This window comes from Scytonema sp. UIC 10036, from assembly GCF_009725235.1.
In genome coordinates this window covers 57672-115342 of sequence record NZ_WJFC01000004.1, presented here as the reverse complement: position 1 = coordinate 115342, position 57671 = coordinate 57672, and the positions used below count along the sequence as shown (strand labels likewise).

At 40.7% G+C, this 57671-nt stretch carries 59 protein-coding genes and 2 pseudogenes (2 of these 61 cut by a window edge); 20 read left to right on the top strand and 41 right to left on the bottom strand.

The genetic code is table 11. From position 1 onward, the window contains the following. The 5 genes from F7734_RS03690 to F7734_RS03670 form a co-directional block, all read left to right on the top strand. Window positions 1–69: the final stretch of a hypothetical protein gene (locus F7734_RS03690; RefSeq protein WP_155743429.1), read on the top strand. Its footprint begins 276 nt before the window's first position; 69 of the gene's 345 nt are visible here — the last part of the coding sequence; its start codon lies beyond the left edge, outside the window; the stop codon is at window positions 67–69. Next, the gene (locus tag F7734_RS03685) at window positions 66–491 is read left to right on the top strand and encodes an HNH endonuclease signature motif containing protein (RefSeq protein WP_166481710.1); all 426 of its coding nucleotides are present in this window, start codon (window positions 66–68) and stop codon (window positions 489–491) included. Before F7734_RS03690 ends, F7734_RS03685 begins: the two co-directional genes overlap by 4 nt. Window positions 492–716: 225 nt before the next feature. After that, window positions 717–1313, top strand: coding sequence for a hypothetical protein (locus F7734_RS03680; protein ID WP_155743428.1), 597 nt, complete (start codon window positions 717–719; stop codon window positions 1311–1313). A 148-nt stretch (window positions 1314–1461) separates the two neighbouring features. Then, window positions 1462–1932 carry a hypothetical protein gene (locus F7734_RS03675; protein WP_155743427.1) on the top strand — a complete coding sequence of 157 codons (471 nt, stop codon included), beginning with the start codon at window positions 1462–1464 and terminating at the stop codon, window positions 1930–1932. Between the two features lie 148 nt (window positions 1933–2080). Beyond that, a complete protein-coding gene (locus F7734_RS03670; RefSeq protein WP_155743426.1) occupies window positions 2081–3535 on the top strand; it encodes a trypsin-like peptidase domain-containing protein in 1455 nt (484 codons plus the stop codon). Window positions 3536–3765: 230 nt separating this feature from the next. Here the strand turns inward: F7734_RS03670 and F7734_RS03665 are convergent, their stop codons facing one another. Then, the gene (locus F7734_RS03665; protein ID WP_155743425.1) at window positions 3766–4311 is read right to left on the bottom strand and encodes a tetratricopeptide repeat protein; all 546 of its coding nucleotides are present in this window, start codon (window positions 4309–4311) and stop codon (window positions 3766–3768) included. A 429-nt stretch (window positions 4312–4740) separates the two neighbouring features. Here F7734_RS03665 and F7734_RS63045 point away from each other — a divergent pair, with 429 nt between their 5' ends. Next, a complete protein-coding gene (locus tag F7734_RS63045; RefSeq protein WP_166481709.1) occupies window positions 4741–6051 on the top strand; it encodes a PDDEXK nuclease domain-containing protein in 1311 nt (436 codons plus the stop codon). Window positions 6052–6133: 82 nt separating this feature from the next. On the opposite strand, the gene F7734_RS03640 is transcribed toward F7734_RS63045, so the two are convergent. The 3 genes from F7734_RS03640 to F7734_RS03630 all read right to left on the bottom strand — a co-directional run bounded on the left by F7734_RS03640 (window position 6134) and on the right by F7734_RS03630 (window position 7251). Continuing rightward, window positions 6134–6634 (bottom strand): tetratricopeptide repeat protein, encoded by a 501-nt coding sequence (locus F7734_RS03640; protein ID WP_166481708.1) that lies wholly within the window; start codon window positions 6632–6634, stop codon window positions 6134–6136. Between the two features lie 76 nt (window positions 6635–6710). Continuing rightward, the gene (locus tag F7734_RS03635) at window positions 6711–6890 is read right to left on the bottom strand and encodes a hypothetical protein (RefSeq protein WP_155743423.1); all 180 of its coding nucleotides are present in this window, start codon (window positions 6888–6890) and stop codon (window positions 6711–6713) included. Window positions 6891–7011: 121 nt separating this feature from the next. Continuing rightward, entirely contained in the window at window positions 7012–7251 is a 240-nt protein-coding gene (locus tag F7734_RS03630; RefSeq protein ID WP_243146656.1) for a Uma2 family endonuclease, read from the bottom strand. 886 nt (window positions 7252–8137) lie between these two features. Here F7734_RS03630 and F7734_RS03625 point away from each other — a divergent pair. Beyond that, window positions 8138–10420, top strand: coding sequence for a cytochrome c peroxidase (locus tag F7734_RS03625; protein ID WP_207714001.1), 2283 nt, complete (start codon window positions 8138–8140; stop codon window positions 10418–10420). 74 nt (window positions 10421–10494) lie between these two features. Here the strand turns inward: F7734_RS03625 and F7734_RS03620 are convergent, their stop codons facing one another. Continuing rightward, window positions 10495–10953 (bottom strand): 6-aminohexanoate hydrolase, encoded by a 459-nt coding sequence (locus F7734_RS03620; RefSeq protein ID WP_155743422.1) that lies wholly within the window; start codon window positions 10951–10953, stop codon window positions 10495–10497. Continuing rightward, window positions 10950–11174 carry a hypothetical protein gene (locus F7734_RS03615; protein ID WP_155743421.1) on the bottom strand — a complete coding sequence of 75 codons (225 nt, stop codon included), beginning with the start codon at window positions 11172–11174 and terminating at the stop codon, window positions 10950–10952. Before F7734_RS03615 ends, F7734_RS03620 begins: the two co-directional genes overlap by 4 nt. A gap of 308 nt (window positions 11175–11482) precedes the next feature. Between F7734_RS03615 and cobJ the strand changes: the two genes are divergently transcribed. After that, on the top strand, window positions 11483–13333 hold the full coding sequence (gene cobJ / locus F7734_RS03610) for a precorrin-3B C(17)-methyltransferase (RefSeq protein WP_155743420.1): 1851 nt from the start codon (window positions 11483–11485) through the stop codon (window positions 13331–13333). A gap of 64 nt (window positions 13334–13397) precedes the next feature. On the opposite strand, the gene F7734_RS03605 is transcribed toward cobJ, so the two are convergent. The 12 genes from F7734_RS03605 to F7734_RS03555 form a co-directional block, all read right to left on the bottom strand. Continuing rightward, the gene (locus tag F7734_RS03605) at window positions 13398–13751 is read right to left on the bottom strand and encodes a phage holin family protein (protein ID WP_155743419.1); all 354 of its coding nucleotides are present in this window, start codon (window positions 13749–13751) and stop codon (window positions 13398–13400) included. A 651-nt stretch (window positions 13752–14402) separates the two neighbouring features. Next, window positions 14403–15044: a DUF6262 family protein gene (locus tag F7734_RS03600; RefSeq protein ID WP_155743418.1), complete on the bottom strand. Its 642-nt coding sequence runs from the start codon at window positions 15042–15044 to the stop codon at window positions 14403–14405. Further along, the gene (locus F7734_RS03595; protein ID WP_155743417.1) at window positions 15037–15318 is read right to left on the bottom strand and encodes a hypothetical protein; all 282 of its coding nucleotides are present in this window, start codon (window positions 15316–15318) and stop codon (window positions 15037–15039) included. The genes F7734_RS03600 and F7734_RS03595 overlap by 8 nt, the downstream gene beginning before the upstream one ends. Before the next feature lie 183 nt (window positions 15319–15501). After that, window positions 15502–15699 (bottom strand): tyrosine-type recombinase/integrase, encoded by a 198-nt coding sequence (locus F7734_RS03590; RefSeq protein ID WP_347566122.1) that lies wholly within the window; start codon window positions 15697–15699, stop codon window positions 15502–15504. A 78-nt stretch (window positions 15700–15777) separates the two neighbouring features. Further along, entirely contained in the window at window positions 15778–17100 is a 1323-nt protein-coding gene (gene dnaB, locus F7734_RS03585; protein ID WP_155743415.1) for a replicative DNA helicase, read from the bottom strand. Next, entirely contained in the window at window positions 17093–17950 is an 858-nt protein-coding gene (locus F7734_RS03580; RefSeq protein ID WP_155743414.1) for a DUF6262 family protein, read from the bottom strand. Before F7734_RS03580 ends, dnaB begins: the two co-directional genes overlap by 8 nt. Then, window positions 17943–18803, bottom strand: coding sequence for a tyrosine-type recombinase/integrase (locus F7734_RS61665; protein WP_207714000.1), 861 nt, complete (start codon window positions 18801–18803; stop codon window positions 17943–17945). The genes F7734_RS03580 and F7734_RS61665 overlap by 8 nt, the downstream gene beginning before the upstream one ends. Then, a complete protein-coding gene (locus tag F7734_RS61660) occupies window positions 18685–19752 on the bottom strand; it encodes a hypothetical protein (protein WP_207713999.1) in 1068 nt (355 codons plus the stop codon). Before F7734_RS61660 ends, F7734_RS61665 begins: the two co-directional genes overlap by 119 nt. Next, window positions 19730–20218: a hypothetical protein gene (locus tag F7734_RS03570; protein ID WP_207713998.1), complete on the bottom strand. Its 489-nt coding sequence runs from the start codon at window positions 20216–20218 to the stop codon at window positions 19730–19732. The genes F7734_RS61660 and F7734_RS03570 overlap by 23 nt, the downstream gene beginning before the upstream one ends. A gap of 265 nt (window positions 20219–20483) precedes the next feature. Next, complete coding sequence (locus tag F7734_RS03565; RefSeq protein ID WP_155743413.1) at window positions 20484–21431, bottom strand: site-specific integrase; 948 nt, start codon at window positions 21429–21431, stop codon at window positions 20484–20486. Between the two features lie 2 nt (window positions 21432–21433). Further along, complete coding sequence (locus F7734_RS03560) at window positions 21434–22513, bottom strand: tyrosine-type recombinase/integrase (RefSeq protein WP_155743412.1); 1080 nt, start codon at window positions 22511–22513, stop codon at window positions 21434–21436. A gap of 139 nt (window positions 22514–22652) precedes the next feature. Next, window positions 22653–23594, bottom strand: a complete 942-nt coding sequence (locus F7734_RS03555) for a tyrosine-type recombinase/integrase (RefSeq protein ID WP_155743411.1) — start codon at window positions 23592–23594, stop codon at window positions 22653–22655. 721 nt (window positions 23595–24315) lie between these two features. On the opposite strand from F7734_RS03555, the gene F7734_RS03550 reads away from it, so the two are divergent. From F7734_RS03550 to F7734_RS03540, 3 genes are all read left to right on the top strand, one after another. After that, complete coding sequence (locus tag F7734_RS03550; protein WP_166481718.1) at window positions 24316–24954, top strand: Uma2 family endonuclease; 639 nt, start codon at window positions 24316–24318, stop codon at window positions 24952–24954. A gap of 139 nt (window positions 24955–25093) precedes the next feature. After that, window positions 25094–25936: a metallophosphoesterase gene (locus F7734_RS03545; protein ID WP_155743410.1), complete on the top strand. Its 843-nt coding sequence runs from the start codon at window positions 25094–25096 to the stop codon at window positions 25934–25936. A gap of 691 nt (window positions 25937–26627) precedes the next feature. Continuing rightward, window positions 26628–26858: a hypothetical protein gene (locus F7734_RS03540; RefSeq protein ID WP_243146655.1), complete on the top strand. Its 231-nt coding sequence runs from the start codon at window positions 26628–26630 to the stop codon at window positions 26856–26858. A 73-nt stretch (window positions 26859–26931) separates the two neighbouring features. Here F7734_RS03540 and F7734_RS03535 read toward each other — a convergent pair whose 3' ends face one another. The 3 genes from F7734_RS03535 to F7734_RS03525 form a co-directional block, all read right to left on the bottom strand. Further along, window positions 26932–29064, bottom strand: a complete 2133-nt coding sequence (locus tag F7734_RS03535) for a hypothetical protein (protein ID WP_243146654.1) — start codon at window positions 29062–29064, stop codon at window positions 26932–26934. Between the two features lie 93 nt (window positions 29065–29157). Further along, window positions 29158–29748: a DnaJ domain-containing protein gene (locus F7734_RS03530; RefSeq protein WP_155743408.1), complete on the bottom strand. Its 591-nt coding sequence runs from the start codon at window positions 29746–29748 to the stop codon at window positions 29158–29160. Between the two features lie 73 nt (window positions 29749–29821). Next, window positions 29822–31270 carry a DnaJ domain-containing protein gene (locus tag F7734_RS03525; RefSeq protein ID WP_155743407.1) on the bottom strand — a complete coding sequence of 483 codons (1449 nt, stop codon included), beginning with the start codon at window positions 31268–31270 and terminating at the stop codon, window positions 29822–29824. Window positions 31271–31300: 30 nt separating this feature from the next. Between F7734_RS03525 and F7734_RS03520 the strand changes: the two are divergent. Then, window positions 31301–32495, top strand: a pseudogene (locus F7734_RS03520) (tocopherol cyclase family protein). A 668-nt stretch (window positions 32496–33163) separates the two neighbouring features. Then, window positions 33164–33697 carry a YdcF family protein gene (locus F7734_RS03515; RefSeq protein ID WP_155743486.1) on the top strand — a complete coding sequence of 178 codons (534 nt, stop codon included), beginning with the start codon at window positions 33164–33166 and terminating at the stop codon, window positions 33695–33697. 98 nt (window positions 33698–33795) lie between these two features. On the opposite strand, the gene F7734_RS03510 is transcribed toward F7734_RS03515, so the two are convergent. The 8 genes from F7734_RS03510 to F7734_RS03475 all read right to left on the bottom strand — a co-directional run bounded on the left by F7734_RS03510 (window position 33796) and on the right by F7734_RS03475 (window position 40736). Further along, entirely contained in the window at window positions 33796–34098 is a 303-nt protein-coding gene (locus tag F7734_RS03510) for a DUF2288 domain-containing protein (protein WP_155743406.1), read from the bottom strand. Window positions 34099–34102: 4 nt separating this feature from the next. Beyond that, window positions 34103–35140, bottom strand: coding sequence for an AI-2E family transporter (locus F7734_RS03505; RefSeq protein ID WP_155743405.1), 1038 nt, complete (start codon window positions 35138–35140; stop codon window positions 34103–34105). Between the two features lie 118 nt (window positions 35141–35258). Continuing rightward, on the bottom strand, window positions 35259–35897 hold the full coding sequence (locus F7734_RS03500; RefSeq protein ID WP_166481706.1) for a lysophospholipid acyltransferase family protein: 639 nt from the start codon (window positions 35895–35897) through the stop codon (window positions 35259–35261). A gap of 142 nt (window positions 35898–36039) precedes the next feature. Beyond that, the gene (locus F7734_RS03495; protein ID WP_155743404.1) at window positions 36040–36576 is read right to left on the bottom strand and encodes a protein kinase; all 537 of its coding nucleotides are present in this window, start codon (window positions 36574–36576) and stop codon (window positions 36040–36042) included. 112 nt (window positions 36577–36688) lie between these two features. After that, entirely contained in the window at window positions 36689–37570 is an 882-nt protein-coding gene (fabD, locus tag F7734_RS03490) for an ACP S-malonyltransferase (RefSeq protein WP_155743403.1), read from the bottom strand. A gap of 145 nt (window positions 37571–37715) precedes the next feature. Next, the gene (locus F7734_RS03485; RefSeq protein WP_166481705.1) at window positions 37716–38705 is read right to left on the bottom strand and encodes a beta-ketoacyl-ACP synthase 3; all 990 of its coding nucleotides are present in this window, start codon (window positions 38703–38705) and stop codon (window positions 37716–37718) included. A gap of 126 nt (window positions 38706–38831) precedes the next feature. After that, window positions 38832–39857, bottom strand: a complete 1026-nt coding sequence (gene plsX / locus F7734_RS03480) for a phosphate acyltransferase PlsX (protein ID WP_155743402.1) — start codon at window positions 39855–39857, stop codon at window positions 38832–38834. 183 nt (window positions 39858–40040) lie between these two features. Then, window positions 40041–40736 carry an aldehyde oxygenase (deformylating) gene (locus F7734_RS03475; protein ID WP_155743401.1) on the bottom strand — a complete coding sequence of 232 codons (696 nt, stop codon included), beginning with the start codon at window positions 40734–40736 and terminating at the stop codon, window positions 40041–40043. Between the two features lie 294 nt (window positions 40737–41030). On the opposite strand from F7734_RS03475, the pseudogene F7734_RS63035 reads away from it, so the two are divergent. Further along, window positions 41031–41357, top strand: a pseudogene (locus F7734_RS63035) (carbohydrate ABC transporter permease); the annotation flags it as partial. A 39-nt stretch (window positions 41358–41396) separates the two neighbouring features. Here F7734_RS63035 and F7734_RS60525 read toward each other — a convergent pair. After that, window positions 41397–41729 (bottom strand): hypothetical protein, encoded by a 333-nt coding sequence (locus tag F7734_RS60525; protein WP_166481699.1) that lies wholly within the window; start codon window positions 41727–41729, stop codon window positions 41397–41399. Window positions 41730–41794: 65 nt separating this feature from the next. Between F7734_RS60525 and F7734_RS03465 the strand changes: the two genes are divergently transcribed. Beyond that, complete coding sequence (locus tag F7734_RS03465) at window positions 41795–42022, top strand: hypothetical protein (protein WP_207713997.1); 228 nt, start codon at window positions 41795–41797, stop codon at window positions 42020–42022. A 166-nt stretch (window positions 42023–42188) separates the two neighbouring features. On the opposite strand, the gene F7734_RS03460 is transcribed toward F7734_RS03465, so the two are convergent. From F7734_RS03460 to F7734_RS03450, 3 genes are all read right to left on the bottom strand, one after another. Beyond that, window positions 42189–43220 (bottom strand): hypothetical protein, encoded by a 1032-nt coding sequence (locus tag F7734_RS03460; RefSeq protein WP_166481704.1) that lies wholly within the window; start codon window positions 43218–43220, stop codon window positions 42189–42191. Between the two features lie 529 nt (window positions 43221–43749). Then, window positions 43750–44187 (bottom strand): HEAT repeat domain-containing protein, encoded by a 438-nt coding sequence (locus tag F7734_RS03455; protein ID WP_347566121.1) that lies wholly within the window; start codon window positions 44185–44187, stop codon window positions 43750–43752. Window positions 44188–44213: 26 nt separating this feature from the next. Beyond that, window positions 44214–44387: a hypothetical protein gene (locus tag F7734_RS03450; protein WP_155743399.1), complete on the bottom strand. Its 174-nt coding sequence runs from the start codon at window positions 44385–44387 to the stop codon at window positions 44214–44216. 13 nt (window positions 44388–44400) lie between these two features. On the opposite strand from F7734_RS03450, the gene F7734_RS03445 reads away from it, so the two are divergent. The 3 genes from F7734_RS03445 (at window position 44401) to moaA (ending at window position 46937) form a co-directional block, all read left to right on the top strand. Continuing rightward, window positions 44401–44691 carry a tetratricopeptide repeat protein gene (locus F7734_RS03445; RefSeq protein ID WP_155743398.1) on the top strand — a complete coding sequence of 97 codons (291 nt, stop codon included), beginning with the start codon at window positions 44401–44403 and terminating at the stop codon, window positions 44689–44691. After that, on the top strand, window positions 44661–45446 hold the full coding sequence (locus F7734_RS03440) for a tetratricopeptide repeat protein (protein WP_155743397.1): 786 nt from the start codon (window positions 44661–44663) through the stop codon (window positions 45444–45446). The genes F7734_RS03445 and F7734_RS03440 overlap by 31 nt, the downstream gene beginning before the upstream one ends. A 501-nt stretch (window positions 45447–45947) precedes the next feature. Next, window positions 45948–46937, top strand: coding sequence for a GTP 3',8-cyclase MoaA (gene moaA / locus F7734_RS03435; protein WP_155743396.1), 990 nt, complete (start codon window positions 45948–45950; stop codon window positions 46935–46937). An 88-nt stretch (window positions 46938–47025) separates the two neighbouring features. Here moaA and rpsD read toward each other — a convergent pair whose 3' ends face one another. Beyond that, window positions 47026–47634 (bottom strand): 30S ribosomal protein S4, encoded by a 609-nt coding sequence (gene rpsD, locus F7734_RS03430; protein WP_155743395.1) that lies wholly within the window; start codon window positions 47632–47634, stop codon window positions 47026–47028. A 255-nt stretch (window positions 47635–47889) separates the two neighbouring features. On the opposite strand from rpsD, the gene F7734_RS03425 reads away from it, so the two are divergent. Further along, entirely contained in the window at window positions 47890–48552 is a 663-nt protein-coding gene (locus F7734_RS03425) for a hypothetical protein (RefSeq protein WP_155743394.1), read from the top strand. A gap of 126 nt (window positions 48553–48678) precedes the next feature. On the opposite strand, the gene hetR is transcribed toward F7734_RS03425, so the two are convergent. The 6 genes from hetR to F7734_RS03395 all read right to left on the bottom strand — a co-directional run bounded on the left by hetR (window position 48679) and on the right by F7734_RS03395 (window position 56181). Next, window positions 48679–49578 (bottom strand): heterocyst differentiation master regulator HetR, encoded by a 900-nt coding sequence (gene hetR / locus F7734_RS03420; protein ID WP_155743393.1) that lies wholly within the window; start codon window positions 49576–49578, stop codon window positions 48679–48681. 640 nt (window positions 49579–50218) lie between these two features. Next, the gene (locus F7734_RS03415; RefSeq protein ID WP_155743392.1) at window positions 50219–50467 is read right to left on the bottom strand and encodes a hypothetical protein; all 249 of its coding nucleotides are present in this window, start codon (window positions 50465–50467) and stop codon (window positions 50219–50221) included. A 409-nt stretch (window positions 50468–50876) separates the two neighbouring features. After that, window positions 50877–52793 carry an EamA family transporter gene (locus F7734_RS03410; RefSeq protein WP_155743391.1) on the bottom strand — a complete coding sequence of 639 codons (1917 nt, stop codon included), beginning with the start codon at window positions 52791–52793 and terminating at the stop codon, window positions 50877–50879. 180 nt (window positions 52794–52973) lie between these two features. Then, a complete protein-coding gene (locus F7734_RS03405) occupies window positions 52974–53267 on the bottom strand; it encodes a hypothetical protein (protein ID WP_243146653.1) in 294 nt (97 codons plus the stop codon). Between the two features lie 4 nt (window positions 53268–53271). Then, complete coding sequence (gene iscB / locus F7734_RS03400) at window positions 53272–54648, bottom strand: RNA-guided endonuclease IscB (RefSeq protein ID WP_243146652.1); 1377 nt, start codon at window positions 54646–54648, stop codon at window positions 53272–53274. 219 nt (window positions 54649–54867) lie between these two features. Beyond that, entirely contained in the window at window positions 54868–56181 is a 1314-nt protein-coding gene (locus tag F7734_RS03395) for a hypothetical protein (RefSeq protein WP_243146651.1), read from the bottom strand. A gap of 68 nt (window positions 56182–56249) precedes the next feature. Here F7734_RS03395 and F7734_RS03390 point away from each other — a divergent pair, with 68 nt between their 5' ends. Next, on the top strand, window positions 56250–56423 hold the full coding sequence (locus F7734_RS03390) for a hypothetical protein (protein ID WP_155743390.1): 174 nt from the start codon (window positions 56250–56252) through the stop codon (window positions 56421–56423). A 71-nt stretch (window positions 56424–56494) separates the two neighbouring features. On the opposite strand, the gene F7734_RS03385 is transcribed toward F7734_RS03390, so the two are convergent. Next, on the bottom strand, window positions 56495–57671 hold the 3' portion of the coding sequence (locus F7734_RS03385) for an inorganic phosphate transporter (protein ID WP_155743389.1). 89 nt of this gene lie beyond the right edge of the window; the window shows 1177 of its 1266 coding nt (coding positions 90–1266); its start codon lies beyond the right edge, outside the window; it ends in the stop codon at window positions 56495–56497.

Genomic DNA, 57671 nt, shown 5'->3' with positions numbered 1-57671 from the left:
CTGAACATTCTCAAAACCAGAGCTAAGTACACCTTAAAGCATTTTGATAAAACATCGGAAGTGGCGTGAGCATTTACATACCTGTTGAATTACAAAAACGTATTCGGAACCATTTTGTCAATTGTTGTGCCTATTGCCGTAGTGCTGAAGCTCTAACTGTTACTATATTTGAGTTCGAGCATATCATTCCCCGGTCTGCGGGTGGAGAAACTACCTTTGAGAATCTTTGCTTGGCTTGTCCGTCTTGTAATCGCTACAAAGCCTCACGACAAACAGCCACCGATCCAATTACTCAGCAAGAAGTCTCGTTATTTCATCCACAGAAGCAATTATGGATAGACCATTTTGCTTGGAATGAAGATGGAACAGAAATAATTGGACTCACATCTGTGGGTAGAGCAACAATTTCTGCTTTAAAAATGAATCGTTCGCAATTAACTCGTGTACGCCGGATGTGGGTGAAGATGGGAGAACATCCACCAACAATTTGAGTCAGTTTATAGCGTTTTGTAGGGGCTGATTGCAATACGCCCCTATTGCTGTGGGTAGCAGCTGTGGGTAGCAGTAGCGTTACTGAGCTTTTTACTGAACATTAAATGAACTTTTCTCTGAGCAAAATCCTGAACCACAACAGTGTCTTTTTTTAGGAGATGCAATCTTGCTAGGGTAAGCACAACAGGAAAGACAAACCTAGTAAAGAAAAGGAGAGACAGTTCATGAAGCTTCCAAAAGCTATTGGTGTTACCTTACTGGCAGTGATTTGGGGAACACAGAATCCAGCAGAAGCATTGGTTAATAATCAAGCAATTCAATCTAATATAACATTGACTCCCACTAAACTGCCTACAACTAAGCAATCCAATCTAGTTGCCATCAATGATACTTACTGGGGACCGCAACGGGACTTTGAAATTCAGATGCCGGGGCGGGTAGAAAGTAATGAACGTAACGAATTGACATCATGGAGTACGGCAAGTCAGATCGCATATATTATTGCCCACAAAGATATGCCTTCAGAAGTTTTCTATTTATCTACTTTAGGAATTCAGCAATTACTGCAAAGTTCCATGCGAGAAAACATTGCTAGAAAAGGCAAAGTAGTTAGGAGTACCAATCTTGTTATTGATGGATATCCCGGTTTGGAGTTACTGGTGCAAAATTCTGATGGAAGTTTGGGACAATATCAAGCATTTCTAGTTAAAGGACGTATGTACGTTCTTGGAGCCGTGACACAAAATGAATTAACCACAGAGGTTGTCAATTTCTTCAAATCTTTCCGTATTTATCCAGAAAAAATTCGTTTTTATCGTTGATTGAGAGCTATGCCTTCAAAGGATATTTCTGCTGACAGCGATCGTCAAATCAGAAGCTTAAGAGCAAATCAATGAACTGATAAAGCTTTGTTATCAATGAACCCTAGTTTAATAATGGTAAAAAAAATTTTATTTTGAGGATGGAAATTTGAATTATCCTGAGATAGTACCTGTAAATTTTTGTCAGTCTATTGTCAAACAAAATTTTTTTATAAAGCTTAAATTTATTGACTGGCAAGCAATATTTCTGAGATTAATGCGTTCTGATGAAAGTTATAAACTGACCTTAACGCAAATTAAATTTGCAATTCATCGGTATAGATTATTTCTTTTTCTAGTCCATGAGTATCCTTGTTTGAAAATGGTTCCTAACCAAGAAATTGATACAGTTTTACACGCCCATATTGCCGATTTTAATCAATTTAAACAGGACTGCCAAAACCTCTTTAATGCCTACCTGACGCATAACCCAGAAGTTGGAATTAGAGGGGATGTAGAACGTCAAGAATGGCTCATTGCTTTTGCTCATACTTATAGACTATTCGAGCAAAACTTTGGTAAGTATACAATGGGTAGTTCAATTGCTGCTTGTTGCGAAATACTCTTTGAGTCCAAGTAATTTAACTTATTCTTACTGTGGTGCAAGTAGCATAACCTGAAGGGTTTTCCCATCTCTATATAAACACAGGGTGCATATCATCAAGTGAATCTAATTTAGCTTTCCTTATCTTCCTTGTCTAAGTATTTATCAATAGGAGTAAAATCAGATGACACGACATTCATTCAACATAACTTCTTTACAACTGGTTCGTGCAATAGCATTATCGCTTTTAGTGATTCCAGGCGCGATCGCCACTACAGTTATAGGCGAATTAGCGCTCACCTCCAATTACCCAGGAGATAAAGCTGCTTATGCTCAGAAAGCCAATGGTTCTGCTCAAGAAGTTTATGAAAAAGCAAATTCTGCTATTGTCCATATAGAAACAGATAATGGAACTGGTAGCGGTGTCATTGTAGATTCTAACGGTTTAACCGTCACTAACGCTCATGTGGTTGAAGGTGCTAAAAGCATCACTGTGGAACTGCAAAATGGCAAAAAATATCAAGCTGATGTGATTTTTCAAGGAAGTAACAAATGTCTCGATTTAGCCTTGCTTCAAATTCGAGGACAAAATCGCTTACCAAAATTAAACTTTGCTTCCTTGAGTGCAGTTCGCAAGGGACAACAAGTGTTTGCCATTGGTTATCCTCGTGGAATTAAGCCCTCCTCGATTACTCAAGGGATTGTTAGTAACATTTACACCGAACTGGGTTTTATTCAAACAGATGCCAACCTTAACCCTGGTAATTCTGGAGGTGCTTTGTTAAACAGTCGGGGAGAACTTTTGGGTATCAATACTAGGAAAGTCGATGCAGACACTAATGGAATGAATCTTGCAATTTCTAGCGAGAAGGTTCAGACTTTTATTTTAGCTTACAAGCAAAGACTTTCACCCTCCATAGGTCAATTCCTAATTCCTGCTACTAAGCAAAAGAACAATCAACTGGCACAAAAACTAGCTCTTAATGGTGTGGAAAGCAAAGGCAGAATTCAAATAGGAGACAATCTTGTTTGTGGAGATGGAAGCCGCGCCAATATCTACACGTTTGAGGGAAAAGCAGATGAACCAATTATGATTGAAATGTTTAGTCAGGAGATTGGTTCTTACTTGGCGCTTCTTGGACCGAATGGTGAAATTATTGCTAAGGATAGTAGTGAAAGTCGCCAGAAAATTGCCAGAATTTCAACGAATTTGCCGCAAACAGGAACTTACACCCTGATTGCTAATGCTTTGAATTCTAAAGAAACAGGAACCTATCGTTTGCGAGCAATAAACCCTCTTTTAGTACAACAAGATAAATTAGATAAAAGCACACCTGCTTGCTTAAAAGATGGTTCTCCTTGCCGCAGCTATGTGTTTTCTGGGAAAGCAAATCAGAATATTACCATTCAGTTAGATCGTTTTGACTTCGATCCCTACTTATTACTGGTTGATAGTGATGGCAAAATAATCAATGAAGGTAAGGTAGAGCGTCGAGCGACTGTTAACATAAAATTACCTCGTAATGATAATTATAAACTGGTTGTTACTACTGCCAATCCGCAGGATAGAGGTCAATTTTCCCTTTTAATTTACAGCATTGAGCAAGATTCTTCCGCAAATATCGTCTCAGAGAAATAAGAGATGATTTATAAAGTAGGTTGGGTTGAGGAAAGAAAGCCAACATTGAACCCTTATTGTTGGGTTTCGTTCCTCAACCCAACCTACACAATACATTGTACGATTGAAGATTTACTTTATAAATGACCTCTAAAAGTGGTTTGTCAATATCAAATTTATTAGTATAGCAACCCAGTTTCTTCAAAGACTGGGTTTTTCCATTGGCATCTCAGTCATCAAAATTCAAGTTGTTAGCTGTTATCCAAAACTCCTGCATTTAATGCTTGGAGTAAAATTTCTGTTTCCTCGACTTCAGGTAACATACCTAAACTCTCAAAATTCCTCAACGCTGCGATCGCCCAACTACGAGCCTCAACTAAATTCCCTTGCGCCTTTGCTAAACTAGATAATGAATGCTGACAATATGCAGTGCGACTTTTGTCTCTATTAGCTTCAGCCACCCGCAGTCCTTCTATGAGGAGTCGTTCTGCTTCATCCAGTCTTCCTTGTTTGATGGCAATATCAGCCAACCAATTTTGCGTACAGAAAATGGCACGTCTCCAATTTATCGACTGTGCGTAATTTAGGGCTTCTTGAAAAAGAATTTTCGCCTGCTCGTACTTCCCGGTTTTAAACAAAATTTCACCCTGATAATAACGAATTTGAACTAATTGCCGCAGTCGCTCATGTTCGTCCAACTGTGTTTGCTCCAGTAGTTCGATTGAGCGATCGCTCCACGTTTGTGCTTCATCAAATCGGTGCTGTTGAATGCGTAAAACCGCTATTTTTCTAGCCAAGTTTAATTGGAATAAAGGTTCTTGGTGGTGGAGGAATTGCAGGCGGTTCGGTCGGGATAGGAATTTCTTCTGCGTTACTTACACTACTGTACTTACGTTGATTGGATAACTTATATAACAATAATTTAATAGTATTAATACGTATCTTTTGCCCACTCGCATCTGACAATAGCTCCCAAAGCTTTGGGCAAAAGACTCGCTGCACGGTGCTGTCGGAGTACCCAGTAACCTGAATATCTTTGAGCTTCTTTCCTTCCAGAACTTGCTGAAGGATACACTTTTGAACTAGAAGGGAATTCCGGGCAGCTTCATACCATCGCCATTAGTTCAGATGGCAATACGGTTGCTAGTGGGAGTGGTCGAAACACCATCAAATTATGGAATCTGGTAACAAAAAAAGAATCTGGTACTCCCTTAGTTGATGATAGGGTGGTTAAATCCATCACCTTTAGCCCAGATAGACAAACTCTTGTCAGTGGTAATTCTGATGGCACAATCAAACTGTGGAATTTGTCAACTCGAAAGGTTATTAAAATCCTCAAAGAGCATTCCGAAGAAGTTACATCAGTTGCTATCAGTTCCGATGGCACAACTCTGGCTAGTGGTAGTGCTGATAATAGCATCAAACTGTGGGATATCACAAGCGGACAGCACCGCCGCACCCTTTCTGAGCATTCGTATTTAGTGAATGCAGTCGCCTTCAGCCCAGATGGAACGATGCTTGCCAGCGGTAGTGCTGACAAGACTATAAAACTGTGGAATCTCTCAAACGGACGATTAACCCGAACTATAGGAGGACATTTCTCTACAGTGGGTGCGATCGCCTACAGCCCGGATGGGACGATGCTTGCTAGTGGTAGCGCAGATAGGACAATCAAACTGTGGAATACCGCAAGTGGACAACTAATTCGCACCTTGCAAGGACATACCCAAGACGTTCCCTCTATCGTCTTTAGTCCGGATGGTCAAACTTTAGCTATAATTCTGCCACAAGCTGTGGCAGAAATTCCTTGGGGTCATAATATTTTATTATTGGAAAAGGTAAAAGATTTAAAAGCAAGGTTTTGGTATGTTCACAAAACCCTTGAGCATGGTTGGAGTCGTTCTGTTTTATGGCATCACATCGATACAAAGCTTTATGAGCGACAATTTGAAGCTGAAAAAACGACAAATTTTAATTTTACTCTACCTTCCCCTCAATCAGATTTAGCACGGGAATTATTAAAAGACCCTTACAATTTTGATTTCTTGACTTTAGCAAAAGATGCTCAAGAAAGAGATTTAGAAAGGGGTTTATTAGAGCATATAAGAGAGTTCCTACTAGAATTAGGAGTTGGATTTGCTTTTATGGGCAGTCAATATCACCTCAAAGTTGGTGAGGAAGATTTTTATATTGACTTACTATTTTATCATGTCAAATTGCGTTGTTATGTAGTTATTGACCTAAAAATGAAGGAATTCAAACCAGAATTTTCAGGCAAGATGAGCTTTTATGTTTCGGCGGTTGACGATATATTACGACACCCTGATGACCAACCTACTATTGGAATTATCTTATGTAAATCAAAAGATAAAACAGTGGTTGAATATTCATTACAAAATATGAATAGACCGATTGGAGTTTCAACTTATAAATTACGGGATGTTTTACCTGAAAAATTACAGGGAAGTTTACCAACTATTGAACAGTTAGAAGCTGAGTTAGACGCGGTTCCTTTAGAAATCGAAGATGAGGAATAAAAAATAGAAAATAGCCCCCCTGCAAACTCTGTCATTGATGACTCTAGTCTGCTGAAAACTTTGAGCGGACATTCAAACGTTGTTACTTCGTCGCTATCAGCCCGAATGGGAAGATTCTTGCTAGTGGTAGTGATGACAACAGCATCAAACTGTGGAACACCACAAGTGGAGAGTCAATTTGCATCTTACAAGAGCATACCAAAGAAGTTGACCGTAAAGAAGTTACCTCTATCGCCTTTAGCGCTTCTGGGTAACGCCCCAAACTTGCTAAGGCATCAGCTTTCCAATTGTAAAGGATAAAATCCTCAGGTGTGTAATCAATCGCTTTCTCAAAGGCTTTCAGTGCATCTTGGTACTCCCCTAAGTACCAAGATGAATCACCTAGCTGACGCCAAGCTCGACTAAGTTGATCGTAATCTATAGGATCATAGTAACTAATAGCTTTATTAAATGATTCAATAGCATCTTGATATTTTTCTTGGAGTTTCAGCGCCATACCATGTGCGTACCAAGCCTCAGAGAAATTCGGCTTTTTTTCAGTTGCCTTGTCAAAAGCTTGCTCTGCGTCTTTGTACCGACGCAATCTTTTCAAGTCATTCTGACAGAACTGGTGCAATTCCTCTCCAAAGGAAACGAAGATGAATGTAATGTCTCGCTACTTATAAAGTATTTAAGTCAGCACCGATGTTTGCTGGTGCTGGAAGATTGGGAAGAGATTTCGGGTAGTCATAGCGAGGATTATAGAGATTACTGCGATCTGTTAAAAAGAGTTGCCAGGGAAGGCTATCAAAGTAGTCTATTATTACTGAGTGGAGAAAGACCTCATAATCTTGAACCATTAGAGGAACGATGGGTTCGCTTCAAAAGATTGGGAGCGTTAAATTATGAAGATGCAAAAGAAATTTTAAAGGCAGAAGGTCTTTCTGGTAACGAAAATGAACTGGAAGAATTTAGCAGACGCTACACAAATCCATGGGTACTTAAAAGGGTAGCAAGAACACTTAAAAATGTCAACGGACATGAAGTCTCAAATTTCTTAGCAAACTGGAGTGCTAAAAAAAATGAAATTCTGGAGTTGAGAGGACTTTCGGGAGGCATTTCAACTAACTCTCCACCCACAAATTCATACTTCTTATCTGTATCATCGTTGTAGCGTAGGTATTCCTCAAAGGTCTTAGGTATCTTAGTGGTTTGAGTCATAGCGGATAACTACCCCAGCTTCAAGCAATTCCAACAAACATATATATTATAAAGAATTTAGAAAACACCTTGCCTACAGGTGTCAAATCATAAGTGGTCACATCCCCGACAACTCATGCGGATGCTGTTGGCTCTGACAGATTTTAAGATCTGTAGGAGTGCAGAAAGAAAAAAATCAATGATTTTTTTCTGACAAGATTTTGTAAAACCTCATAATTTTTACAAAAGCCTATGGCATACTGACACAAAGTCCAAGTAAATCTACACATTTTTATCACCGCTCCTGGAATTTTATTTGGGTGCTTGCGGTTCTTGGACATTGACAGCAGTTTCAACTGCTTGAGTTGTGTTTCCTTGGTGAAAAGATAGTCATACGATTTCCACATTCCTAAGAGGTTGTTTAGATGAACCAACAGCGAATCTCAAACATTACATCAGAGATTTTTCGCTCTCTGAGATGATGCGTATAATGTATTATTTAATACTAAGCTTGCCGTGTTCGCGATCGCGGTTCTACAAGCAAAACCCACGTAGGTAGGTTTCAAAATCTTGATTTTACAAGCTTTCCTTGACTTGCTCAATTCGTTTGTGTGATTTATATTATCATTTTTTAAATGAATTAAATTTATCTTTATACAGGGCAACCTTACTAGGTATTTTCTTAGAATTCTAGTAGGATTACTGTAAGTCACCAAAGAGAGCTTTACACGTTATGAGTAGTAGATTTTTTCTTTTTAGAAAGAAGAAATCTATTGCATATTCAGATTCATTAGCTTCATCAAATTGATATTTCACTAGTGAAATTCAATTGTTGATTGGATAGCTAGTAAATCTGGTTTATTGTGTTGACTTTTTTACTAACTTCAATCTAAAAGGACAATAATATATGAAAAAAAGTTGGAAGAAAAAATTCAATTTACTGCTGGAAATAGAAACTTCTGCTCGAAGAAATTTACAGTGGGAAACAGTTAGGAATTTTATTGCTCAAATCTTTAACCAAATAGGATTAAATTTTTTAGAAAAAATCCAAGCTATTTCTCTGTTAGTCACTACTTTCACAGCCAAGGTTGTACAAATTCTAAGAGTTTTACCACGCGGAATGAAAAAAGGCATGACTGTTGCTGTACTTATTACAGTGACAGTCTTAGCCGGACATACGGCATCAGCGCAGTTGCAACCACCACCAGCCCCTCCTTCACTTAAAACTGTAAAAGTTCCAGAACCCGATAATCTAGGAGAGTTTGTCAAGGACAAAGTAGCAGCAATTAAACTGGGGAAATCTTTGTTCTGGGATATGCAAATTGGCAGCGATGGGATAACAGCTTGTGCGAGTTGTCACTTTCATGCTGGAGCAGATAGCAGGTCAAAGAACCAGCTTAGTCCTGGATTGTTACGCGTGAGTGATTTAAACCTCCAAAGCCCCAACCCAGACACAAAGGTTGAAATGGGTGGAATGAACTATCAGTTAAAACCAGAAGACTATCCATTCCGCAAGCTACAAGACCCAAATAAATCTGATTCTGCTGTTTCGGCTGACACTAATGATGTCACATCTTCTCAAGGTGTGTTTTACTCTAAATTTATTGATGCTGTTCCCGGTAGTGCAGAAGACAAAGTAGAATACAAACCCGATCCAGACGGATTTACTGTGGGAAATACAAATGTCCGCCGGGTAGAACCGCGTAACACACCAACGGTTATTAATGCAGTTTTCAACTTCCGAAACTTTTGGGATGGAAAAGCTCAAGATATCTTCAATGGGGTTAATCCCTTTGGTTTAAGAGACCCTGAGGCTAAGGTCTATAAGGTCAATAACAAAAAAAGCTTGGAAGCAGTTCAAGTCAGACTTAATAATTCAAGTTTGGCTTCACAAGCAGTAGCACCATTACTGAGTAACATTGAGATGTCTGCCGACGGTCGTACATCTGCAGAAATTGGTGACAAACTTGGGTCTTCTAACAAGCGTGGGCTTCTGCACGTTGTCAGCGAGACTTTGAAGGGACGGGGACTCCTAAATATTGTCAATGATACTTTGAAAGGACGGGGACTCCTACATATCATTAATGATAAAAGTGGTACCTTGTCTAGAATGCTTGGTAAGAGATTACTTCCTATAAGACCGCTTGGAAAGCAGCTTGTAGACCCTGATGATAGTGTTTTAGGTGATGACAGCAGAGACAGGATACCGGGCTTGGAGACAAGAACTTACGCGGAGATGATTCAAGCAGCTTTTAAGGATGAGTGGTGGAATTCCAAAACAGAGATAATTCAAGTCGCAGCTGATGGTAAACCAACGATTATCAAAAAGCCAAATCGCAATTTAACAACTCAGGAATATACCTTAGAGGAGTATAACTTCCCGCTCTTCTTTGGACTTGCAGTACAATTGTACGAAGCTACACTTGTCTCTGACGATACGCCTTTCGATCGGTATCAAGAAGGTAACACCAATGCATTAACTGTTCAACAAAAAACAGGGTTAGACATTTTTCGCTCGAAGGGTTTGTGCATTTTCTGCCACAATGGAGCGGAATTTACTAACGCTTCGGTTAGTCACGTATCAAAAAACGGACGGCTTTCAAGAACGCCAGATGGTCGGATCGAAGATACTGGCTTCTTTAGAATCGGCGTCAGACCTCCTTTTGAAGACCTTGGTGTAGGTGCTAATGACCCCTTTGGCAATTCACTCTCAGAAGCACGGTTAGCAGAACAAGGGAAATTTCAGCAAATTTTCGGTCAAAACCCCAATCGCCCAATTACTTCTGTCGTTGCAGATGGAGGATTTAAAGCTCCTGGACTTCGTAATGTAGAACTCACTGCTCCTTACTTCCACAATGGTGGACAGCTCACCTTGCGTCAAGTCATTGATTTTTACAATCGAGGAGGAGACTTTCGAGGAACAGAATCCGGGAGTTTACCACCATTAAATCTGACAGAAGAGGAAAAAGAGGCGTTAGTCGCTTTCTTAAAAGGGCTGACTGATGAACGAGTCCGCTATGAGAAAGAACCTTTTGACCACCCACAATTATTGGTCACCAACGGACATCCAGGAAATGAAACTTCTGTCACTGACGATGGCACCGGAAAAGCCACGGATGGTGCTTTATTAGAGATTCCCGCTGTTGGTCGTCATGGTAGAGTCAATCCTCTGCCAAATTTCTTGGAGTAAACACGTTTTGATTTTCAATTTTCAATAAACCACGGCTGAATACAAAGAAGCCGTGGTTTATACTTTATCTGTTTCTAGCCTCCTTGTTGCCGCACCAAATAATCTAAAAGTCTATCAATTCGCGACAAAGCAGCTTCAGTAGTGCGCTTGAACTCCTGAAATTGAGATTTTTGTTCCTCATAGTTCCGGTCAAGTCGCCTCACGACTGCTTCTAAACTCTCAGTTCTGCCCTCTACTCGGTCGATTGTCGTACCTAGCTTGGTGAACAAGCGTTGTGATTCAGAAACAAAAGAGTCTACCTTACCAGACAGTTGGTCAACTCTTGTCGTCAACTGGTCGAGATGCACTTGGGTTTGGTTCTGTTTCTCACTTAGTTGGTCAAGCTGTACCTGAGTTCGGTCTTGCTTTTGACTTAGTTGGGCAAGTCCTCGGTTAGCTGACTCAGCATAAGTTGCTGCTGATGCTAGCAGTTGTCTTACTGCTGTTAAGTCGTTTTCAACTCGGTCTAATCTGCTTGGTGTGTCCTGAGTCATGCAGCACCTCTATCTTTTTTAGTTGCGTTAGTTTGGTAAGGCAGTTCGCCGCGCTCTTTAGCTTCTCTAACTCCCAACTCAATTAGGAAAGCAGCAAGATTTGCAGTAGGTCTACCTTGTAACTCGGCTAATCGCTCCAAGTCATTAAAAACTGAGTCGGGTACGGTAACTGAAAACTTTTTACTCACTTGCTTATAAAAATTTGCTCTATTTTCTCCCATAGTATCCCTACAACTATCTTCAAATCAGCTTTTTGGATGCTTTTCCATTCTATAATCTAATAAGAATATTTTTAGCATCTAATTGTATTCTTTTTTGCATTTGATTGGAATGCCTCAACTGTTAACGATCCACCACATAAGTTTTGATACCTCGAACCGATGGTTCTACCTGGGAACGAGGTGGGGGGTCTGACCCTGCATTCGTTAACAGCATCCTCAAAGAAGTTAGGAAGCTTGCAATCAATGATGCCAACTTGTTGTTTAATAGTTAAAACGCTCAATTGTTTGAGACATGAAGGTAAAATCCCTTGCTATTAGCTGAATTTTCCCCGATCGCTGCGATCGCTACCACCCCTACAGGTGTCAAAAAATTACAAACCCTATCTCAAAACGATTCTGTAAATATTTGGGTTCCAGAATCTTTAGCAGATATTCAAGGTACCCAAGTTTACACGATTCCTCTGAAAGAACACATAGCAAATCTGTGGCAAACACACCGTGCTTTTATCTTTTGTTTGGCAACTGGTGCAGTGGTACGTTTAATAGCGCCTTTGTTACAACACAAATCCACCGACCCCGCAGTGGTGGTACTCGATGAAGCAGGACGTTTTGCGATCGCTCTGTGTGGGGGGCATCAAGGCGGTGGCGATAAGCTAGCACAGTTAATTGCCTTACAACTCAATGCAACACCAGTTTTGTCTGGTGCTTCTACCAGTTTGGGGTTACCCGCAGTGGATATGTTAGGTGTACCCTTTGGTTGGAATCGGGGCGAGGGTGATTGGACGGCTGTCAGTGCGTCTGTTGCACGCTTTGAACGAGTGCAAGTCATTCAAGAAACAGGTTCTACTCTTTGGCAAACAGCTTTCAGCACTCAGCAATCGCCTTTCATTTTTCAAGAAGACTCGTCTGCCACAGCTAAAATTTGGATTACCTCCAAACTCCCTCATTCCTCCTCTCTCCCTCAAATCTACTGGCGTCCACGAGTTTTATGGATTGGAATTGGCTGTGAGAGAGGAACTTCAGCACAACTTATAGAAACGGCAATTCAACAAGTTTTTCAAAAACATCAACTAGCAGAAAGTGCGATCGCAGGAATTGCCACCATAGACATTAAATCTGATGAAGTTGGTTTGGTAGAACTGTGTCAAAAACGCAATTTCCCTTTAAAAACCTTCTCCTCAGATATCCTCAACAAAATATCCGTTCCCAATCCGTCTAAAGTTGTCGAAAAAGAAGTTGGAACCCCCAGTGTTGCAGAAGCTGCTGCTTTATGTGCCGCCCAATGTCAAACTCTACTCATTGCCAAACAAATCTTTAAATCTCCACCCCCCTCTTCCGCCACTCCTCTCCAAGGGGCAGTTACAATAGCTGTTGCCCAAGCAGAAAAAGAATACACCGATCGGACTGGGGAATTATTGCTTATTGGCACAGGACCGGGACAAATTAATCAAATGACACCAGCAGCACAAGCTGCCGTTAGTAGTGCAGATGCGATTATTGGTTACAGTTTATATGTAGACTTAATAAACCCTATTCTGAGACCGGGACAAATTGTTGAAGCTTTACCAATTACAAAAGAACGCGAACGCGCCCAACGAGCAATTGAGTTAGCAAATTGGGGATTACAAGTAGCCGTTATATCCTCTGGAGACTGTGGAATATACGGTATGGCGGGTTTAGTACTAGAAGAGTTGCAAACCCAAGATTGGGATGGCAAAACACCTAAAATTCAAATATTTCCCGGCATTACTGCCATGCAAGCTGCTGCATCTAGAGTAGGAACACCTTTGATGCATGACTTTTGTGCTATCAGCTTGAGCGATTTACTCACACCATGGGAGATGATTGAAAAGCGTTTAGAAGCAGCAGCCAGTGCTGATTTTGTCACCGCTTTATACAATCCTCGCTCTCAAACACGCATTCAACAACTTGTAACAGCCAGAGATATTTTCCTCAAATACCGCAATTCCAATACACCAGTCGCTGTGGTGCGATCTGCATACCGTCAAGACGAGCAAATTACTCTCACAACTTTAGATAAATTACTTGATGTTTCTGTTGATATGTTGACTACAGTGCTGATTGGCAATTCCAATACACGTTTTCATGCTAATTGGATGGTGACACCAAGGGGATATCTTGGGTTTGCTAATGGCTAATGGCTAACAGCTAATTGCACCATTAGCCATTAGCCATTAGCAATTAGCAATTAGCAATTAGCAATTAACCATTTGGTCGCAGAAAATAACTAATTATACTAGAAACTACTGATAGTACAATTGAACCTAGCAAAGCAGGTATAAAACCCTCGATCGTAAAACCATAACCAGGTGTGAAGACACTCGCCAGCCAGAGGGTAAAAGCATTGAGAACAAATGTAAATAACCCGAAGGTGAGTAAGGTAATGGGAAATGTGAGTATACCTAAAATAGGTCGAACGATCGCATTAACGAGCCCGATGACAATTGCTGCTATGAGGGCTGCAACAAAGTTTTTAATCTCAAAGCCAGGAACAATGTTGGAAGTTACCAGCAATGCGATAGCAGTCCCCAACCAAGTTAATAAAAAATGTTTCATAAAATTTTTCCATCTTTCTGTTCACAATATTCCTATCAAAACATAATGGGAGGGTGAGAACCCCTGTGTTTTAACCAGGGGATGAAACCCGAACGGCAGGTGCTACAACTTTGGGAACCAAAGCAACGCACTGCCTCCCCAACAGGTTTTAACAGTAGTGTTTCTTTTTCTTCATTCAAGACAAGGCTATCTACCCACTCTTCAATTAATCCCGTAATAGTCTTATCTTTTTGGGCTACATATAATATTAGTTATATACTCCACAACGTCCACAACGTATACGGGATAAAGGTTTTATCTTGTGTAGAGACTCCATAACATAAAATTAAACGCTTACATTTCAAAGACTACACAACATCTACAACATAGCTTGAATTTATATCGAGTATTGATTACCTCTCTGAGATGTTGCACGCTTCGATTAAATCTTTTTTCTGATTTTTACTAATAACTTATTATTAAAGCTGAATCACTCTCTTAGCTTCTGGGAATATTTCCGATAAATTTCCTCTCAACAACAAATTTTATACCAGCTTATACAAAATCTAAAAAGATTACAAATTATCTCTATTTACTTGAGCTTTATTTTTAACCCATCCTCCTTCTATCGCACATTTAAGCCAGCCCCCAGGACTACGAATATTCTCTGTCTTAGCGTGCTTGTTTTAACGCTTCAATAGCATTTAAAACCGTTATTTCAGTGACACTGTTAATAGTACGTCGTAATGTACTAGTAAGTTTAATACCCAATGCTCTTAGTTCTGTTTTAATGTGTAAACTCACTTCGGGCTGTTTCTGTTTAGGATATAAGTTACTTCTTTTTCGGCTTGGTATTGCGGTTTGTTGCTTTTTAATTGAGTCTAACTTAGACTGTAACTCGATATTTTGTGATTGAAGATGTTGTACTTGTACTTGATAACCCATAAACTCGTGAAGTTGACCTGCAAGAGTTTCATTAATTAATTTTAGCTCTTTTACTTCTACGTCTAACTGTTTAATCCTTGAACGAAGTTGGGTGATTATTACTTGGTTAGAAGCCTCGGTTGCCTGGGAATTTTTTGAACGAACAGGTAAAACCTGTTGGTCTCTTAATTGTTGAATTCTCTGTTTAATCTCCGGATACTTGTAAAGATAGCTAACACTAACATTGGCATATGCAGCAACAACAGACATATTTATTTTCTTTCCTTGCTTTATTATTTGTTTAATAGCTGATTCAGTTTTTGAAAGAGCTGATTCTTTTTTCTTCTGTGCAGCTGCTTTTAAATTGGATATTTGTACGCCTTTATTCATCTGATTTCTCCAGAGAATCAATAATTTTCTCTAAACTTTGTAGGATCTGCTCGTTCATTTCTACTTGTCGTTGCCAGCCATTTAACTTAGCCTTATCAATCATCTCTGTACAATGTTTATGTTGTTCTTTATGTTGACTAAGAAATTCAATTGTGGTACGAAAATCATTACAGGTAAGGCAAGCGTTGGCATGGGGACAGGCACCTTTAATCATCGGTCGAGCGCATGAACCATTTGGTAATGCTTGAGCCAAAATATTGGTTCTTTCGTACATAGCGTGCTAAATTTTCATTAAAATCTACAAGTATGCTTGTATTTACAAGGCTTACAGGCACTTATAATTTCAATTTTAACAAGGAGTAACATTTTGAAACTAATAATAGCTGTAAGCTAAGCCCAGCAATAGTTTTAAGCTTATTTTTCTACAATTTTAGCACGCTAAGTACGCAAGAGCCGCTTATTCTTTCTCTTCCAAGCTTCTCTTCTTTGACCAATACTTTTCATATTCTTCTCTCAAATCTTCATCAAGTAAATGCACGTAAGTGTTTACAGTAGTTTGAATACTGGCATGACCTAAACGTTTTTGAACGTAAGACATATCCCATCCAGACTTAATTAATTCTGTAGCAAAAGTGTTATGTAATACATAACGTATACAATGATTTCACTGTAAGGCATTTATTGTTATTAATGCTTTATACAACGATAGATATCTCGTGAACAATAGTAGCGGTTATTGTTTTATCGAAACTACTGCATCATGAAATGTTCCAGTTGAAGGAGAAAATAATACTTGACAAATTCCTGTAGCACCATTACGGTTTTTAGCTATATTAATTTCCATGACTCCTTTATGTTGTGTATCCGAATTGTAATATTCATCTCGATAAAGCAGCAGTCCTATATCCATATCTTGTTCAATATCACCTGAATCTTTTATGTCAGCCATTGTTGGGCGTTTATTTGTTTGATTTTCTACTCCCCTATTAATTTGGGCTAATGCTACAAAGGGTACATCAAATTCTTTAGCTATATCCTTAAACGCACCGGAAAATTTACCAATTGCTTGCGCTCTATTACCTGCTGCTCTATCCCCTAATTTTTGAATATAGTCCATCACTACTAAACCTAAATTCCCCCTTTCTGATTTGATTCTCCGCAGTACTGAACACATTCTAGATGGATTCTGAATACTGGCAGGTGTATCGTCAATAATAATAGGTAGCTGCTTGAGAGTCATTAAACTTTGTTTCAAGTTTTCTATCTCGTCTCGGTATACTTGATTCTGCCTCAGTCTACTAGAATCAATGCCTGAATGCATTGCTAAAAATCTTCTAATCAATTGTGGTTTAGACATTTCCGCTGAAAAGAAAACTACAGGGAGTTTTTGCTGCATAGCAATATAATTAGCGAAATGGCATGCCAACCAAGTTTTTCCCATTGAAGCCCTAGCCGCAATGACAATTAAATCCTGTTTAATTAATCCTCCAGTTAAGCCATCTAAATCAGTTAATCCTGTAGAAAATCCTGATTGATGCCCTTGCTGTAATTCAAGAAAGACTTCATGAAGGCAGGTACTGATAACTTGCGGTTTAAATTTATCTTGCTTAAAAGCTGTTATCTGAAAAATTTTACTTTCTGCTTGTTCTAGTACGGATTGAGTTTTTAAGGTGACATCATATCCTAAGTCTGCTATCTGATGAGCAGCGCTAATTAGCTGCCGACGTTGATATTTCTCTAATACCAGAGATGCTAGGTGGTCTATATTTACTGCTGATACCGTTCTATCCACTAGTTGGCTTAATCTATTTCTACCACCTGCTTTAGTCAATAATTTCTGGTCAGATAACCTTGAAGTAAGCGCTAAAAAATCTGTTGGTTTATTTTGATGGTGTAATTCTAATGCTGCAGTATAAATGTGTTGGTGAGCCAAAATATAAAAAGCATCTGCTGGCAGAATATCAATAATTCTACTCAGAGCGCTTGGGTCTAACATTATGCCACCAAGTATACTTTCTTCAGCTTCTATATTTTGGGGAGATATTTTATCAGTCATCAGATGACTCCTCAAAAATAGTATTAATATTTATAATTTCTGATAAAGAGACTAATTCTCTATCTGGTTGATTCTGTGATAAGATTTCTGGCTGAGATAGCGCTCCTTGTGACTGAGATTTTGGTTGTACAGCATTCTCAGGTTTTTTCCAACGCTCTTTGATGGCACGAGCTAACCATCCGCCTGGATTATCAATATTTGTTCGTGATTGCTCGTATTTATAATATTCAATTGCTGCTAACACGTCGGATTCTGTTACCGCTTTAATTTGTTTGATTAAATTCTGATTAATTTGGATATTTAACTTCTTTAGCTCTGATGATATGCTGTCACTAACAGGTTGTGAGTTTTGAGAAAGAGGAACAACTTTACTCTCATTAGTTGGTTGAGTTTCTTCTTTTAAGCGATTTTGCAATGTTTCTATAATTTGCTTTTGACGCTCTACTTGTTCAAGCAAGGAATGTACTCGATATACCTGTCCTGCTAGTGCAACATTATGACGTTTAAGTTCTGTATTCTCTTGCTCGAATTCGCTCAGCCGTTTTTTAAGGCGTTCCACTATTTGGGAATGAGCTTTAGCTGTAACAGGAGGTTGTACAGTTGGACTTGTCGGCATTGAAGACTGTTGGTTACGTATTTGAGCGATGTGTGCTTTCAATTCGGGATATTTGTACAAATAGGGAACACTGACATTTGCTTCTTTGGCAATAGTTTGGAAGTTAATTTTTGCTCCATTTTTTTGTAAGCGCTCAATGGCGAGAAGAACTTTCTCTAAAGTTTTCTGTTTTCTAGCTAATTGTGTTTCAGTGAGGGTTTTAATTCGAGCTTCTTTGAGATCCTCTTTACTCATTATCACCTCCTGAGAAGCTAGCAATAATTTTGTCTAGTTGGTCAGCCTGTCGTCTAAATTGCTCAACTAATACGTCATGTCCTGCTGCGGTTGCTCGTGATTCTTTTAATCTCAGTTCATCACGGGTTTTAATGTACAAAGGTAACTTTTCTGCCACAGCAACAAAGTGTTGATGACAGGTATAACAGGCACGAAACTTATCGCAATGTTGGTCTAAAGGCAACCCGCAATAACCATAAATTGGGGTGTTAATATGGTCGCCCGTCAGGTAAAGCTGATGTGCGTCTCGGTTTGACCAAAAGGATTTGGGTAAAGATTCATAGTGCAATGCTTTCCCCTCAGCATTTACCAGAGCTGTTTGAATAGCGAGAGTCTCTTTTTCTATCGAGGTACAGCTTACATATGTATAATATGTGCTGGTTGTTTCTAGGTTTTTATGTCCAGCCCAAGCACTTACGACTGCTAGGTCATGTCCTTGTTCAAAAAGTTGTGTTAAGCGGGTAGGTCTTACCAACCGAGGGCTAAATGTTGCTAATTCACCATTGTCATCCCGCAAAGAAAGAGTTTTGATTAGACAACGAATTGCTGTTTGTAACGGACTACCACTTGCAGGAATTATCTTCTTAACAGGCTGCATTTTTGGATGATTGAGATGACTGGAAGAAAGTCCTTGATAATGACAAAATAAGTAGCTCCATTCATCACCCCAAAGTTTATTGATATATTCCACCTGCTCAGTGACAACTTTTACAAGAATTCTTGTCACAGGTACTTCGTGTTGGTCTTTCCCTTTTTTCCGGTTCCAAACTATCTTCCAATAACTGCCTTCTTGAACTAAGCAATCTTTCTTCAAGTAAGCGTGCCTCAGCAGGCCGCATTGCCGTGAAGAAAGCGATAATCCACATTCGAGCAATTGGGTCAGGTAGTTTATGTAAGTTTTTCTCAATCTGCTCTCGAACAGTATCTGGGATGGGGTCGGGATTATTTTCTCGGCGTTTGGGAGAGTCTCCCCATCGAATAATATCTTGGTCACTCATTTCAAACCATCCTTGAGCATTACCAATGAAGAAGAAATTACGTAATACTCCCAAGCGATGTCTTATCCCCTCTTCGCCAGTGTGTTTTTTTTCCGATGTAATAAAATTGATAATTACACTCCGATTAATATCAGAAAATTCTCGGATATTTGCGGATATTATATAACGAGAAAAAAACCTTAAATTACTCAGATGAGTTAAAAGAGTAGAAGAAGGTTTATCTAATTTACAAAGATGATAAATATATTTTTTCACCAAGAGCTTAAACCAATCTGGCTGCACTTCTTCAAAATGGGCGATAAATCTATTACTGTTGTTATCAAAAACTGAAGTCAGAATGGCTCTTAAATCCCATCGGTCATCTTGAAAATTAAAGGGTGTCACCTGATTGAATTTTTGAGCAAACCGACTTAGATTTCTTTGGGTTAGCTCAATTGATTCCGATGTAAATCTTTGACATTTCCTACACCTAAAATGTTTTTTGTTCTTCGCAAATCTCTCAAAATAAATGTCTCGACCCTGACAATTTAAATGAGAGCAAACGAATCCGTCTATTTGATAACCTTTATACCAGACGATGTGGTTAATATCTACAAATTTTTCGACTTTTATTTCACAAGATTCTTGAACTTGTTTCTGACAATTCGAGCAGCAAAAACGTTGTTGAGAACTTTGACTCTTTCCAGATAACTTCAAACCAACCTGATGGCAATATGGACAAGTAAATTCTCTTTGATAATCTTTAATCCAGTGAATTATAATCATCGATATTCTCCAAGCGTTTTATCAGATTAATTAGGTTATTCCGGTCGGATTCTAGCCCCTGTCGCTGCCGAATCATTCCTAAATCTTCAGCAATTTTTATCTCCGATTCAACTCGTTGCAAATCTGACTTAAGGTAAACTAAATCATCAGTAGAAGCACGCCAATGCTCGCATCGCCAACAAGCATTAACTGTTGGGCACGGTGCTTTTAAAGTTGGTCTATGACATTCTCCATATTGAGTTGTAATTTGATACATTTTGCGACGGACAAATTCAGTTATCGGATTTTTAGGTTGATGTCTGCTGACTAGACCTGTAATATCAACATACTTTTTCTCTTGCATTAGTTCCTCATATTCTGCTCCTAAAACTTGTTTTAAAATGTGTTTATAGTGGCGTTGCATATCTAAAGAACGGTGCCTCAGGTATTTTTGAATAATTAAATCTCTTACCCCGGCATTGGTCATTATCAAAGAGACGCGGGGCGTAGAGACACGGAGACGCGGAGAGTCGCTACGCCCCGCGTCCGGGGCGACAGCCCCAAAGGGTCTAAAACCCCAATTTCTATAAGTTGCCTCAAGTAGGTTGGGGTTCAATCCCCATCTGAAATATCTCCGCGTCCCCGCGTCCCACAGTCTCCGCGTCTCTTCCTTGAATGTGGCGATAGTTCTCCGAAATTGGTGAGATGTAAAGTGCCAAATTTCTCCCTGCTTGTCCCGAATTTCACATTTTTTAGCCAGTCGGTTTAACCGTCATATTAAATAAATGATTAGGCATGATCTCTGGATAAGCCTCAAACACCATTTCATCTAATACTGTGCCATCACTCTTTTTTGTTAATGTTTTCCATCCTCCAGCTTTACTAGTACAAAACAAATGATTGTAATGCTCGCTAAATACCTGAATGATATACAATTGTTGTTCTTTAATCACAACAGCTAAATCTTCTGGTATTGGTAATTCGTCTTCTATGCCATATTTTTCTGTTGTTATCCGTATCCGCCACTGGCTACCTCGTTTTCTCAGGCAATCATAAGGCATATTTAATAGTTCGCCAACCCTCATTCCTGTAGTTCTTATAACTAAAATCATTCTTTGTATTGGTTCAGGTAAATGATGAAGATTTGACTCTAACTGGTTCCAAACTTCTTCAGGAATATAATTAATTTCGTCATTAGAGGGGTAAAACCTTCTACGTCTACCTTTAAACCAATACGTACTAACATCAAACCATCCTTCTAATCTACAAGTATCAAAAAATGCTACTAAGGTGGCATAATATCTATGAATTGTTACTTCTTTCAGGTTTTTGGAGCGTAAATAGTAATCAAAACTTTCAAAGATTCCGTTATTTATTTGTTCAAAGCTATATACATATTGCTCTTTCAATACGAGGTCAAATTTTTGGAGATTATAAACATCTCGTTGAATAGTAGCAGCACTCGTACCATTATTAACTCTCAATAAGATGTAGAGTTTAACAACTATTTTTAACCAATCTTGTGAATACTCAGCAAAATTTAATAGAGAAAATTTCCTATGGAATGGTGCTTTTAAGCATAAATCTGAGTCCAAGCTCCAACAATCGAGGAGCAATAGTGGGTTATTTAATAATTTTTGAGTTGATTGATTTTGGATAAGATGCGCCGAAACTACTGCATCTAAATTAATACTACTCATGTTTACTGCTCCTCTTGTTCAACTATTTTCATCAATTGCTCTGACTCAACAATGTGGGAGTAAACATCCAAAGTCGTCTGAATTGTTGCGTGTCCTAATAAATATTTAACTCGCTCTACTGGATGTCCTGCTCTGAGCATGCGATTTGCGAACGTATGACGGAATAGATGGGGGTAAACTTTAATTCCGGTTTTTTTAGAAAGCCTCTGAAACATTGTATTAAGTACTTTAGGATTCATCGGTACACCTACATTGCCCTCCCAAATATTTACAAATACGTAGTCTGATTCCACTTCTGGATATTCGTAAAGCAGGTAATCGTTGTATAGTTGCAGCAATTCAGGAGTTACATGGATTACCCTTTCAAGTCCTTTTGCTCTGGCTCCGTTTGGATGATTGCGCCGTTTAATAACTCGAATACTATGGTCATCAAAATCCCCAATATCTTTATGACATAGCCCCAACAGTTCCCCCTTTCTTATACCCGTACTGTTGAGCATCAAAATAATGAGTTTATCTCTTAGTCGATTGCAGGCATTAATCAAGATTTCAATTTCTTTAGGAGTTAAACAACCAGGAAACTTTTTTGGTTCTTTAAGTTTGACCAACTTCTGTCTTGTTGGTTTAGACTTTGCAATACCTGCTAGTAAACCTTTACGAATTGTGGAGCGAGTGTTGAAAAAGCGGTCAAATTGTTTAGGGTCAATAGCTCCAGAAGCTACATGATATTCATAGAAAGTGGTTACAGCCGTAACTGCTAGATTAATGCTGCGTTCTGACCTAATAGCCTTAACTGCTTGCATTGAGACAATCTTGCTGGTGTCTCCTACCCTCAACCAATAAACGAAATCTTCTAGATCTGGAAGTTGCACCTTGTGCCAATGTAAGTTTTTACTTGATAAAAACTCCCACCAACCTTTTAGTGCGTAAGCATATGTTTCTACGGTATTGGGTGATTTCAAGGAGCATAGATAGCTCAGGTATCGTTGAATCGGGTCTACCACTTGGTAATCTTCATCCAACATTACCCAAACTGTATCAAGAGTATTGGGGTCAATCCCCTTCTGGAGTTTTAACTTCATTCTCTCACCTTATACTACTAGTGTAGTATATGTAGTATAAAAGTTTTTTTTACTTGTTGTCGAAACTTTTAAGATGTGTTTACTTATCTTTATATAACAAAACAATTTCTCTTTGTTGTTGTTGTTGTTTAGTAATTATTTATAGTATTGCTTTATGTGTATGCCTTAACAAATGGGGAGAAACATGGATCCCAGTTTTCTCAGATAAATCTTGGAACAAAGCTTTTGCTCTTGATACCTTCATTGGTTCTCCAATTTGCCCACTTTTAATATTAACGAATACATAATCACAGTCAGCTTCAACTGGATACTCGTCTATTAAATAGTTAGAATATAACCGCATTAAATCAATATTCACAGCTAGGAGACGCTCAACTCTTGACTTTGCTCTTGCACCATTTATATTCTCTCGAAAGCGCACAAAAATTTCATTTCTACCTTCAGTTAGCATATCTTCATGGCGTAATCCTAATGCTTCTCCTATTCGTAGTCCTGTCTCATAAAGAAGGCAAATTAAAAACTTATCTCTCAATGTATTACAAGCTTTTATTAATTGTTGAACTTGAATCGAAGTTAAGCATTTGGGAAATCGCTTCGGCTCTTTAACTTTCAGTAATCGCTTTCTCACTTGAGATTGATTAGCTATCCCATACAAAAATGGTTTGTATTGAGATGGATACGCCACTTTATTAGTTGTTAATTCTACTCCGGAAAAATTCCCTAGACGTGCATGAAACTCGTCAAAGCTACTGATTGTAGAAAGAATTTGATTAATAGTTCGATTCGTCCGAGTTGCCTCAGTCGGAGTTATTGGATAAATTCCTGGGTTAGGATTACGTAGCCAATGAATAAATTCTGCCAATTGGTCTAATTTTATTGTTTTCCAATCAAGCCCCTCGTCTTGCAGAAATTCCCAATAAAGCTTGAGATTTTTTGCATAGCTCAAAATTGTGTTTGGACTCCGGTCTAAGCTTTCTAGATATCTCAAATACGTTTGTATTGGCTCGATTGGCTCATAGTTGTTGTTTAACACTAAGACCACCGTTTTACCCAGAGGTGTCTTGCCTTTCTGTAACCTCACTTCTTTGATGTAGTAACTACGATGATTATCTTAGCGCTCTTATGTAGTATGTATACTACAAATTTACATAAAATAACAATTATCGGGTCTTTCCTACTGTTGTTGTTGTTGTATATAGTTTATTTGGAGGAGTTTATAACAAAATTTTGTACAGATTCCGACAGCAAAGTTAAAAGAAAGAATTAAGCAGTTATGTGAGGAAGTAGGAATACAATTTCACGAAACTGAAGAAAGCTACACCTCGAAAACGAGCTATCTAGATAATGACTTTTTACCAGTGTACGGTGGTGAAAAACCCGCCAATTGGAAACCTTCTGGAAAGCGTGGGAAAAAAGGTGACGGCATTGGTCGTGGACAATATAAAACCGCAAAAGGTTGGTTCATAAATTCGGATGCTCACGGGGCAGCCAATATCATCCGTAAAGTAGCCATACAGCTAGGGATTTCTCTAGTCAAGGTGGGTAAGGGGTGTTTGACAACCCCTAAACGATATGACGTGTTTAGTTCGCTAACCAAGTTGTATCGTATGCGTTGTGAACAGGTTTTAATGCCAACTACATAACTTTTTGTAGGAAATTAGTATTTGTTTCAATTAATAAATTTGTCATCTTGTCCAGCACAGTTCTTGACTCGACCAAATGAATAATTGTGAACCCGTCTAAAAACAATACAAAAAGTTACGAAGCGTGGCAACAGTTGAGCGTAGTAACAACGTGCGCGAATCCTCCGAGCTTTAGCCGGATGGAGTGTCAAGAACGTAACCACTCGGCGACTAACTCTTGAGGAATATCTCAACTATGACAACGGTTCGGACGCGCAATACGAACTTGTTGCAGGAGAATTAATTGCAATGCCGCCGGAAAGCCCTTACAATTCCACAATTGCTCTTTACCTGCTAGTAGAGTTCCTCAAGTTTGTTCCCATACGTAGATTAAGTCATAAAGATATTGAGATTGTAGTGAGTGGTGCCCGTACTACAGCACGTCTTCCCGATTTAATGGTTTTAACTGAAGAATTGGCAGAAGCACTACAGGGTAGGCGTCGCGGAACCATTACCTTAGATATGCCACCTCCTGCACTCGTTGTTGAAGTTGTTTCTCCTGGTAAAACGAATCAAGATAAGCCGGGTACGGCTTGCGCCAAGGGCGAACGGGATTACCGCTACAAGCGTTCCGAGTATGCAGCTAGAGGAATTTTGGAATATTGGATTGTCGATCCTGAAAAAGCTCAGGTAATGGTGCTGACACTGGTGGACGGTTTTTATGAAGAAGCCACTTTCAAAGGGTCTAAAGTGATTCAATCTCAAGTGTTCCCAGCATGGGAAATGACTGTAGAGAATTTGTTCAAATCCGGACAGTAAAACCTGGTTTCTGCAAAAGTTTCAACAAAAAACACAAATCTTTTCATAAATTTTTAGATAAGGCATCTGCAATAACAGATTTATTTAGATAATGATTTGTTAAGCTGTAAGCGCTGGTACGAGGAGCAATGTCAGCGCAATGCACTGGTTGTTATCTGGACGTTTGAGAGTAGAAAAGTTAACGGTTAAGATAAAAGACTTACCAGAATCGTTACAAGGTACGAAGCTGGTACATCTATCTGACTTACACTATGATGGCTTGCGATTGTCAGAGAAAATGTTACAAGAGGCGATCGCAATTAGCAATCAAGCTGAACCCGACTTAGTTGTACTTACAGGTGACTATGTAACTGACGATCCATCACCCATTCAGCAACTGGTGCTACGACTCAAACATCTCCAAAGTCGTGCTGGAATCTATGCTGTTCTGGGCAATCACGACATATATTACAAACGTTCAAAAGCCACAGTCACCGATGCACTTAACAGCATTGGTGTTACAGTGCTTTGGAATGAAATTGGTTATCCATTTGGACAAGAACTACCATTCGTGGGGTTAGCTGACTATTGGTCGCAAGAATTTAACCCCAAATTGGTGATGGATCGGTTAGACTCTAGCAAACCGTGTATCGTACTATCTCACAATCCTGACACAGCCGAGATTTTGCAAAAATGGCGAGTCGATTTGCAATTATCCGGTCACACTCACGGTGGTCAAATTGTGCTTCCAATAGTTGGACCCGTCGTGGTTTATTATAAAAAGTTTGTTCGCAAAGTTTCTAAAAAAATCCGGCGCTGGGTGCCTTATTTGCGAGGAGACTGCGCGAAAGTCGTCAAACATTGGGAATGGGCGCAAGGTTTCCACACAGTAGGCACAAATCAGCTTTACGTCAATCGCGGTTTGGGAACTTACCCCCCAGGACGTTTGTTCTGCCCGCCAGAAGTGACGATCGTTACTTTAGAGAAGGATGAAAAGAGCTAGAGAACAGGGGTGGAGTCCAACAATTAACCGCCAAAAGCTACTCTAGATTATTGCAAGCAGCTTCTGGCGGTTTATGGGAAATTCGATCGATTGATAAAAAAACAGAAAGTAACTCAACTAAGGTGGACAGAATTCGCAATTAAACCCGTTCAGAAATTTGTGTTCTTCATATTCCAGCTAGGCAGGCATTTTTGCTGTGCGTTCAAAAACCTCCAAATTAACTCAATAAATTCATCTTTAGGCGAAAACACATTTACGGAACACAAAACCTGACTGGCGATCGCGAACTTACTAGATGCAGGAGGCACTTGGCTCTAGTAAGCACTTTTGACTGAAGTTCTTCACTTGTTTAGTGCCATATGTTTAAATTAACATGCCTTTTTGGTAACAGTCTAAATTTTTACCTTATTTTATGACCCTTAACGTTCTTTAATATTCTCTTAAAATTTCGATAACTTAGCTAGTAATCCGTGTCATTAACGTTGCTAGGCTGTCGAGACTCTATACCATCTCGTTCTATACCATCTCGTTCCCAGCCTCTGGCTGGGAATGCCTTACGGGAGGCTCCGCCTCCTGTGCTCTACCACAGAGTGCGAGGCGGAGCCTCGCGACCTGCATTCCCAGCCAGAGGCTGGGAACGAGAGAGGGGGGTCTATCCACCAAATCAGGATTCGCACAATATATTGCAGAAATGGTAGCAGCACAATTATTTAATAAGCTAAAAGAAAATTCATTGAAAACAATTTATAGTGTGGTGACCATCGGGACTATTTGGCAGTTTTTCAAATTAGAAGACAAAACTCTTTCAATAGATTTAAGCGAATATTACATCAAAGATGTCAAGAAGATTTTGGGAATTTTAACAAGTGCAATTAGGCAAAGTAGTAGCAAATGGGGAATTGGCGCTCTAGAGACTGAGTAGAATTTATTTACAGAGAGACTGCTCTTAACAAATGACCAATGACCAATGACAAGCTAACTGTAATTGTGACGACTTATTTACATGGTAATAACTTAATTGTCTTATCTCCACTGCCACTTGCTGCCAAAGTTTTACCATCTGGGCTAAAGGCAACACAATAAACAGCATCGTCATTGGCTGTAAAAGATCGAATTTCTTGACCTGTATCCACTTGCCAAAGCTTTACTGTTTTATCTCTACTACCACTTGCCAAAGTTTTGCCATCAGGACTAAAGGTGACGGAATAAACATCGTCTGTATGCCCTGTAAGCGTCTGCAATTCTTGACCGTTAGGTAATTGCCACATTCTGATAGTCTTGTCGCTACTGCCACTTGCAATGTACTTTCCATTGGGGCTGAAAGCAACAGAGTTCATGCCTCCAAAAGAATCAGGATTTCCTTTAAGAGTTAAAAATTTATCCTCAGATAAATACCAAATTTTGATAGTTTTATCATTGCCAGCACCTCCACTTGCTAAAATCTTACCATCAGGGCTAAACGCAACGCATAAAACTTCATCATAATGTCCTTGAATCGTATGTATTTCTTTATAAGTATCTGTAGACCAAAGTTTAATAGTTCTATCTTTAGAGCCACTTGCTATAGTTTTCCCATCAGGGCTAAAAGCAACAGTATAAACTTTGTCTTTATGCCCGGTAAAAGTGAAAAGTTCTTCTCCTGTCACAACATTCCACAACTTAACAGTTTTATCATCGCTTCCACTCACTAAAATCTTGCCATCCGGACTAAATGCAACAGCATTCACTCGCGAAGGTTCTTCTCTCCCTAGAAGAGTGCGGGCTTCCTTTTTGGCGAGAACCCAAATTTTTATAGTTTTGTCATGACTTCCACTTGCAAGAACTTGTCCATTAGAACTAAAAACAACAGACATAACTCTATCTGTATGTCCCTGAAGGACACTTTGAAAGAGTATTTCCTGCACGATTGTAGATGCAGGAATATCTGGTGTCGGTGGTACTGTTTGCTGATTAATCTGTGGATTCAAGGGTTGTTGTAAGGTAACAGGTGCTGAGAGTTGAGTGTTTTGTGGCTTTGTTGGTGTTGGGGCAAGTAATTTGACATTTGCTTGGGGTAATTGAGTCTCAAAATTTTTGGGTTGTCCGCTTTCTGTCTCATTTTCAAATTGAGGTTTTGTCTTGGTGACTAACTCGGTTAACGCTTGTACTTCTGTTTGGAGTTGAGCGAAGCGGTTTAAACATTCTTGTATCTGCTTTTGAGTACTGTGACTCAGTTGTTGTGTAAAAGCATCAAGCTGAGTGAAACGCTGTTCCCAATACTGCAAACCTTGCATCTGTTGTTGGGTGGTTTGATTGAGGTGCTGTTTAAAAGCATCCAATTGAGCTAAACCTTGAGTGACGGGTTCAAGCTGTTTGAGAGTGTTGGCACTCAGTTGTTGCATTCCTGTCTCGATTTGAGTGAGACGTTGCTCCCAATGCCGGAGTTCCTGAAGTTGTTGTTGGATAGTTTGATTTAACTGTTGTGTTAAAGCATCTACTTGGAACAAATGCTGATTAAGCGGATTCATTTGATTTTGAGTATTCTCGCTTAATTGCTTGACAAAAGCATCAAGCTGAGTTAATTCCTGTCGAAAAGCATCAATATTTTGTGTTTGCTGATACCTTTGTAATTCTTCTACTTGTTGTTGAAATGCAGTTCTCAAATCTTGAACAGTTGTCTCAAATTGTTCAAGACGCTGCGTAAAGGTATCTAAACTTTGCTGTTGGTTGTTTTGGAGTTGTTCGAGCTGTTCTCCTGTGGTTGTACTGAGTTTTTGGGTGAAAGTATCAAAGTTAGCAAGACGCTGGCGGAGTGGATCGAGAAGTAGATCTTGTTTGACAAGCGTTTCTTGCTGGTTCTGTCGGTGCAAGTACTTTAACCGTTCCCGATTGGCAACGTTTAAGCAAACTGAGATTGTGAGGGGAGTTGCTACATAAATCATTTGTTGAGTGAGGGTTGTTGCGACTAATCCTAATGCAGAGAGAGAAAGTGAGGCGTATTCGCTAACTTCTAGCCAATTGACTTTGGTCATAATGGGTGGTCTGCTGTGGTTGGTACTTGGAGAGAAAACAGCTGGATCTGGCAACGCGATTTTAAAGCCTACCTTCACTTTTCCATGAAACAAGACAAACTGTGCTTGAATTTTCATTTATGAAGGGGTGGGGGTAGGGTAGGGGTAGGGATTAGGGGTTCGGGTAAAAGTCTTGCCTATCGGTATCGCCGATTAAACCAAGTAAACTCTTTAATCACTGAAAAAACCGCCTATCAGGGATTTTGACTTAGATTTCCGTTGCGAGCGTTTGGAACGTCTTGATGAGGGTGACGAATAATTTTCTCTAATCTTTAACTGCCCTTCTAATTGTGCTGCTTTATCTAAATCTGAGGTGGCTCGATGTTCGTAACCAAGTACGGAACAAACATACCCACGGTACTTGTATGCTTCTATATAATTTGGATTGAGCCGAATTGCATGGGTAAAATCGCTTAAAGCGTCTTCGTATCTTCCTAATTTTGCGTTCTCGACTCCATCGTTGTAAAACCCCTCGGCATTGAAGCTATTTACGTAAACTCTTGCTATTGGCGTTGGATAAGATTCGCTTGCTTGATGGGGCTGTTCTGTATAAGTAGGTTGATATGATTTAAGTTTGTTATAAGCTTCATTAATAAGTTTTATTTTTTCCTCTGCTTGTTGCTTGTGCTGTGGTTGAGGAAAATTATCTGGATGCCAAATTTTGACTAGCTTGCGGTAAGCATTCTTGATCTCCGCCTGCGACGCACCGGGTTTTAGTTCTAAAACAGAATATGCTTCTTCTATGCTCTTGCGATCGCTCATACGGAGAATTGGGATGCACTATAAACCTATATTAATTATTCCCAAAGCACTTAATGTTTTTCCTGGAATATAGCTAACTTTGCCAAATCTTAATTGTTGTATCTCGACTACCACTAATGAGAGTTTTTCCATCCGGACTAAAAGCAACAGCATTTACTGAGTCGGAATGATGCCCTATAGTGTAAAGTTGCTTTCCCGTGTCAGGTTGCCAAAACCTCACGCTTCTATCTGCACTACCACTGGCAATTTGCTGGCTATTAGGGCTGATAGCAACGGACAAAACAGCGTCACTATGCCCTGTTAGAGAATTGTTTTGCTTACCTGTATTTAGATCCCACAACTTGATAGTTTTGTCATAACTTCCACTGGCTAAAAGTTGTCCGTTGGAGGCGATCGCAACACCGGTTACCCTACCTAAATGGTTGTTAAAAGTCTGTAAATTTTTTTTACTTTTTAGATGCCAAACTTTGATACTATTGTCACCACTTCCACTGACTAAAATTTCTCCATTTGGACTAATAGCTAAGGAATTAACGGAATAAGAATGACCCTTAAGAACGTGCAAGAGTTGTTCCATGCCTACGTGTGTTATTTTAATAGTGGTGTCCCGACCTCCGGTAAACATCAATTGACCATCAAGACTGAAAACAATAGAAAAAATTGGAGTAGAATGAACTTTTATAGTCTTGAGTAGTTTACCTGTGGCAACTTCCCAAATCATGGCACTACAGTCATCGCTACCACTGGCTAAAGTTTTGCTATCAGGACTAAATGCAAGGCATCTTACCCATTTACGATGACCGGTGAGAGTATGCAACACTTTTCCCGTGTTCAAATGCCAAATTTTAATCGTGTTATCACTACTTCCACTGGCAAAAGTTTGACCATCTGGACTAATTGCGATCGCTAAAACCCAATTGGCATGATTGAGTGTATGGACGCATTTCCAAGGAGAGGTGAATGTCGAGGTTTCACTTGATGGTTGTGATGTATTCTTAGGAGATTTTGAAGCTGGCGGTGCAGGTTCATGTTTTCTTGCTTCTCGTTCCAGCCTTGCTGCATTTCTAAAATCAGAAGCTGCTCTATTTTCCCAACCCATTTTTGAACAGGCAAGCCCTCGATCTTTATAAGCTTCAAAATAGTTAGGATTGAGGCGTATTGCTTGCGTAAAGTGCTCTATTGCTTCAAGATAATTCTTTTGTTGTGCTTGTTCGAGACCCCATTTGTAAAAAGTTTCAGCATCGGAACGATTGGAGTAAATTTTTGTTTTACTTGTTGAAGTTGGATTTTTAGAAGCAGATGATTTTGCCAAACTGGGTTTGATAAACTTTAGTAATTCATAAGCTTGGTTAATTCTTTTAATTTTTTCCTCAGCCTCTTGCTTTTGCTTAGCTTCGGAAAAACTGTCGGGATGCCAAGTTTTTGCCAGTTTGCGGTAAGCAAGCTTGACATCCTCCTGTGATGCATCAGGAGTCAGACCAAGAATATCATAAGCAAGCTTGATGTCCAGGCGATCGCTCATACTAAGAAAAATGATGTCAATTGTAAATCCATGCTAACTGTTCTGAGAAATCCTTATCATTCTATTCAAACACCCCATAGCGGCTATCACTGGGATGGCACTCCTCGCCGCTTCTTTGAAGGCTGGTATTATCGAGTCACTTTACCCCAAGAAGGTCAAACATTTGCTTTCATGTACTCAATAGAAGATCCAAAAGGCAATCAACCTCACAGTGGTGGCGCAGCACAAATTCTTGGTCCAAACGATGAGTACCTGTGGCGTACCTTTCCCGATACCAGTAAATTTTGGGCAAGCCGAGATGTGCTGGGCTTGGGACATTGGGGAAAAATAGAGAGTAGGGAGTGGGAGTCAGGGGTTAGGGAAAAACCCGATCCCCAATCCAAAATCCCAAATCCCCAATCCAAAAACCAAAATCCAAAATCCAAAATCCAAAATCCAAAATCCCCATTATTTACATCCTCAGGAATTTGAACGCAATATTTTAGAAGGTTACCAAGCAACAACAACCCTAAACCAAGGAGTGATTAAAGATCCTGCAACAGGTAAATATTGTCGTTGGCAATATGAAATTCAACCCATCTACGGCTGGGGCGATAGGGGTAGCATTCAGCAATCCACGGCGGGTTGGCTGTCATTTTTACAAATTTTTGAGCCGGGATGGCAAATTTTAATGGCACATGGCTTAGCTTCTGGTTGGATTGATTGGAATGGCAAACGTTATGAATTTACCAATGCTCCTGCCTATAGCGAGAAAAATTGGGGAGGTGCTTTCCCACAAAAATGGTTTTGGGTAAACTGTAATAGCTTTGAAGGTGAGCCAGATCTTGCCCTAACTGCGGGCGGCGGAAGGCGTGGTGTTTTGTGGTGGATGGAATCTGTAGCTATGGTAGGCTTGCACTATCAGGGCAAATTTTACGAATTTGTACCTTGGAACTCCCAAGTCAATTGGAATATCAGCCCTTGGGGAAAATGGCACATTCAAGCAAAAAATTCCCACTATGAAGTCGAGGTTATCGGGACTACCAATCTACCGGGAACTCTTCTACGTGCCCCAACTAAGGAAGGTTTAATTTTCTGTTGTCGTGACACCATGAAAGGTGAGTTAAATATAGAACTGCGAGACCATAATACGGAAAAAGGAAAAACTATCCTGAGGGCAAGTAGCTTCCTTTGTGGATTAGAGATAGGAGGTAGAGGCTGGGAAAACTCCTGGCAGTCCCGCTAAAAGTGGTATCATGGTATTGATGTTATTTTTCTGGGGCTGTAGCTCAGTTGGATAGAGCGAGCGCCTCCTGAAGTATCGGGCACCATAGGGGAAACTCTATGAGTGAATGTGGTTAAATTCGGTGAACCCTAAAGAGTTAGAAAGCCCTCATGGGAAAACTACAAGGGAATACCGAGCCAAGCCCAAAAATTTTAGATTTTAGATTTTAGATTTTAGATTTTAGATTAGTTATACAATCCAAAATCCAAAATCCACGCATCCAAAATCCAAAATCGCGGGAAGGTGTAGAGACTAGTAAGCCACCGCCTAAAGGTACAAAGCCTATGGTGAAGGTATAGTCCGGAGAGTGGGGAAACTCACACAAATCTGAAGCGCTAGGCCGCCGGTTCGAATCTGGCCAGTCCCGTTTTAAATGTAGATAGTTGTTAGTGGTTAGTTGTTAGTAGATAGTAGTTGGTTGGTAAAGTACCGATCGATTCAGTCTTTTACCTCAACTAATCACTGTACGGGCGCAAGGCTCTGCACCCCACTTAACAATTGTACGGGCGCAAGGCAATGCGCCCCTACTCACTACTAACCACTAACCACTAACCACTAACCACTAATGTTCAAATAGTTTTGATAGAACCTTGAGCAAGCCACCATTGAAAGCTATTTCTTCTCGGTTTATGCTTTTAGCCCTACCAGTCATGCTGTGGTGGGGTTACAAAGAAATGCAAAACCAATTTGTGCGACCCCAAGCAATTTTAGTGTTGGGTGGTTCAACATCAAAGTTAGAGCGAGAGAAGTTTACAGCAGATCTTGCTCGCCAAAACCCACACTTACCTATTTGGATCACTGGAGGTAGCCCACCAACGATAACGAAAAAAGTCTTTAGAAAAGCTGGAGTCGATCCAAAGCGTTTACATTTAGATTATAGGGCGCAAAATACAGTAGAAAATTTTACAACACTTGTTGATGATTTAGAAAAAAGAGGGATCAAGAGCGTTTATCTTGTGACTTCAGATTACCATATGCGTCGCGCCCGTGTGATTGGCAAAATTATTTTAGGTAGTCGGGGAATTAATATTAAACCAGTGTCAGTTCCTTCTAAAACCTCTCCCGAACCAATTGAAAAGTCCATCCGCGATGGCGTCAGAGCAATTGTTTGGATAGCCACTGGTTATGCGGGAACTGAAGAATTTCAAAAATACAAGCAGTAGTTTAATATCCTTTTTTTGCAACCGCAGCTTGTAGCTGATACACGCAGATTGCAGAAGTTAATATCCGCGTCCGTCTGCTATACGCTGCGGTTCAGAACCTACGCTGCTACTTTCTCTTGTACGAGTACAAATGGTTGTACGATTAGAGTATTAAACCGCTTTTCTTGCTGCATATTCCATTCTCCTACCTGAGTCACTGAGGGTTTAGCAATCAATGCTTCATCAATCCAGACTTGCACTTCTGAAACGCGATCGCTAGCTATTGCGACTCCCACATCCACCAAGTCAAGTCCTTCTGCAACCACAATTACTGCATCGCGTTGTACGTGAGGAATTAGCCATGACCACTCGGCTTCATCCAAATTTTCTGTTAATTCTGTTCTTAAATCTTGATGGGTCATTTAACTAAACCTCTGACTTCATTTCATCAATTTCAAATAAAGAAACTATAACACCAGCGATAGGGATGGAAATAAAAATTCCTAGCAATCCGGCGACTTTAGCACCTACAAGTAAAGCAAAAAATACCACAACAGGATTCAAATTGAGTGCTCCTTGCATAATTCTAGGTGAAATTAAGTTATCTTGTATCTGTTGAAGAACAATACAAGCAGCTAATACTTTCAGAGCTAGCCAAACATTTTGAGATAAGACAATGAGTGTAATAACACTGACTCCTAATGTAGCTCCTATACCTGGTATAATATCAAGCAATCCAACTATCACTGATAGGATTAATGCAAAAGGTACATTAAGTAATAAAAATACAAGAAAAGTTGAAGATGTCAGAAATAACGTCAAGATTAACTGACCCTGAAAAAAACCTAAAAAGTTACGTTTTATTATGCGTGTAAATCTGTCTCGCCTTCTTGGTGGGACTACTTTTATAATGAAATGCCAAAGTTTTTCTCCATCAAGCAGCATAAAAAAAGCAACAACAGCAATTAAGATAAAAGTCACAAAATTAGTAATAAAGCTTTGAAAAATATTTAAACTTGTAACCAGTATAGATATAGCTTGATTTCGCAGTTGCTCTTCAATGACACTTAAATCAATTTGTAAATTTCTACTGCGAAGAAACTCTTCTAGCCGATCTACCAAGGGAATTAACGAGTTTAAAAACGCACTGACACTATCAATTAATTGTTGTCCTTGAGATAAAACTGTTAAACCAACTGTAATCGTCAAAGCACCTAGAATGACAATGCTTAGTAGGAAAATAACAACAACTGCTATGCCATGAGGTAGAATATGCTTTAACCATTTTACAGGATAGCTGAGTAAAAAAGCTAGAATTGCAGCAAAAGAGAAAATAACAATGACTGGTTCAAAGTAACCTAGAAGTAGTACAATTGCCCAGCCGGATGCTACTAAAAGTAAAAAACGAACTAGCGCCAGATTATTCAAACGGTGCCAAAAATCGTTGGCATCAAAACCGCTCATATATAGGTTTGGAAAAATTTGTAAAATCTCCTATTAGGCTGACACAACTCAAGCCACAATTGCCACTTCCTTTAAGCATATTTCCGATTGTGAAAACAGAAAAAATACCGAACATCACTCAACGCCCCAAATCGTGAAGGGCATTAATTGTTGCTGCACATTGTTTCGTAATCGCTTCCAATTCCTCTTTATCGGTTGAATTAGGGGCATTAATCAACTCACCAATTCTTACCGTGACTGGAACCCGACGAGGAGTTGCCGCTCCTTTTTGCTCAATTGCCTGAGTTCCCCACAAACACACAGGTAACAGAGGTGCTTTTGCCTTAGCAGCAATAAGTGCAGCACCTCGTTTTGGATCTGTAATACGTCCATCAGGGGTACGAGTACCTTGTAAAAAAATGCCTACAGCCCACCCCTCATCCAAACATTTTAAAGCAGCACGAATTGCAGTGCGATCGGCACTACCTCGGCTGACTGGATAAGCCCCATACAACTCAATAGCTTGTTTTAAAATTGGGATTTTAAAAAGTTCTTCCTTTGCCATATATGCTACAGGACGGCGCACGCAGCTAGAAACAAGTGGCGGATCGTAGTTACTGGCGTGATTGCTAACTACTACAAGGGGTCCAGTTTGAGGAACGTTTTCAGCACCATAAATTCGCCCTCGAAAATAAACTTGTAGCATGGGGCTAACGACTGACCACTTAAAGGCGTGGTAAAGTAACAGACTGGCAAATGGTTCGCGGCTTTTTCCCACAGGCGATCGCTTCTAGTAAACTGAATATTAGCTTAGAAGATAACAGCCTCTTATGCAAAAAATATTAACTTAGTTGTTGCTCGATAAAATTTTTTGCCCATCAGATGAAGTGGCATATCCCAAAAATGCTTGGACTGCAGGGCTAGCAGGGTTCTGATAAACTACGGATAATATTTGATGGTTTAATATCCCTATGAATAACCCCATGTTGATGAATAAATTGTAATACTGGTAATAAATCTTGCAGCAGTTGTCGAATTTTAACCTCGTTATAAACTCCCTGCTCTTGCAATTCGTCCTCTAAAGTGGTTCCTTCAATGTACTCTTGTACTTGAAAGAGTTGTTGTTCGTGTTCAAACAGATCCAATAAGGCGGGGATTTGTGAGTGATTTCCTAGTGATTTTAAGTGACGACCTTCTCGATGAAATAATTCAACTATCCTCTGGGATGTTTGTTCGTTATAGTTTTCCAAAAAACTCAGTTGTTTGATGGCGTACTTGGTCTGAGACGATGAACTTTCATCAACTGCCAGAAATGTTCTCCCAAATCCACCTTTACCTAGCAATTTAATGGGGCGGTAATGCTTCAGAGAACACAATCGGGTGCCGCAATTTATACAATAATTGCCTGTAAGAGGATTTTCAGGATTTTGACAATTAGGATTAACGCAGCAAGTCATAGAACCTATAACAAACTGCGTATATCATATCCTGTACAAAGCTTACCTAGGTTAACAATTGATTAACGGTTCTATTCAGATATTCAGTTCAAAATCCCATCAAGGTTCAACATTAATTAGCAGGTAACTCAGCAACAGAGCGGACGTTTTCTAAGATTAAACCAGAGGAAGTGCGTTTAATCAGACCTGTCAGGACATTACCAGGTCCAATTTCCACAACTCGTTCGATTTCATGGTCTGGCAATGCCAAGGCAATTTCTCTCCACCGCACTCCGCCTGTCATTTGTTGCCTTAAACGTTGTTTTAAAATATCCGCATCAGTTGATGGAACTGGCTCTACATTTGATAAAACTGGCATCTTTGCTTGTTGAAACTCTACGGAATCAAGCATATGTTGGAACTCAGCCGCAACTTCTGCCATCAAAGGTGAATGAAATGCACCTGAAACCTTGAGGGGTAGCGCACGTTTTGCGTTGACTTGGGAAATGACTGCGTGAACAGCTTCTGGAGTACCAGAAATAACAACTTGTGTAGGGCTGTTGTCATTTGCTAGGACTGCATCGGGATTTTCATCGATCGCTTTTTCCAGTTTTTCTCTGTCAAAATTTATCAAAGCTACCATCATACCACCAGCAGCATTATCCATAAGAGCTGCACGATGTTTAACTAGGCGCAACCCATCTGACCAATCAAAGACACCCGCTACATACAGAGCAACGTACTCTCCCAAACTGTGACCGGCAACTAAATCCGGGCTATACTTTTCTTGCAAAATATCAGCAAGTATGCTTTCTACCACGTACAAACAAGGTTGAGTGTAGAGGGTGCGAGATAGCTTTTCCTCATTTGTTTGGCAAATTTCAATAACAGACCAACCCAAGATGTTTTCAGATCGGGCAAACTTTTCTTTTGCAGATGGTAAATCTAGTAAATCCATTCCCATACCCAAGGATTGCGAACCTTGTCCGGGAAATACCCATGCAGTTTTTGTCATTTAGCCATTAGTTAGTGGTTAGTGGTTAGTGGTTAATAGCGAGTCCAAACCTGCAAGTGGGTTACCCGGACTCACTGTCCTACTACGTAAATAAAAAGCATAACAGCTTACCAGTCACTAACTACTAACTACTAACTAATATTTACTATCCCCATCTGAAGATAGCGGCACCCCAAGTGAGACCCGCTCCAAAACCGGAGGCGGCTATAATGTCACCAGGTTTGATTTTAGCTTGTCGTACTGCTTCGTCTAAAGCCAGAGGGATAGAAGCAGCAGAAGTATTACCGTAGTTAGCAAGATTGCTCAGAACTTTGTCTCGTGGAATGCTCATGCGATCGGCAACAGCGTCTAGAATACGCTGGTTTGCCTGATGCAAAACAAGCCAGTCTATCTCGTCAACACAAAGGGAGGCACGGAATAAAGCTTTATCTATCACTTCTGGTACTTTTTGCACTGCAAAGCGATAGACTTCTTTGCCGTTCATTGAGATCGGCATAAAGCTTCCTTTTCCAATACTGATACCCTGAGTTAAGTCTAGATTGCTAGCTTTGTATGCAAGGTTAAGGCAATTATTCTGAGTTCCATCGCTTCTCAGTTCAAATCCCAGCAAGCCATCTGTTTCATTGGCTCGCATGACGACAGCTCCTGCACCATCCCCAAACAATACACACGTGCCACGGTCTTTCCAATCTACCCAACGAGAGAGGATATCTGCCCCTATCAACAGGACGTTTTGGTAAACTCCGGTTCTGATATATTGGGCTGCGGTGACAAGTCCAAACACGAAGCCGGAACAAGCTGCTGTCAAATCAAAAGCGACTGCCCTGGTTGCTCCGAGTGCTGCTTGAATTTTACAAGCGGTGCCAAACAAGTCATCGGGTGTAGAAGTTGCCAGCAGAATCAAATCCAAGTCTTGAGGATTGATTTGAGCCATTGCGATCGCCTGACGGCTAGCAGCCGCTGCCAAATCAGTCAATGGTTCATCAGGATTTGCCAACCGACGTTGACGAATTCCCGTTCTTGTGGTAATCCACTCATCTGATGTTTCAACCAGTTCGGTTAGTGCCTGGTTATCCAGGAAAGCAGCTGGTACTGCCGAACCACTTCCTGTTATTGCTATTCCTAAATTTTGCACTCCGGAATCTCCATAAACAGTGACTAGTCATTCGTCATTCGTCATTCGTCCTTTGTCATTAGTCCTTTGTCCTTTGTGTAACTCTTGACAAATGACACTTGACCATTGACAAATGACACTTGACATTTAGCCACTTTCTTGTTGAACGCTTTGATATTGGGACTGAATTCTTTGTAAAACTTGGTTGTTGACAGCTTCCTTTGCCATACGAATTGCATTAAAAATCGAAGGTGCTTGGGAACTACCGTGACTGATAATACAAATTCCTCCTACTCCCAAAAGTAAAGCACCCCCATGTTCGGCATGATCGACGCGCTGCTTAATCCGTCTGAGATTTGGTTTTAAAATAGCTGTACCAATTTGACCGCGCACTCCTTGAGGTAATTCTTCCCGCATAATCTGCAGCATAATTTCCCCAACGGCTTCGGCAAATTTTAACAACACGTTACCCACAAACCCGTCACAGACAATTACGTCAAAATGACCGGACAGGACATCACGCCCTTCGGCATTACCAATAAAAGTAATTTGCTTCTTTTCTTTTAGTAGTTGATGGGCACGTATAGCAGCGTCATTGCCTTTGCAGTCTTCTTCACCGATATTTAATAAACCTACTTTAGGTTCTGGAGTCCCCAAAACATACTGACTGTATATAGACCCCATGACCGCAAACTGTTCTAAGAATTTTGGACGGCAATCCACGTTTGCGCCCACATCAAGAACTAGTACTGGCTTGCCTGCTACCATTGTGGGAAAAACCGCACCGATTGCCGGACGGTCAATTCCCCGTAGTCGTCCCAAGCGCAGTAAAGCTGCTGCCATTGCTGCCCCAGAATGTCCGGCAGAAACCACAGCATCTGCTTGCTGTTTCTTCACCAAATCCATCGCTACATTGATGGAAGCCTTCGGTTTGCGCCTAATAGCGCTTAAAGGCTCCTCATCCATTGCGATCGCTTCAGAGGCAGTCACGATTTCAACGTGCGCCAGATTGGTCTTTGGCGGCAGTTTGCTTTTAATTTGTTGGGGATCGCCCACCAACAGCACTTCTACACCTAATTCTTCTCGTGCTCGCAGAGCGCCTGCGACGATTTCATCAGGTGCATGATCCCCACCCATTGCGTCAATTGCGATCCGCACGCAAGTCGATCCCATTGCTCAGAGCTTCTAGAAACCTTATAAATTTTACCAAACAAGCCCAACATAACACGAATTACACCTTTGACTACGACCGTGGAATTACGGCAACAATTGCAAAATTGGGAATTGGGCATGGGGCATAGTTTAAAGCTATTCAATACGCAATTGCTCATCGCCCATCTTCCATTGCTCTCTGCCCTATGCTCCAGCGAGACCGTAAGCTGAGAGACGCATAATGTCACGGGTTGTAAAACCAATATTACTCAGTGCTTCTCCGTACTGGATCATGAAGTCTTCTACCAAAGCTTCCTTTTCCATTGCTAAGACACGGGCATCATCCTCTACTTGGTTGAGCATTTTCCAAACGATAGGTAGGTTTTGGCGGTTAGCGTCTTCTAATTCTGCTTTTGATTGTTCAAAATTTTCTTTTAACCAAACTTCTCCAAAGTTAAGATGGCTGTATTCATCTTTAACAACGCCCTCAGTGATTTTACGAGCAAAAGGATCGGCAACTGGAATGTAAATGTTGTAAGCTGCGATCGCAAAGCATTCAATAATCAAAGACTGAATGAGCAAGCAAGTTACAACTTTCCCCTCAGCCGCTGCTGTTTGAAAATTAGAGTGCAATCCTGCAAAAAACTCCTTAGCAAATTGCAAATCGGGCGTTACCTGAAGATTGCGTCCACAAGATTCAAAACCTTTCTTGTGTCGGCTTTCCATTTTGGATAGGCGAGTCAGTTCATCCTTATGTTCTGGCAGCAGTTCAGCGAGTGTCAAGTAATTTTCGTGGGCTTCTTGTTCCCCTTCAATAACGATCGCATTAATCCGGCTATATGCGTCCTTGTACACTTCGCTGTGAAAATCAATTTCCGATTGAGCTGCAAGCTGCTGCATGGTACTGTTCACTCCTGTACTGTGAATCACTTGATACCAACTTTCACCCAAGTATCAGCGTTCGTATAATTTTCAGCCAAAGTTAACTGAAAATTCATAACCGATAGGCCGATCGCTTTTTGGTAACTGTGGTTTAATTTAACTTAACAAGTCTATATGTTAATAGATTAACCCTTGGTGGCAGCATTATCTCAACCTCGTCCATAGGAGAAGTCAGGAATTCAGTCTGAAGGTGAGGAGTGAGGAACTACATGTGTAAGGGAGTGAAGGAAAATAACCAATAACCGATCGAGCTTGCTACCCCTAATAGTGGTTTTTTTCACATCCGTTGCGCCTTTTGGTTCTGGGCTCCAGTTTGTACCCAACAGTAATTAGTGCTTGGTGAATTCCCAAGAAGCTTGGCGACGAGGTAAGTTTCTACTGGCATTTGTTCATTCTACCTTAGTCGCGATCCCTGTGACAGCCTTCCAAATTGCAACATCAACACTTACTGGTGACGCGCTAGCGAGGTTAAAGTTTCAAGGGAAGCAAACCCTGCTACTCATTGTTCTGGCAACTTTGGCGATCCCCTTCCAATTGTTAGAGATTCCTGTCTTTCTCGTATTAAAATGGGGACACCTCTGGTATAGTCTCCGGGAAAACTCGATCTTCAAAGTAAATTCAGGGGGAATTTGTACATTTGAAATTTTCCCCTTTCTGTTCACCTTTGGGGCAGGGGGTTGACCACTGATAAATCATAATACCAATTACGGCAATTATTATCAGAGCAACAACTCCTATCACAGGTAATATAGTAGGAAACACAATTAGTCTCTTTCTTGTAAAGTGTGAGTTACTCTCACTATCAATATTGAGTGACCTATTTAAAACCTCACGTTTTGTAACTGCGTTGATTTCTTCGATTTTTTCTCGTGCTAATAAATTGTCCGATTCAATTTCTAAAATTTGTTGGAACTGCTCCTTTACCTTTGTAAACTCTTGTTGCTTAACCAAGTCTTTTCCATAGGCTTGTAGCGATCGCAAGAGACTTTCTTTGTTGCGTACAGAGCCTAGATACAATGGTAGAAGCACGGCAAGAACGGGAAGAACTTCGAGATGGGGTGCAAGAACTTCGAGTTGGTATGCTACAACTTCGAAATGTTGTGGAAAGATTGACGAATATACAAGAAGGCGTAGCAAATTTGCTAGCTTCTCTTGATGATGACCGTCCTACTATTCTTAGGAAACTAACAGCCATAGAACTTAAAGTTGATACTTTATTGCAAAAAGAGCAAGAAAGTCAGTAAGTTCGTCAGGACAGACCATTAAACGTCTCCGAAAATTAATTATGCGTTACCTGAAACCCGTAGAGACGCGATTAATCGCGTCTCTACGTCATTTGTTTTAATAGATCTACGTCATTTCTTTTAACAGCAATCTCCTCGTCTTCTCTCTTCCATTCTGCACCGATTCCTAATTTGTTTCCTGAATTTGCAGGCGAATAGTCCGTTCGGCTGGACCTCCAAGGTTTAATTCCATCACTTCACTACCCAGGGGTTCCAAACATTCAAGGAGCGATCGCAAATGAGGTGTACTAGCACCCGTATCTACGTAAAGGCGGTCTGCTAAGTTATTAATTCGCTTCCAACTCATGTATAGTTTACCGATCGTTTGTTCGAGTTGAGAAGCTTGATTGACCAAATCCGCAGCGACATTCAAACAACCTACTCTTTGAGCTTCCACAAGTGCTGTTTCAATGTCAATTTCTTCAGAAGTCAGCGCTTGAACTTGAGCGGCGGCTTTTAAATATTTTGCTAGATTGCGGGCTTCCGTTGTCGCTTGCTTGATAGTATCCAAATCGGGATTCTGTGCTATTTCCCTCTGTATCGCTGTTTGATGGGACTCTGGTAGTTTCTCCATTTCCTTAACCAGAGGCGCAATATAACGGGGAGGAAGAGCATTCTCTGCTGCTTTGGTCTTCACTGGTTCGGGAAGCAAATCGGAAGACATGGCTGTCCATTCATCAGTCAGTTGACGAACTTCCCGTCTTGTGATTTTATCCCCACTTTGTGCTGCTTCCGTCACCATCTGTTGAACTTCTGGTGCTGCTTTGGCAGTTTCCACAAATGCCCGTTTGCTAAAGTTATTGATAGCAGATGGGTCTAGTTTTCCTTCTTCTAAGAGGGTATCAGCACTGTTGGCTAGTTGGATTAAAGCATACGCTTGGCTTTTGCTGATGTCTCGTTCTTTCAACCATTTTAAAAAACCCGAACCCCTTCCTTCACCATCTTTCTTCTCGCGATCGCGGACAGCCCGTAAAATTCGCCCCCGCCAAATGTCCGTTTGCAGGTCAAAACGGTTACATACTTGCCAAGCCACTTCTAGTTGTTGAAGAAATTCCATTTCGGGAATTTCCTCATCCTCCGGATTTGGCAGTTGAAAATCAAAATCGGCTGGCTGCTGTAGAAGCGCCGCCAAGTCATTCATGGAGTCGTTATATTGCACGATACATAAGTTATTACTCTATGCGCGGTTAATTATACACATTCTATAGAGACAGATCGTCTACCGTATTCAAATGTTCTTTTTGATACTTTGTATAATTAGAGTTAACTAGTCAGGATCGTTATAGCCTTTCTCAGTCTCATGAGGTACACCCCCCTTTCATCCCCCCTTGGTAAGGGGGGACAGAGGGGGGTAATTTTTGTACCTCACCAGGTTGAAATTTGCTGTATTGGTTATTTGTCATTTGTCATCGCTCCCCATCCCTTCGCATCAAATCATCCAAAATTCGATCCCACCGTTTTACTACTGCATCTATAAAAGCCTGTTGTTCGGCAATTCGCTCTTCTAAAACTGTAAAGGTTTTTTTTGCACGTTGGTTACAGTTCTTATTGGGTTACCAAAATATATTAGTATTTTATTGTGACTAAATATAGCGTTTCCTAGTCTGCTGAGGTACAAATTTATCTGCGTTCTTCAGCGTTCATCTGCGGTTGATTTATTATCTTGTACCTCACGAAAGTGGGAATTGCTATAACTGCCTTATTTCCTTTAATAGCTCCTTATCTTTCTGAATATCTATTTTAAAACCTCGTGCTAATTCTCGCAATGCAGCTTTTTGCACTTTTGAATCATCAGAACTCGCGCAAGCTTTCAAGATATTCAAGATATCGGGATCGTTTTTAAAACCTCGTGCTAGCTCTCGTAACGCAACTTTTTGAATGTTTGAATCATTACATTTAGCGTAGTCTTTGAGGATAGTAAAAGTATCGGGATCGTCTTTGAAACCTCGTGCTAATTCCCGCAATGCAACGACTCGGACTTTCCAATCATCTGCATTGGTATTAGCTTTGAGAATGGTTAGAGTATCGGGATCGTCTTTGAAACTCCGTGCTAATTCTTGCACTACTTCTGCTCGCATATCTAAGCTATCATTACTAAGAGCACAAGCTTTAAGCCAAGGTAAAATTTGAGGATCGTCTTTATAAGTGTAGGCTAATTCTCGTAATGCACTCGTGCTACTATTGCTCGCACGTCCAAATCGCGATCGCTAGTAGCACGAGTTTTAAGCCAAGGTAAAATTTGGGGATCCTCTTTGAACGTATGAGCTAGTTCTCCCAATGCTACTGCTCGCACTCTCCAAGTATCGTTAATAACGAATGTTGCCAACCAATGGGACTGGATGGCTGATTGCAACAGAGAATGGGGCAAATACGAACAGGCAATAAATTACCATCAACAAAGTCAGGAACTTTATCAGCAACTGGGACAAGAAAAGAATGTAGCCAATCAATGGTACTGGATGGCTGTTTGTAACAGAGAATGGGGCAAGTATAAGCAAGCAATTGAATGTGCCAACCAATGCTTAGGCTTGCGTCAGCAGTTAGATGACCAAATAGGTATTGCTAGTTCTTACAATCAGTTAGGTCGAATTCATCAAGCTTGGGGCAAATACGACTACGTCAGCAATTAGATGACCAAGTGAATATTGCTGATGCTTACAATCAACTTGGCTTTATTTATCAAGAATGGGGTAAATACGAACAAGCAATTAAGTATTTTCAGGATAGCTGTAACCTTTACAAACACTTAAATATAAGTGAAAGTGAAGCCAGGATTCTTACGAGACTTGCTTATACTCAAATTTTCCTTGCTAAAACTTATCAAGACGAAGCCTTAGCTCTCAACTTATTAACACAAGCAGAACAAAATCTTCTTCACGCAATTCAACTGAATACAACAGGGGATTATAAGGAAAATCTAGCTTATGATTACACAACTCTCGGTTTACTCTACTCAGAACGCCTGCGCCTTCTACCTAGTAACGACTCATCAAGACAAGAACAAATAACCCAGTTCGAGCAACACTACCTTACTGGCTTAACTTATCTTACCGAACTAGGGCAAACAGTTGATAGAGCGGATGAAGCTCTCGATATGGCTCGTGCTTACTTAGAAGTAGAAGCTCTAGAAAATCTCGATCTCGCCCAAGAAATCGCCCAAGAATGCCTGCAAATCTTTGATGAATACAACCGTTACAAACAAAAAGCTTCAGCACTAAAGCTGTTAGGCGAAATTTACCTAAAACGAAGTCAGCAAAACTATCCCAATACACGGGCGATCGCCACCCAATTTTTATCTGAAAGTCTGCAAATCTACCAAGAGTTAGATTTATCTGAAAAAGCACTAGAGGTAGAGCAGTTAATACACTCGTCGATGGGAGGTTAAAAGCTACACCCACTTTAGGGTAGTCTTGGCGAAGAGGGAGTGACCAAATAATATCATGTCCGGTAGGATAACCATGCGGAAAAGTTTCTTAATTTCTTAGCGCCTTTGCGACGGCAGGCGCTTCAACTGGTGGTAACCACAAGCTAGCGCTGCCTCGTCTTTGCGTGAGTTTTATTCAGGGTATATAAGCGGACATGACATTACCTACTATCATTGGTAGCCCCAAACTTCCTGTTAATTACTTCGGCTACCGGATTTGATATGAGGGCTTTTTCATCCTTAGCGGTGAAATTTTTTCCTCAGACTGCCTCGCTAGCTTTTACCTAATACGGGAGGCGGAGCCTCTACGAAGGCATTCCCAGGCTCCGCCTGGGAACGAGGTGAGGCGGAGCCTGGGAACGAGATGAAATCAGGATTCGCAAATATTTTCAACACACGCTAGCCTAAAAGAAACTCAATAAATATATACAGTAAGCAAGTATTTATAGCTTGACAAAAAATATGAACCAGGTAGACTACCTCCGGATTAGTTTAATAGACCGATGTAATTTTCGCTGTCAGTACTGTATGCCTGAGGGGTCAGAACTTGACTATATTCTCAAACAGCAGTTACTGACGGATGAGGAACTACTGACTCTTATTAAAGAAGTCTTTATCCCTGTGGGATTTAATCGGTTTCGCTTAACTGGAGGGGAACCATTACTTCGTCCCGGTGTTGTGGAATTGGTTGGTGCGATCGCATCCCTGCCCCAAACCCAAGATCTTTCAATGACCACAAATGGCTTCTTGCTGGCTCCTATGGCACAAAGTCTTTATAATACTGGGTTGCGCCGAATTAATATCAGTTTGGATTCCCTCGACCCAGCCACTTTTGATTCTATTATCGGGAATCGCGGGCGGGGGAAATGGCAGCAGGTTTGGGATGGTATTCAATCTGCTTATCAAGTAGGATTCGATCCCCTGAAATTAAATGTTGTTGCGATCCCCGGTGTTAACGATCGCGAACTCCTGGATCTTGCTGCACTCACTATTGACAAACACTGGCACGTCCGGTTCATCGAATTTATGCCTATTGGAAATTCTGAATTATTTGGGGATCGCGGCTGGATACCTTCTGAAGAGATTCGGCAACGCATTCGCGAACGATGGGGCTTGATAAATTCTCAAATTCGTGGTAACGGACCTGCTGATGTTTTTCAAATTCCAGGAGCAAAAGGGACGCTGGGATTTATCAGCCAAATGTCGGAATGTTTTTGCGATCGCTGTAATCGAATGCGCCTTTCAGCTGATGGCTGGTTGCGTCCTTGCTTGTTAAATGAAGTCGGTCAACTTGACTTAAAAACGGCTCTCCGCGAAGGAGTCAGTACAGACGAGTTGCAAAATCGAGTCCGACACTTGCTAGCTTTAAAGCCAGAAATCAACTTCAAACAGCGTTATTCAGGCACTGAAACTGGCAACTACACCCGTACTATGTCGCAAATAGGTGGTTAATTGCTAATTGCTAACTGCTAATTGCTAACTGCTGATTGTCAATTTTCCATTAGCTATTAGCCATTAGCCATTAGCTATTAGCAATTTATTACGCTTGACGTGAGTAGTATTCCACCACAAGTAGTTCGTTAACTTGTAGTGCCACCCATTCACGCTCAATGACAGCGTTGACTTTGCCAACCAACTTATTTTTGTCAAATTCCAAATGGCTGGGAAGGTTTGCTAAACCAGGGTACTGTAAGTTAGTCGTCACCAACTCTTTAGATCTTTCCCTGTCTCTAACCGAAATAACTTCTCCCGGACGGCACTGGTAACTGGGAATGTTAACCACACGACCATTGATCGTAACATGACCGTGGTTCACTAGCTGACGCGCTGCGGGAATAGTAGGAGCCATTCCCAAACGGAAAACGGTGTTATCCAACCGCATCTCTAGCAATTGCAGCAAAACTTGTCCGGTAGAACCGGTAACGCGTCTTGCTTTACGAACGTAACGCAGCAATTGCTTTTCCGTCAAACCATAGTTCATGCGGAGCTTTTGCTTTTCTTCTAACCGCACAGCATACTCAGAACGCTTTTTGCGGTTTTGACCGTGCTGTCCCGGTGGATAAGCACGTCTAGCACTTTTACGAGTTAATCCTGGCAAATCGCCCAAACGGCGAACAACTCTAAGACGAGGTCCTCTATATCGGGACATGAGTATCCTTGTTTCAATCCTGCTTAATATTACCCAAAGATATGATTATAGCCTCAAAAATTCTAAATGATAAAGGATCGAGGAAAAATTTTTCTTAAAACTTTCTAAAGGAATAAATGATAATATTTTCTGAAGATTTTAGATCCAACACGAGTTAGATGCCCAATCTTCAATCCCCAATCCGTTTTTCATAATTCATAATTCATAATTCATAATTCTTGAGATAGCATAGCGATGGGTGTTTGGAGAACGGAAATGCAAAGGAGAAAAAAACAAGCAATGAGACTAACAGTACCAGTTCTAGCCATAGTTGGATGGCTGGCAATGACATCACAAGGTATGGCTATATCCCTAGGCTCTAACTCTACCCAAACGAATGCGCGAGATTTTCGGGGTTGTGCAGCGCGGCTCCTGAGCGCGGGTATAGCGGCAGAAACAGTATCACAAGCTTGTGCAGAGGCTTTGAGTCCTCGAGATTTGGGGAATTGCGTGTATAATATTCAGCAAAGAACGCAAATAGAAGCAGCTACCGCACTGCCAACTTGCAGGCAGGCAAGGCGTCCTGAAGATTTAGCTAACTGTGTAGTCGGTATCAGTCGATACTCTCGTGAGGTGGTTGACCCAACAGTTTTAAGTTACTGCGGTCGCAGTTTATTACCCGTGCGGTTTGCACAGTGTGTAGTAGGTTTGCGTGCAGAAATTGATTTTTCTGCAACTCAAGCTTATGACAGTTGTATTGATGCCAGCGATCGCACAACTGGCTTTTTACCCACGTTTATCCCATCAACCTCACAACCTGTGGAATTCAGACAAAATTATGAGTCTACTCCACTTCCGCCTGAGGCTACCCCAACTCCATCTCAGCCGCCCACCATTCCACCTGCAACGGCTCCCGGTCCTTTAACTCCGGGTCAGTAAGATATTATCAGTTATCAGTTATCCAGTTTTCACTGCCGACTGATAACTGTCTTACCATTCGGTTTGGCAATTCTTTCTTGGAAAAAACCCCAAGATTGGACTGCCCGACTGTTCGCCGATAACTGATTAGTCCTCTTTTTTTCCAAACACCATTTGTAAAATCATGGGAACACCGCCATCTTGGTGATATTTGTCAGCCCATGCGCGAATGACTTCATCCAACTCGTCCATTGCTTGTTCGTATTTCTCTGGAGGAATGTCCAGTTCTTCCAAAACCCGCATTGTATTTGGTCTTCGCTCTGCCCAATCTCTCATCATTCGGAAGAATCGAGCTGTATCTTCCACCATGATGTAGGTACGCTCTTGCTCGTCGGCGGGAGCGTAAAATGGGCGGGTGAGAGCGTAGAAGGGCATTCCCCATGGAGAATCTATACGCGTTACCGTACCGGAGTAGAGCAAACGGCGTTTAATATGCTCTGCTAGGGCTTCGCTCAATTCCATGCGATGCTCTTCTGGCAAATCTTCCTGCGATCGCTTGTGTAGAAATTCGATTAATTCCAAAAACTCGAAGGAGGTAATCAACTGAGCATCAGGAAGGTTGGATGGCAGTTTTTGCTCGATTTGCTTTTTCTCTTCTGATGTCAAGCTGGTTCCTGGAATGCGGGATCTGCCCGGACGCCAGGGGTACTTTTCCATCCACACGTAGGGTAACTGAATGAGATAGCGCGGTTCCTGAGAACCCAGCATCTTGAGGAGTTTACCCTCAGTCAGCGCTTGTCTGACTTCCTCAACAATGATTTTTACTCGCTTTGGCTCTAAGTGGTGTAAATGCCCTGTCATTCGCAGGTTTTGCCCCTGCTCTAGATAAGTCATGTAAATCGCACACTTAGCTGCCGTAGCGGCTGCGTCTAGAAATGCCCCATGCCTGTGCCCGCTTGTCCTCATGGCACTAAAGGCTAGATATAGCATGATCTGATCCATTGCACTGGGGCCAAGACGTTTGATCAGATCTACGTCGTTACTCATATTACAAACAGTTGAATAGCACGTTTACGAGTTTTCGGTCAACAAAAAAGTAGCAGTAGCATACACCCGACTGAAGGTATTAGCGTTACCTCAGTTCATCTATTATGCGTTAAGTGTGTGTATTGTTGGTAGTCATAGTTTGGGATTTTATTCCGTAGTTCCAAGTATTGAATCAGAGCAAGGGCTCCGAATCTGGTAAATCTCACTCCACAGTATTGCAAGCATCCGCGTATACGAGGAGCCACTACCTACATTTCCACAGATTGCAGTGTTCATCAGGAAACTTGTACCAATTGGTGCGGTGTATTCCCTTACAACTGGACGCAAATCACTCTTAGGACTGAAAAATAGATAAAGCCTAAGCTTGATTGATATTCAGAACCTTTTGCCCTCTGCTGTCTGCCTTTTCACACTCATTCAGTACAAAAGCTAAGATTTCAAGGAAGTTTCCTCCCTTGAGTGCTGTTGGTTGCATTGGCCAAAACTCGTTGTCAGGCTAATGGGTATTACTTTTTCTGAAGGAAAATTTGTGACGGGAAATGGCGAATATTTAGGTAGTGCTTGGGTTACTTGAGGTGATTCAGAGTGAGACACTTCCCTTTAGTATTAAGAAATTGTTAAGAATTTGCTTTACATATTTTTAGCTGCCATCATCAGATGTTCCTGTATTGAAAAAGGGAGCGGGGAGTAGGGAGTAGGGGAGACAGCGCCGTACTCTGGTTCCCAGAGTTGAGGCGACTGGCGTAGCAGGGAACATCCCTCTTTCATGATTAGACCACATAACGCGCCCGAAACTACCTTTTTGCTCAAAACTTCCTTTGATATCTTGGTAATCCGGGAAACTTCTTTTCAAAAAGAGTGCAGAACTCCAATTAAGGCTGTCTTCCAAAGTTCAAAGTTCCTTCCTTAAGATCTACAATTTTTGATAATTTTACCAATAGCTACTAGTTAGATATGTTAGAGAAGATACAAAATAACAATTTATAGATATGATTAAGAGCGGTTTAATAGATTACAGTTATCTTTATACTCCGAGCCAAAAATATTTTATTTAGTATTGCATAAATGTTACTTACAACCTTGTGTTACTTCATGACTAGATTTGTTATTACAAAAATGATAAATCATTTGAAAACCCTTTACAGTAAGCTTTACAAGTCTTATTATATTGGCAAAAATGAGCAAAAAAAAGGAGGGTGTGGGGTTTGACCCTGCGTTCATTTGCTAACAATATTCCTCAGCATGCCTCAATTCTTGCAATTTCAAGTAAGTCTTGATTGCGTATTTTAGTTTTTAAATTAATTGGGTGATTTGGAAGGTTTGATAATATTTCTGATTTTTTCAAGACCCAGAGCGCCAGCTCCGCAACTTACAAGTAACACTCCCAAAACTTGCTCAATTCCCAAAGTCTCCTGAATGATAAATCCAGCCAAGATCGCGGTTAAAACTGGTACAATAGCACTAAGGATGGCGGAGCGTGATGCGCCAATTTTACGAACGCCAAAATTATTTAACAAGTAGCCGCAGAGGGTTAGCACACCCAAGAGAAAAGCACTCAAAACCAGTTCGAGGAGGATAGTAGGGTTGATTTGAAGGCTCCAGTCCGCAGGTAAAGGTAACAATAGACCAACAAGCGACAGCACCATCATTGTGGCGAAGTTGATGAGCGTGAATGTCACTGGATGTACTTTTGTAGCGCATATACGCGAAAAGACGATGTAGAGAGCAAAAGTAATTCCGGAAGCGATCGCAGCAATGCTTCCCAATGACAAGTTTCCCGTACCAGTACTGACAGCGCCCACCAATACCAACAATTCTCCCAAACCAATAGACGCGAAAGCACCAGTACTGAACAAACTCAAGCGATCCCGGAACAGAACCCAAGAAAATAACCCACTTAAAAGGGGATACACAAAGAAAAGTGCGATCGCCATTCCAGTAGGAACTTGACCGATAGCAAGATAAATAAATAACTGTGATAAAAACAAAAAGCCCCCACTCACAAGCGACAATATGAAAGCTCGCTTTGCAGTGGGATGATTTGAATTTTTGCCAAATGAGTCAAACAAGAATTGCATATCATGCCAAACTCGTGGATGCAAAATAGGTGCCAAAAGCATCATGAGTGGTACAACCACAAGCATCCGCAACATTAAAAGCAATAGAGAACTTCCCAAACTTGGATATAAGAGACTTTGCACCTCAAAAACACCAAAAATTTGGGAACCAGGGTTAAAAATGACCTTGATGGCAACGTTGTATAGCGACGACGTCACCGTTGACAATACAATTAGGACTATACCAATTGCAGACAAAGATGAAATGCCAATTTGCCGAAATGAAGATTCTTTTGGTGTTGTCGGTGCTTCTGGTGCTGGTTTTGTCACGGGTGGAGGCGATGCAGGCTCCACGTGCTCTGGTTCTAAAGACGTTACTGCTTCGCTTGTGGGGTTTTCATTAAGGATTTCGGATGTTGGAAATACGGTTTCCTCTGGTGGATTCACATCTAACTGCAACTTTGTCGGAGCTTCAAGATGAGCTTGCGGTTGTGGAAGAATTGGCTCATCGTCAGAAGCAGCAGTTTCTTGAAATACAGGTGTAGTATTGCCAGATGTTATTGTTTGTAATTCTTGGTGAAGGCGATCCACCAACTCTGCTAAAATTGCTTCTCCCTGCTTCTGTTGATTGTGCATCCGGGCTAATTGCTGAGAAAGACTGCTTTGATAGTTTTTCAGATCTTGTTGAAGTGAATTAAATGTGGTAAGAAGTGCATTATCTAAAGAGTTCAGCAGTTTGAAAGTATTTGGATTGCTTTGCTCTGTTGCGCTTGGAGTGGATGTTGCAGTCGTTTCTTGGCTGGTAACTGTTATTGAAGCATTCTGCACTGCTTGATTTGTCAGTGTTTCCAAAGAAGATTGGAGTTGCAAAGATATGTGGCTAGCTAAAACCTGCGATAATTGACGAATCAATGCTTGCTGCTGGGTGATTTGCTGCTCTTGCTGTAGCTGTCCTTTTTCTTCTTGCAAATCTTGAATATCTTTAGTCAATCGCTCTTTATCTGCTTGCAGCCGCTTCACATCCTCCTGTAGTGACTTGAGAACACCACGTTGAATGATTTGCAACTCCTCAGTAATTGCTCGCATAGCAGATTCTGCCGAGCTATACGCCTCTCCTTTTCCTCGCAAGTTATCTGGTCTTCTTTCAAACCGCCCCATTATCTTTTATCCTTTAATCTACATATCAACCAACTTCGGGGGGTAAACTAAATCTAGGCAAAGCTATGCAATACGTAGAAATGTCATTAATTGCTGGTATCATCCAAACTGGTTACTGCCATTAGAGCGTTGTTGTTTAATTGGTTTAAACTTCCAGCCATTGGAGAGTGACCTGACTCGCTACCCCGGAGAGTGATACTTCTCTTCAAGTTTGAGTGCTTTCGCTTTAAACTTAGGTTTAAGCCACCCAAGATTTAATGCATCAGTCACTGACTTCCCAATAGAAGCTAAGTACCCCACAGTCCGAGTTAATAACTCAGATTCAACGTCACTCGATTTCATATATCTAGTAATATTGTTGTCTGTGGCTCGAACGCACAAATTTAACGCAGCATTCAAATCGGCTTGAATTACATCCCCCGTAAAACGAGTAAAACGATCCCCTGAACGTGAACCTAATAGCGTTCCGGTCATATTATCAAATAGCGCTAAAACGAAGTAAATCTTGGTCAATCGTAGCAAAACTGTATTCATAGCCATCAGAACGATGAATTAGTTTAATGTATTGTCGATCTACAGCAATACGATGACCGCTAATTAGCACTTCTACTCCTTTAGGCGTGGGAGTTTTAACTCTAGCTCGATAAATTCCCGCTTTAATGTGTTTGCGATCTTTGAGCAAATTGCAAATCACGTAGTCACCTGCTGTCGCATGAGTATATTTCTGATTTTTACTCACTAACTTGACTTCTTTTTTACCTGTAATGGGATTCTTTTTAATGCTGGCTATGGCGGGAAAGCCTTTAGCATTAACTCTTTGTACCTGTTTTGTCCCGTGTCCCTTACAGGTAACACGTAATGGTTGACAGATACGCAATTTAACTATTTCTGATGTTCCCACACAAGCACTATCAATCCAATGAAGTTTTGGCAATCCACTTTTAATGCGAATCATTTTAGTAGATGCACCGTCTCCACTGATTACAGGCAATCCAAATTGATGTGCCATTTCAAATATAGCTTTACGAGTTGAATTTACAGCAGCAGCATCTGATAAAGACTTCTTTTGATGGGATTTAATTTTTTGGAGAATTTCCGGTTTATCCTTAAGAAATTGCTCTACTGGCTTATTCTCCTTTTTCTGGTTACATTTCTCACACGATAAAGTTAGGTTTGAGAATCGGTCACTACCTCCCTTGCTTCGTGCATTAATGTGTTCTATTTGTAAGGGGACATCTGTTCGACCACAATAAACACATTCTCTACCCCAATGCTCAAGCAACGCTTCACGTAAGGTGTAACCCCATAGCGTACCTTGCTGATATTCAATCCCCTCTATATCTGGTGTCTCTATTTTTTGCAGATCGAATTTTACCGATTCAATTGCAATGGATTTAATTGGAGCTAATTTCAGCAATCGTTTTATCCAAGTTTGAGTAGTTAACAACCGATGCCTTAAAGATGGTGCTAGCCAACCATCTGGCTTTTTGCGGCAGAACCGTTTCTTACGATAGCGAAGTCTTCTGGATCTTCTAGAACGTCGAACACCAGCTCTAGTGATTAATTCCATTTTAATGGCTAATCCCCGGTGTTCTAATTCCATTGCCCATATGACTTCATTTTTATTTAAGTCTACTAAGGAAATGCCCGAACTGCGGCTTCCTGGGTCAAGCCTCAGTTCTAAATATGGCTCTACATTTTCATCAACATCCTTCTCTAAAATTAAAGTAAATGGAAATAGCCTTAGCTTCCTAGCTTTACCCTGACACTGCAGGAGCCTTGCTCTAGCTGGTGTTGTAGGTTTTAGTATTTTTCCATTCTTGCTGAAAACAAATACAGAATTGGTAATCATCATTTGATGAATCTCCCATACGGGGTGTAGTTTGCCTCGACACTGCTTTTAAACTTCTCAAAAAGGTTCGGTGTTGCGCTATGACAAAGTAGCCATGTTCCTCCCTCGACGCTTGGGACTGGCTAATCCCATTAAGTCATCATTTAAAAGCGGACTTAAACTCAAAAGAGTAACATAGAATCAACAGTTCTACGCTGAGTCTGGTGAAGTCAGTTAACCGAATTACTTCGATTTTCTACGAATTGCTCCGTTTTGCGTACTTCTCACAGAATCTGTTTGCGATGTATAAGCAGGATTGACTACCGATATTGTCGATCCTGTCTCCACAGAGATTTTCTCCAATGAAGCTTGTAATTCTCCCTTCATCCAAGAGTTCAGCTTGCGATTGATGCTTTTCGCTTGCTGCTTACCAATAATAGGTTCAGTGAGATCTTCGCAAATGATATCGACGGGCGTTGTGATATTCCGTCGTAAATCAGAGCGAATAAAATTTCTGATAGTTTCTTTCTCGCGTTTTAGTTTACGAGATTTAACTTTATAACCTAAATTATTTTTGAGAATACGCGCTGCTTTTTGTGGATCGTGTGGTGCAATGCTTTCCCCAAAAGCCCGAATCCGATAACGATTGCGATTGGTTTTTGTGATGCGCTCGGTCTTGTGTGTCATCAATTTACCAAGACCTGGAGCAATTGCTTTTCCACCTGAGGTGTAAAACCCTTCTGTGTACCCTTTATCAATTCCTAATTTTTGAGTAGGTTTACCTGAAGGTAAGATAAGCGATCGCGATCGGGTACAATGCACTTCAAATGAACCAAGTTCGTTCCGAATAACGCGTATCTGACCTTTAATGATTTGACGGCATCTTAGTTTTAGAGCGATTCTTTTCCCACGCTCTAGCCCTTGGATTTGCAACTCAACAGAATGACGGTTAATCCGCTTACAGATGTAGCCTTGACTCTGATAAACTATTTGATTCCTGACAAATGTGTGTCCCCGTTGATACTTAGTTCGGAACTGGCGATGGAGCCAATTATCTTTAGTTGGATCTGTGTTTAATAATTCAAATAATCTATTTCGTGCTATTTCAACTGAACAAGGTAGAAATAGTTCCAAAGCTTTCTGTTTAACAGCTTTAAGTTCGTCTCCCTTTTTCTTGCCTTTGTTCTCCTCTATCCATTTGAGCCTTTGTCGTTGAACAGCGCTTATGGGATATTTATGGCATATTTCCCTTATCAGAAAAACTTTAGCTGCTTCCTGTTGTGCAGAAATAGCTTTCATCGTATCGTTAACAGACCATTCCCATAATTTGCTGGGTAGATTAATTTGTTCTGGTTTAATTATCGTCCTCACAATAGAATCTGCCTTTCTCCAATCCAATCCCCATCCTTGTAAGGAACCGAGTTTATTATAAGTGAGGGATCTGGGAATGCCACACAGATGCATTATTTTATTGACCTGTGTTTCATCCGAGCAAAAAACAACGGGAATTACCTGAGTAGAAGTGTATTCAGTTTTCCGTTGCTTCTTCGCTGACATATTTTTTCCTGACTCTGTAAAGAGATGCTAGCATACTTTTAGACATAGCGCTATATTTAAAACAAAAAATGGGTAAGAAAAAACTTAGAGGAATAGGTCAAGATTACAGTGAAGTAAAAATTAACGTAAATATTGCTTTAACACCCACAGCTAAAAAGATTCTACATGAACGAGCTGTGGAACATAGTTGTAGAAGTATTAGTGATTTGGTCGAAAAGTGGGCAAGAGGAGAAATTGCTTAGATTTACGACATTTTATCTAGAATTGAGTCTTTCTGCTTAACCGCTATACTCCTACTATTTGCTATGATTTGTCAACGGAGATAAACCCAATTAATAATGCCGAATAAAATAGCACAAATACCCGCACTTAGGGGAACTGTGATCAGCCATGCTGCAGCAATCCCTTGGAGTGTTTTAAATTGAACCGACTTTGCATCTTTTACCAATCCAATGCCAACAACGCCACCGACGAGAGCATGAGAAGTAGACACGGGTAACCCGATTCGGGACGCCAGTAAAATTGTGGTAGCAGTTGCTAGTTCAGCACAAAATCCACTACTGGGTTGCAGAGCAATAATACTTTCACCTATAGTAGCAATGACTTTTTTACCCCAAACAGCTAAACCAGCTACAATACCAACACCACCAATGACTAAAATCCACAAAGGAATATCAATACCGTTTACGGGTACTGTACCAGTACGATTGATATAGACAATTGCGGCTAAAGGTGCTATCGCGTTACCAACATCATTGGAGCCATGAGCAAACGCTACGAAACAAGCACTTAAGAGTTGAAATCTAGCGAATAATTTTTCAACAGGATTTTGAAATCGGAGATTATGGCTTTCCCCCCCTCTTGTGTCGTCCAACTGTCGCCAACTGTAAAATGTAAGACCAACGGCTGCTAAAGCACCACTGGCTAAGGAAATATCATGTGCGGGTATTTTGAACCCAACTTGCAATATCAAAAAATTTGCTATTGGTTGAGTGATTGATGGTAGAACAATAACGCCAAAGACTCCTAGCAAAATTGCACTCAACCAAGGAATCCATTCATTTAAGGGGATTAATGGGTTTGGTCGATCTAAAATCCAATATTTAATTTGACTGTAGAATAAAGCTGCGATCGCACCACTAAGAATTGGCGTCACAATCCAGCCGATAGTAATACGTCCAATGGATGACCAATCAATAGAATTGGCTCCCAAAGCAACCCAACTAAATCCGGCGATCGCACCTACAGTTGCATGGGAAGAAGAAACAGGTAAACCCCGTGATGTAGCTATTTGCAACCACAAACCACAAGATAGAAGAACTGTTAACATTCCAATGACTAGTGTTTGAGGTGCATTGACAAATAAAACAGGATTGGCAATTTTTGTTGCCAAAGTTTGTGAAACTTCCCGTCCAAACAGAACTGCACCCGTAAATTCTAAGAGTCCAGCAATTATCAGCGCTTGTTTCAAAGTCACAGCTTTGGAACCT

Coding starts and splice junctions, on each gene's coding strand:
- F7734_RS03680 (WP_155743428.1), top strand. CDS start 717: ATGAAGCTTCCAAAAGCTATTGGTGTTACCTTACTGGCAGTGATTTGG.
- F7734_RS03670 (WP_155743426.1), top strand. CDS start 2,081: ATGACACGACATTCATTCAACATAACTTCTTTACAACTGGTTCGTGCA.
- F7734_RS03635 (WP_155743423.1), bottom strand. CDS start 6,890: ATGGTTCAAGATTATGAGGTCTTTCTCCACTCAGTAATAATAGACTAC.
- F7734_RS03630 (WP_243146656.1), bottom strand. CDS start 7,251: ATGACTCAAACCACTAAGATACCTAAGACCTTTGAGGAATACCTACGC.
- F7734_RS03625 (WP_207714001.1), top strand. CDS start 8,138: ATGAAAAAAAGTTGGAAGAAAAAATTCAATTTACTGCTGGAAATAGAA.
- F7734_RS03620 (WP_155743422.1), bottom strand. CDS start 10,953: ATGACTCAGGACACACCAAGCAGATTAGACCGAGTTGAAAACGACTTA.
- F7734_RS03615 (WP_155743421.1), bottom strand. CDS start 11,174: ATGGGAGAAAATAGAGCAAATTTTTATAAGCAAGTGAGTAAAAAGTTT.
- F7734_RS03605 (WP_155743419.1), bottom strand. CDS start 13,751: ATGAAACATTTTTTATTAACTTGGTTGGGGACTGCTATCGCATTGCTG.
- F7734_RS03600 (WP_155743418.1), bottom strand. CDS start 15,044: ATGAATAAAGGCGTACAAATATCCAATTTAAAAGCAGCTGCACAGAAG.
- F7734_RS03595 (WP_155743417.1), bottom strand. CDS start 15,318: ATGTACGAAAGAACCAATATTTTGGCTCAAGCATTACCAAATGGTTCA.
- dnaB (WP_155743415.1), bottom strand. CDS start 17,100: ATGACTGATAAAATATCTCCCCAAAATATAGAAGCTGAAGAAAGTATA.
- F7734_RS03580 (WP_155743414.1), bottom strand. CDS start 17,950: ATGAGTAAAGAGGATCTCAAAGAAGCTCGAATTAAAACCCTCACTGAA.
- F7734_RS61660 (WP_207713999.1), bottom strand. CDS start 19,752: ATGATTATAATTCACTGGATTAAAGATTATCAAAGAGAATTTACTTGT.
- F7734_RS03570 (WP_207713998.1), bottom strand. CDS start 20,218: ATGACCAATGCCGGGGTAAGAGATTTAATTATTCAAAAATACCTGAGG.
- F7734_RS03565 (WP_155743413.1), bottom strand. CDS start 21,431: ATGAGTAGTATTAATTTAGATGCAGTAGTTTCGGCGCATCTTATCCAA.
- F7734_RS03560 (WP_155743412.1), bottom strand. CDS start 22,513: ATGAAGTTAAAACTCCAGAAGGGGATTGACCCCAATACTCTTGATACA.
- F7734_RS03545 (WP_155743410.1), top strand. CDS start 25,094: ATGCACTGGTTGTTATCTGGACGTTTGAGAGTAGAAAAGTTAACGGTT.
- F7734_RS03540 (WP_243146655.1), top strand. CDS start 26,628: ATGGTAGCAGCACAATTATTTAATAAGCTAAAAGAAAATTCATTGAAA.
- F7734_RS03535 (WP_243146654.1), bottom strand. CDS start 29,064: ATGAAAATTCAAGCACAGTTTGTCTTGTTTCATGGAAAAGTGAAGGTA.
- F7734_RS03530 (WP_155743408.1), bottom strand. CDS start 29,748: ATGAGCGATCGCAAGAGCATAGAAGAAGCATATTCTGTTTTAGAACTA.
- F7734_RS03525 (WP_155743407.1), bottom strand. CDS start 31,270: ATGAGCGATCGCCTGGACATCAAGCTTGCTTATGATATTCTTGGTCTG.
- F7734_RS03515 (WP_155743486.1), top strand. CDS start 33,164: ATGCTTTTAGCCCTACCAGTCATGCTGTGGTGGGGTTACAAAGAAATG.
- F7734_RS03510 (WP_155743406.1), bottom strand. CDS start 34,098: ATGACCCATCAAGATTTAAGAACAGAATTAACAGAAAATTTGGATGAA.
- F7734_RS03505 (WP_155743405.1), bottom strand. CDS start 35,140: ATGAGCGGTTTTGATGCCAACGATTTTTGGCACCGTTTGAATAATCTG.
- F7734_RS03495 (WP_155743404.1), bottom strand. CDS start 36,576: ATGACTTGCTGCGTTAATCCTAATTGTCAAAATCCTGAAAATCCTCTT.
- fabD (WP_155743403.1), bottom strand. CDS start 37,570: ATGACAAAAACTGCATGGGTATTTCCCGGACAAGGTTCGCAATCCTTG.
- plsX (WP_155743402.1), bottom strand. CDS start 39,857: ATGGGATCGACTTGCGTGCGGATCGCAATTGACGCAATGGGTGGGGAT.
- F7734_RS03475 (WP_155743401.1), bottom strand. CDS start 40,736: ATGCAGCAGCTTGCAGCTCAATCGGAAATTGATTTTCACAGCGAAGTG.
- F7734_RS03465 (WP_207713997.1), top strand. CDS start 41,795: ATGGTAGAAGCACGGCAAGAACGGGAAGAACTTCGAGATGGGGTGCAA.
- F7734_RS03445 (WP_155743398.1), top strand. CDS start 44,401: ATGGCTGATTGCAACAGAGAATGGGGCAAATACGAACAGGCAATAAAT.
- moaA (WP_155743396.1), top strand. CDS start 45,948: ATGAACCAGGTAGACTACCTCCGGATTAGTTTAATAGACCGATGTAAT.
- rpsD (WP_155743395.1), bottom strand. CDS start 47,634: ATGTCCCGATATAGAGGACCTCGTCTTAGAGTTGTTCGCCGTTTGGGC.
- F7734_RS03425 (WP_155743394.1), top strand. CDS start 47,890: ATGCAAAGGAGAAAAAAACAAGCAATGAGACTAACAGTACCAGTTCTA.
- hetR (WP_155743393.1), bottom strand. CDS start 49,578: ATGAGTAACGACGTAGATCTGATCAAACGTCTTGGCCCCAGTGCAATG.
- F7734_RS03410 (WP_155743391.1), bottom strand. CDS start 52,793: ATGGGGCGGTTTGAAAGAAGACCAGATAACTTGCGAGGAAAAGGAGAG.
- F7734_RS03405 (WP_243146653.1), bottom strand. CDS start 53,267: ATGACCGGAACGCTATTAGGTTCACGTTCAGGGGATCGTTTTACTCGT.
- iscB (WP_243146652.1), bottom strand. CDS start 54,648: ATGATGATTACCAATTCTGTATTTGTTTTCAGCAAGAATGGAAAAATA.
- F7734_RS03395 (WP_243146651.1), bottom strand. CDS start 56,181: ATGTCAGCGAAGAAGCAACGGAAAACTGAATACACTTCTACTCAGGTA.
- F7734_RS03390 (WP_155743390.1), top strand. CDS start 56,250: ATGGGTAAGAAAAAACTTAGAGGAATAGGTCAAGATTACAGTGAAGTA.